The sequence below is a fragment of the Mycobacterium sp. E2327 genome, assembly GCF_001672675.1.
Lineage (GTDB): Bacteria > Actinomycetota > Actinomycetes > Mycobacteriales > Mycobacteriaceae > Mycobacterium.
On record NZ_LZKE01000209.1, the window covers coordinates 1 to 52,632 of the forward strand.

50 protein-coding genes and 4 pseudogenes are annotated in these 52,632 nt (G+C 65.9%); 25 read left to right on the forward strand and 29 right to left on the reverse strand.

Translation table 11 applies throughout. From position 1 onward, the window contains the following. Positions 1-114 precede the first annotated feature (114 nt). A complete protein-coding gene (locus A5712_RS23670; protein WP_068110659.1) occupies positions 115-702 on the forward strand; it encodes a TetR/AcrR family transcriptional regulator in 588 nt (195 codons plus the stop codon). Here A5712_RS23670 and A5712_RS23675 read toward each other — a convergent pair. Then, a complete protein-coding gene (locus A5712_RS23675) occupies positions 648-1,943 on the reverse strand; it encodes an alpha/beta hydrolase (RefSeq protein ID WP_068110662.1) in 1,296 nt (431 codons plus the stop codon). The two genes, A5712_RS23670 and A5712_RS23675, sit on opposite strands and share 55 nt — an antisense overlap. 34 nt (positions 1,944-1,977) lie before the next feature. On the opposite strand from A5712_RS23675, the gene A5712_RS23680 reads away from it, so the two are divergent. From A5712_RS23680 to A5712_RS23695, 3 genes are all read left to right on the forward strand, one after another. Beyond that, a complete protein-coding gene (locus tag A5712_RS23680) occupies positions 1,978-2,622 on the forward strand; it encodes a TIGR03085 family metal-binding protein (RefSeq protein WP_068110665.1) in 645 nt (214 codons plus the stop codon). 455 nt (positions 2,623-3,077) lie between these two features. Further along, a complete protein-coding gene (locus tag A5712_RS23690) occupies positions 3,078-3,470 on the forward strand; it encodes a type II toxin-antitoxin system VapC family toxin (protein ID WP_068110670.1) in 393 nt (130 codons plus the stop codon). A gap of 39 nt (positions 3,471-3,509) precedes the next feature. Beyond that, a complete protein-coding gene (locus tag A5712_RS23695; RefSeq protein ID WP_068110673.1) occupies positions 3,510-4,964 on the forward strand; it encodes a serine/threonine-protein kinase in 1,455 nt (484 codons plus the stop codon). Here A5712_RS23695 and A5712_RS23700 read toward each other — a convergent pair. The 3 genes from A5712_RS23700 to A5712_RS23710 all read right to left on the reverse strand — a co-directional run bounded on the left by A5712_RS23700 (position 4,961) and on the right by A5712_RS23710 (position 7,712). Further along, entirely contained in the window at positions 4,961-6,340 is a 1,380-nt protein-coding gene (locus tag A5712_RS23700) for an FAD-binding oxidoreductase (protein ID WP_068110829.1), read from the reverse strand. The genes A5712_RS23695 and A5712_RS23700 overlap by 4 nt on opposite strands. A gap of 211 nt (positions 6,341-6,551) precedes the next feature. Further along, a complete protein-coding gene (locus tag A5712_RS23705) occupies positions 6,552-6,794 on the reverse strand; it encodes a DUF6400 family protein (RefSeq protein WP_068110678.1) in 243 nt (80 codons plus the stop codon). A 234-nt stretch (positions 6,795-7,028) separates the two neighbouring features. Continuing rightward, positions 7,029-7,712: a helix-turn-helix domain-containing protein gene (locus A5712_RS23710; RefSeq protein WP_068110688.1), complete on the reverse strand. Its 684-nt coding sequence runs from the start codon at positions 7,710-7,712 to the stop codon at positions 7,029-7,031. Between the two features lie 208 nt (positions 7,713-7,920). On the opposite strand from A5712_RS23710, the gene A5712_RS23715 reads away from it, so the two are divergent. From A5712_RS23715 to A5712_RS23725, 3 genes are read left to right on the forward strand one after another with little or no spacing between them, the layout of a single operon-like run. Beyond that, positions 7,921-8,814: an NAD(P)-dependent oxidoreductase gene (locus tag A5712_RS23715; RefSeq protein ID WP_068110698.1), complete on the forward strand. Its 894-nt coding sequence runs from the start codon at positions 7,921-7,923 to the stop codon at positions 8,812-8,814. Further along, entirely contained in the window at positions 8,798-9,607 is an 810-nt protein-coding gene (locus A5712_RS23720; protein ID WP_231982216.1) for an SDR family oxidoreductase, read from the forward strand. The genes A5712_RS23715 and A5712_RS23720 overlap by 17 nt, the downstream gene beginning before the upstream one ends. Before the next feature lie 24 nt (positions 9,608-9,631). Beyond that, positions 9,632-10,168, forward strand: a complete 537-nt coding sequence (locus A5712_RS23725; protein WP_068110703.1) for a VOC family protein — start codon at positions 9,632-9,634, stop codon at positions 10,166-10,168. Positions 10,169-10,239: 71 nt separating this feature from the next. On the opposite strand, the gene A5712_RS23730 is transcribed toward A5712_RS23725, so the two are convergent. Then, a complete protein-coding gene (locus A5712_RS23730; protein WP_068110706.1) occupies positions 10,240-11,094 on the reverse strand; it encodes a phytanoyl-CoA dioxygenase family protein in 855 nt (284 codons plus the stop codon). A gap of 124 nt (positions 11,095-11,218) precedes the next feature. Here A5712_RS23730 and A5712_RS23735 point away from each other — a divergent pair, with 124 nt between their 5' ends. Then, positions 11,219-12,616, forward strand: coding sequence for a CehA/McbA family metallohydrolase (locus A5712_RS23735; RefSeq protein WP_068110832.1), 1,398 nt, complete (start codon positions 11,219-11,221; stop codon positions 12,614-12,616). A gap of 123 nt (positions 12,617-12,739) precedes the next feature. On the opposite strand, the gene A5712_RS23740 is transcribed toward A5712_RS23735, so the two are convergent. Next, entirely contained in the window at positions 12,740-14,011 is a 1,272-nt protein-coding gene (locus A5712_RS23740) for an McrC family protein (RefSeq protein WP_197519482.1), read from the reverse strand. Positions 14,012-14,055: 44 nt separating this feature from the next. Next, positions 14,056-16,557 carry an AAA family ATPase gene (locus tag A5712_RS31500; protein ID WP_068110714.1) on the reverse strand — a complete coding sequence of 834 codons (2,502 nt, stop codon included), beginning with the start codon at positions 16,555-16,557 and terminating at the stop codon, positions 14,056-14,058. A gap of 138 nt (positions 16,558-16,695) precedes the next feature. Here A5712_RS31500 and A5712_RS23750 point away from each other — a divergent pair, with 138 nt between their 5' ends. Next, the gene (locus tag A5712_RS23750; RefSeq protein ID WP_068110726.1) at positions 16,696-17,211 is read left to right on the forward strand and encodes a hypothetical protein; all 516 of its coding nucleotides are present in this window, start codon (positions 16,696-16,698) and stop codon (positions 17,209-17,211) included. 162 nt (positions 17,212-17,373) lie between these two features. Here the strand turns inward: A5712_RS23750 and A5712_RS23755 are convergent, their stop codons facing one another. Beyond that, entirely contained in the window at positions 17,374-18,642 is a 1,269-nt protein-coding gene (locus A5712_RS23755; protein WP_068110836.1) for a cytochrome P450, read from the reverse strand. An 88-nt stretch (positions 18,643-18,730) separates the two neighbouring features. On the opposite strand from A5712_RS23755, the gene A5712_RS23760 reads away from it, so the two are divergent. Next, positions 18,731-19,183, forward strand: a complete 453-nt coding sequence (locus A5712_RS23760; protein ID WP_068110736.1) for a VOC family protein — start codon at positions 18,731-18,733, stop codon at positions 19,181-19,183. On the opposite strand, the gene A5712_RS23765 is transcribed toward A5712_RS23760, so the two are convergent. Then, positions 19,180-20,253, reverse strand: a complete 1,074-nt coding sequence (locus A5712_RS23765) for a triacylglycerol lipase (RefSeq protein ID WP_231982219.1) — start codon at positions 20,251-20,253, stop codon at positions 19,180-19,182. The two genes, A5712_RS23760 and A5712_RS23765, sit on opposite strands and share 4 nt — an antisense overlap. A 114-nt stretch (positions 20,254-20,367) precedes the next feature. On the opposite strand from A5712_RS23765, the pseudogene A5712_RS23770 reads away from it, so the two are divergent. The 3 genes and pseudogenes from A5712_RS23770 to A5712_RS23780 all read left to right on the forward strand — a co-directional run bounded on the left by A5712_RS23770 (position 20,368) and on the right by A5712_RS23780 (position 22,975). Continuing rightward, a pseudogene (locus tag A5712_RS23770) lies at positions 20,368-20,852 on the forward strand (DUF309 domain-containing protein). Between the two features lie 54 nt (positions 20,853-20,906). Beyond that, positions 20,907-21,337 (forward strand): annotated as a pseudogene (locus A5712_RS23775) (VOC family protein); the annotation flags it as partial. Between the two features lie 405 nt (positions 21,338-21,742). Next, on the forward strand, positions 21,743-22,975 hold the full coding sequence (locus tag A5712_RS23780; protein ID WP_068110744.1) for a hypothetical protein: 1,233 nt from the start codon (positions 21,743-21,745) through the stop codon (positions 22,973-22,975). A gap of 171 nt (positions 22,976-23,146) precedes the next feature. On the opposite strand, the gene A5712_RS30450 is transcribed toward A5712_RS23780, so the two are convergent. The 7 genes and pseudogenes from A5712_RS30450 to A5712_RS32505 form a co-directional block, all read right to left on the reverse strand. Next, positions 23,147-24,427: a hypothetical protein gene (locus A5712_RS30450; RefSeq protein WP_082973627.1), complete on the reverse strand. Its 1,281-nt coding sequence runs from the start codon at positions 24,425-24,427 to the stop codon at positions 23,147-23,149. Next, complete coding sequence (locus tag A5712_RS30455) at positions 24,427-25,539, reverse strand: AAA family ATPase (protein ID WP_082973628.1); 1,113 nt, start codon at positions 25,537-25,539, stop codon at positions 24,427-24,429. Before A5712_RS30455 ends, A5712_RS30450 begins: the two co-directional genes overlap by 1 nt. Beyond that, the gene (locus tag A5712_RS31030; protein WP_156766742.1) at positions 25,529-25,966 is read right to left on the reverse strand and encodes a hypothetical protein; all 438 of its coding nucleotides are present in this window, start codon (positions 25,964-25,966) and stop codon (positions 25,529-25,531) included. The genes A5712_RS30455 and A5712_RS31030 overlap by 11 nt, the downstream gene beginning before the upstream one ends. A 166-nt stretch (positions 25,967-26,132) precedes the next feature. Further along, positions 26,133-27,986 (reverse strand): restriction endonuclease, encoded by a 1,854-nt coding sequence (locus A5712_RS31035; protein WP_156766743.1) that lies wholly within the window; start codon positions 27,984-27,986, stop codon positions 26,133-26,135. 284 nt (positions 27,987-28,270) lie between these two features. Beyond that, positions 28,271-29,341: a DNA adenine methylase gene (locus tag A5712_RS30460; RefSeq protein ID WP_156766744.1), complete on the reverse strand. Its 1,071-nt coding sequence runs from the start codon at positions 29,339-29,341 to the stop codon at positions 28,271-28,273. Positions 29,342-29,804: 463 nt separating this feature from the next. Beyond that, positions 29,805-30,464, reverse strand: a complete 660-nt coding sequence (locus tag A5712_RS23795; protein WP_369830428.1) for an SDR family NAD(P)-dependent oxidoreductase — start codon at positions 30,462-30,464, stop codon at positions 29,805-29,807. Between the two features lie 5 nt (positions 30,465-30,469). Continuing rightward, positions 30,470-31,411: pseudogene (locus A5712_RS32505) on the reverse strand (PE family protein); the annotation flags it as partial. 308 nt (positions 31,412-31,719) lie between these two features. Here A5712_RS32505 and A5712_RS31040 point away from each other — a divergent pair. Then, a pseudogene (locus tag A5712_RS31040) lies at positions 31,720-31,842 on the forward strand (VOC family protein); the annotation flags it as partial. A 27-nt stretch (positions 31,843-31,869) separates the two neighbouring features. Here the strand turns inward: A5712_RS31040 and A5712_RS23805 are convergent. Next, positions 31,870-33,129 carry a hypothetical protein gene (locus A5712_RS23805; protein ID WP_068110839.1) on the reverse strand — a complete coding sequence of 420 codons (1,260 nt, stop codon included), beginning with the start codon at positions 33,127-33,129 and terminating at the stop codon, positions 31,870-31,872. A gap of 237 nt (positions 33,130-33,366) precedes the next feature. On the opposite strand from A5712_RS23805, the gene A5712_RS23810 reads away from it, so the two are divergent. The 4 genes from A5712_RS23810 (at position 33,367) to A5712_RS23825 (ending at position 36,188) form a co-directional block, all read left to right on the forward strand. Then, complete coding sequence (locus tag A5712_RS23810) at positions 33,367-34,194, forward strand: DUF3060 domain-containing protein (RefSeq protein WP_068110762.1); 828 nt, start codon at positions 33,367-33,369, stop codon at positions 34,192-34,194. A 225-nt stretch (positions 34,195-34,419) separates the two neighbouring features. After that, on the forward strand, positions 34,420-34,869 hold the full coding sequence (locus A5712_RS23815) for a DUF5994 family protein (RefSeq protein ID WP_068110765.1): 450 nt from the start codon (positions 34,420-34,422) through the stop codon (positions 34,867-34,869). 33 nt (positions 34,870-34,902) lie between these two features. Then, the gene (locus A5712_RS23820; protein WP_068110777.1) at positions 34,903-35,535 is read left to right on the forward strand and encodes a TetR/AcrR family transcriptional regulator; all 633 of its coding nucleotides are present in this window, start codon (positions 34,903-34,905) and stop codon (positions 35,533-35,535) included. Next, positions 35,532-36,188, forward strand: a complete 657-nt coding sequence (locus A5712_RS23825) for an enoyl-CoA hydratase-related protein (RefSeq protein ID WP_068110779.1) — start codon at positions 35,532-35,534, stop codon at positions 36,186-36,188. The genes A5712_RS23820 and A5712_RS23825 overlap by 4 nt, the downstream gene beginning before the upstream one ends. A 3-nt stretch (positions 36,189-36,191) precedes the next feature. On the opposite strand, the gene A5712_RS32510 is transcribed toward A5712_RS23825, so the two are convergent. Both A5712_RS32510 and A5712_RS23835 read right to left on the reverse strand, forming a co-directional pair. Beyond that, positions 36,192-36,557 (reverse strand): ClpX C4-type zinc finger protein, encoded by a 366-nt coding sequence (locus tag A5712_RS32510; RefSeq protein ID WP_068110783.1) that lies wholly within the window; start codon positions 36,555-36,557, stop codon positions 36,192-36,194. A 97-nt stretch (positions 36,558-36,654) separates the two neighbouring features. Beyond that, on the reverse strand, positions 36,655-37,518 hold the full coding sequence (locus A5712_RS23835) for an alpha/beta fold hydrolase (protein WP_068110788.1): 864 nt from the start codon (positions 37,516-37,518) through the stop codon (positions 36,655-36,657). Positions 37,519-37,734: 216 nt separating this feature from the next. Here A5712_RS23835 and A5712_RS23840 point away from each other — a divergent pair, with 216 nt between their 5' ends. Next, the gene (locus A5712_RS23840) at positions 37,735-38,496 is read left to right on the forward strand and encodes an Rv3717 family N-acetylmuramoyl-L-alanine amidase (RefSeq protein WP_068110791.1); all 762 of its coding nucleotides are present in this window, start codon (positions 37,735-37,737) and stop codon (positions 38,494-38,496) included. A gap of 4 nt (positions 38,497-38,500) precedes the next feature. On the opposite strand, the gene A5712_RS23845 is transcribed toward A5712_RS23840, so the two are convergent. From A5712_RS23845 to A5712_RS23860, 4 genes are all read right to left on the reverse strand, one after another. Continuing rightward, a complete protein-coding gene (locus A5712_RS23845) occupies positions 38,501-39,220 on the reverse strand; it encodes a cutinase family protein (RefSeq protein WP_068110794.1) in 720 nt (239 codons plus the stop codon). An 84-nt stretch (positions 39,221-39,304) separates the two neighbouring features. Then, positions 39,305-40,189, reverse strand: a complete 885-nt coding sequence (locus A5712_RS23850; RefSeq protein WP_068110798.1) for an alpha/beta fold hydrolase — start codon at positions 40,187-40,189, stop codon at positions 39,305-39,307. Continuing rightward, entirely contained in the window at positions 40,186-40,524 is a 339-nt protein-coding gene (locus tag A5712_RS23855; RefSeq protein WP_068110801.1) for a DUF202 domain-containing protein, read from the reverse strand. Before A5712_RS23855 ends, A5712_RS23850 begins: the two co-directional genes overlap by 4 nt. Further along, entirely contained in the window at positions 40,521-40,874 is a 354-nt protein-coding gene (locus tag A5712_RS23860) for a YidH family protein (RefSeq protein WP_068110802.1), read from the reverse strand. The genes A5712_RS23855 and A5712_RS23860 overlap by 4 nt, the downstream gene beginning before the upstream one ends. 58 nt (positions 40,875-40,932) lie before the next feature. Between A5712_RS23860 and A5712_RS23865 the strand changes: the two genes are divergently transcribed. After that, a complete protein-coding gene (locus A5712_RS23865) occupies positions 40,933-41,640 on the forward strand; it encodes a haloacid dehalogenase type II (RefSeq protein ID WP_082973632.1) in 708 nt (235 codons plus the stop codon). A 4-nt stretch (positions 41,641-41,644) separates the two neighbouring features. On the opposite strand, the gene A5712_RS23870 is transcribed toward A5712_RS23865, so the two are convergent. The 3 genes from A5712_RS23870 to A5712_RS23880 form a co-directional block, all read right to left on the reverse strand. Beyond that, positions 41,645-42,184 (reverse strand): ester cyclase, encoded by a 540-nt coding sequence (locus tag A5712_RS23870; RefSeq protein WP_068110842.1) that lies wholly within the window; start codon positions 42,182-42,184, stop codon positions 41,645-41,647. 169 nt (positions 42,185-42,353) lie between these two features. Further along, complete coding sequence (locus A5712_RS23875) at positions 42,354-43,649, reverse strand: cytochrome P450 (protein WP_068110805.1); 1,296 nt, start codon at positions 43,647-43,649, stop codon at positions 42,354-42,356. A 10-nt stretch (positions 43,650-43,659) separates the two neighbouring features. After that, positions 43,660-44,007, reverse strand: a complete 348-nt coding sequence (locus tag A5712_RS23880) for an MmpS family transport accessory protein (RefSeq protein ID WP_068110808.1) — start codon at positions 44,005-44,007, stop codon at positions 43,660-43,662. A 95-nt stretch (positions 44,008-44,102) separates the two neighbouring features. Between A5712_RS23880 and A5712_RS23885 the strand changes: the two genes are divergently transcribed. Together A5712_RS23885 and A5712_RS23890 are read left to right on the forward strand one after the other, a co-directional pair. Beyond that, entirely contained in the window at positions 44,103-45,188 is a 1,086-nt protein-coding gene (locus tag A5712_RS23885) for a dihydrodipicolinate reductase (RefSeq protein ID WP_068110844.1), read from the forward strand. A gap of 92 nt (positions 45,189-45,280) precedes the next feature. Beyond that, positions 45,281-46,966, forward strand: a complete 1,686-nt coding sequence (locus A5712_RS23890) for an Hsp70 family protein (RefSeq protein ID WP_068110810.1) — start codon at positions 45,281-45,283, stop codon at positions 46,964-46,966. Position 46,967: 1 nt separating this feature from the next. On the opposite strand, the gene A5712_RS23895 is transcribed toward A5712_RS23890, so the two are convergent. The 3 genes from A5712_RS23895 to A5712_RS23905 form a co-directional block, all read right to left on the reverse strand. Beyond that, positions 46,968-47,387: a hypothetical protein gene (locus A5712_RS23895; protein WP_068110812.1), complete on the reverse strand. Its 420-nt coding sequence runs from the start codon at positions 47,385-47,387 to the stop codon at positions 46,968-46,970. Between the two features lie 73 nt (positions 47,388-47,460). After that, the gene (locus A5712_RS23900; protein WP_068110814.1) at positions 47,461-48,567 is read right to left on the reverse strand and encodes an SAM-dependent methyltransferase; all 1,107 of its coding nucleotides are present in this window, start codon (positions 48,565-48,567) and stop codon (positions 47,461-47,463) included. A gap of 13 nt (positions 48,568-48,580) precedes the next feature. Then, complete coding sequence (locus A5712_RS23905) at positions 48,581-49,537, reverse strand: SDR family oxidoreductase (RefSeq protein WP_068110817.1); 957 nt, start codon at positions 49,535-49,537, stop codon at positions 48,581-48,583. Positions 49,538-49,581: 44 nt separating this feature from the next. Here A5712_RS23905 and lnt point away from each other — a divergent pair, with 44 nt between their 5' ends. The 3 genes from lnt to A5712_RS32515 form a co-directional block, all read left to right on the forward strand. Then, positions 49,582-51,072, forward strand: a complete 1,491-nt coding sequence (lnt, locus tag A5712_RS23910) for an apolipoprotein N-acyltransferase (RefSeq protein ID WP_369830427.1) — start codon at positions 49,582-49,584, stop codon at positions 51,070-51,072. Beyond that, positions 51,069-51,794 carry an SHOCT domain-containing protein gene (locus tag A5712_RS23915; protein ID WP_068110823.1) on the forward strand — a complete coding sequence of 242 codons (726 nt, stop codon included), beginning with the start codon at positions 51,069-51,071 and terminating at the stop codon, positions 51,792-51,794. Before lnt ends, A5712_RS23915 begins: the two co-directional genes overlap by 4 nt. An 81-nt stretch (positions 51,795-51,875) precedes the next feature. Further along, positions 51,876-52,632, forward strand: a 757-nt coding sequence (locus A5712_RS32515; protein ID WP_068110826.1) for a PE family protein, incomplete at its 3' end; no start/stop codon positions are given.

Below are 52,632 nucleotides of genomic sequence, written 5' to 3' on the forward strand. Positions count from 1 at the left end.
GTAACCATGCCAAGAAGATCATCGGTAAGCCGTGTGCGGGAAAACCGCACGCACGGATTGAAAGGGGGATGGGGAAATGGGTCTGCACTGCAGACACCGCGCCCCTGACTACCAATGGCACGTTCGGTTGCGCCTGCACGGCGCGATAGCTACCACCACGGCGACCTCAAAAGGGCGCTGACCAGCGCCGCGCTGTCGCTAGTGGCCGAGAAGGGCCCGAAGGGCTTCACGCTGACCGAGGCGGCGCGGCGCGCGGGCGTCAGCGCCGCGGCCCCATACCGGCACTTCGCCGACAAGGCCGCGCTGCTGGCCACCGTCGCCGAGCAGGGCTTCCGCGAGTTGCACGCCGCACTGGTCGCGGTGCCCGACATGGAGCCGAAGGCCCGGGTGGTCGAGCTCGGCCGGACGTATGTGCGCTGGGCCGTCGCCCATCCGGACCACTACCGGGTGATGTTCGGCGCCGACATCGGCAAGGCGGACCACCCCGGATTAGCGCTCGCCGGCGAGCAGGCGTTCGGCGACCTGGTGGATGCGCTCACGGGGGTCGTCGACGGTGCCGATCCGCGTGCGGTTGCCGCGCCGCTGTGGTCACTGGTGCACGGCGTCGCGTCGCTCGCCATCGGCGGCGAGCTGAGCGCGGTGGGGATTCAGGAAGATCCGGCGGCGATGGTGGCGGGAGTGGTGGCCCGGGTCCTCGCGTAGACCTCGGCCAGGAACTGCTCGACGGCGACGGCGGCGTGCACCGCGCGGGCCGAGCCGAAGATGTCGAAAGCGTGCTGGGTGTAAGGCAATTCGGCGTACACGACGGGCTGGTTGCTGACTTCGCGCAGCTTGCTGGTGAAGTCGCGGGCCTGCTCGACGAGGGCCAGCGAGTCGTTCGTGCCGTGCAGCACGAAAAACGGTGGAGCGTCGGGGTTTACGTGGTGGATCGGCGATGCGGCCTTGTATGTCTCGAGGTGCGTCGAGGGCTTTTGCTTGATGATCGATTTGATGAGCAGCCCGGGCATCATCGCGTGCAGCGAGTCGTCGAGGCGGGTGAAGTCGTAGATCCCGTAGAAGGGCACAGCCGCCTGCACTCGGGTGTCGGCGTCCTCGAATCCGGGTTGGAACTCGGGGTAGTTGGGTGTCAGCGCCGCCAGCGACGAGAGGTGGCCGCCGGCCGAACCGCCCGTGATGGCGATGAAATCGGGGTCGCCGCCGTATTCGGCGATGTGCTGCCTGACCCACGCGAGGGCGCGCTTGACGTCGACGATGTGGGCGGGCCAGGTGTTGCGCGGGCTGTGGCGGTAGTTGATCGCCACGCAGATCCAGCCGAGCTCGGCGAGGTGGCTCATCAGCGGATGTGCTTGGCCGCGTTTGTTTCCCGTCGTCCAGGCGCCGCCGGGGATCTGGAATAGCACCGGCGCCTTGCCATTCGGGTCGAGGTCGGGACGGCGCCAGATGTCCAAGTGGTTGGCGCTGCCGAATTCGCCGTAGCTGATGTTGGAGTCGTGGGCGTAGTCGCGGTAGATCCGCATCATCCGCAGCAGACCGGGCGCCTTCGCGATGCCGGGGCCCTTGGGGCGGCGCCACAGGTCGGCCGAGTCGGTGCGCCTTTCGGGGCCCAGACCGTCGTCGAGCGCCTTGGACAGCGGCACGTTGGCCTGATGGCCGGCGCGACTGAAGTTCAGCAGGCCCGCGGCCGAGACGGCCGCCGTCAGCCAGGCGAGGATCCGCACTGGTCGGTTGAGCCGGCGCGCCGTCAACGCCAGGCCGCCGAGCTGGGTGGCCATCGTCTGCAGCGGCAGCTCGGTGACGATCATGCCGAACAACCACGAGTACAGCGACAGGAAACCCTTGCGGGCCAGCGGCCGGTAGGCGTTGAGGGTGGAGGTGGCCGTTATCGCGGTGACCACGAGGGACGCTGCTTGCCGGAGGTTGTCGGCGAGTCGAGCCTTCTGCATTTCGTCACCATAACCGCTCGTAAACTTTGGCTTCGTGGGTGACGTCCCGCTGGATGCGCAAGAGCGCCGTGAGCTGTGCGATCTTTTCGACGAGCTCGGCCCGTCGGTCCCCACCCTGCTCGACGGGTGGACTTCTCACGATTTGGCCGCTCACCTGGTGTTGCGGGAGCACGATGTCGTGGCCGGCCCGTGCATGGTGCTGCCGGGTCCGTTCGAGCGGTTCGCGGAGCGGCGTCGCGCCGCGTTGGCGGCGCGCTCGGACTTTGCGGGGCTGGTCGCGCGGATTCGGTCCGGGCCGCCGATTGGGTTCTTCCGGATTCCGTGGGTGCGCGAGATGGCGAACCTCAACGAATGCTTTGTGCACCAGGAGGACGTGCGGCGGGCCAATGGTCTGGGGGTTCGTGCGTTGGCGCCCGCCCTGGATGCCGGGCTGTGGCGAAACGTGCGCCGCGGGGGGCGCTTTTTGAGCCGGCGGCTGCGGGGGTGCGGGCTCGAGGTGGAGTGGGCGGGTGGCGGTGAGCGGGTGACGGTTCGGCCCGGCTCGCCGTCGGCTTTGCTCAGTGGGGCGCCGGGGGAATTGCTGTTGTATCTCTTTGGGCGGCAGGGCGCGGCGCAGGTCGAGGTGAGCGGGCCTTCGGAAGCCGTTGCGGCGGTGCGTGGCACGCACTTTGGCATGTGAGTGGCGCGCTGAGTCACATCAGCCACATGCGTCTCTGGAAAGGGACGGCACCCTTTCTGTCCACCTCATAGCGACAAATTCCGGCGGTGCCGACATTTGTCGCTGAGAGGCGGGCAGGTCGGCATATCCCTGACTTCTTGTGACGCATAGGATTTGGAGTCAGATAGGGACGGCTATTCGCGGCAGGCTCGGCCGGGCGGCGATTGCGATTTGGCGCCGTTGGCGCCATAATGGCGCCATGCCTAGCGTGCAGATTAAAGACGTTCCGGAGGACACTCACCGAGTTCTGCGTGAGCGTGCCGCCCGCGCCCATCAGTCCCTGCAGGAATACCTTCGGAGCCGTCTGATCGCAGAGGCGGACCAGCCCACTCTGGACGAGGTTTTGGACCGCGTCGCCGGTCACCGTGGGGGCGCCGTTTCCTTTAAGGGCGCCGTTGAGCACATTCGGGCGGAACGTGATCGTCGTTGATGCCGGCGTATTGGCCGTAGCGCTCGGCGGTGACGGCGCAGATGGCCAGCACGCGAGGGCGCGGTTGGCGGGCGAGACGCTGGTCGCTCCGGAGCTCGTGGACCTCGAGGTGGTCTCGGTGTGGCGTCGGCATGTCGCCGCAAAACTGATGCCTGCTCGAAGAGCTGCAAGTGCGCTGGCGGACTTGGCGGATCTTCCGCTACGTCGGTCGTCGCACCAGCCGTTGCTCGACCGCATCTGGGAACTGCGCCATGTCGTTACGCCTTATGACGCCGCATATATTGCGCTCGCCGAGGTCCTGGGGGTCGTAGTCCTCACCGCCGATACGCGCCTTTCACGTGCCTCGGGCCTGCATTGTGGGATCGAGATCGTCCGCTGACGGGGTTATCTGCGCCCTCGATTCGGGAATCCTGCTCCAATGTTTACGCCGTATCGTCGCTCGCGCGTCGGCACCCGGTTCGGGCCCTACGAGCTGCGATCACTGGTCGGCGCGGGCGGAATGGGCGAGGTGTATCGGGCCTACGACACGACGAAGGGTCGGATGGTCGCGCTGAAGCTCTTGCGCCCCGAGGTGGCGGCCGACCCGGGTTTCCAGCAGCGCTTTCGGCGAGAGACCCAGCTGGCGGCGCGCTTGCAGGAGCCGCACGTCATCCCGGTGCACGACTTCGGCGAGATCGACGGCGTGCTGTTCATCGACATGCGCCTGCTCGACGGGGGCAGCCTGAAGGATCTGCTTCGCGAGCGGGGTCCGCTCGATCCCGGGCAGGCTGCGGCGATCACGGCGCAGGTGGCGGCCGCGCTGGACGCCGCCCATGCCGAGGGCCTGGTGCACCGCGACGTCAAGCGCGAGAACGTGCTGCTCACCCACGACAACTTCGCGTACCTGGTCGACTTCGGCCTCGCGCAGGCGCACGGCGATCCCAGCCTGACGGCGGGCGGACCGTTGATCGGGTCGTGTGCCTACATGGCGCCCGAACGATTCGACGGCGGCCCGGTGGGACCGCAGACCGACGTCTATTCGCTGGCATGTGTGCTCTACGAGTGCCTCACCGGTCAAGCGCCGTTCGAGGGCGCGGAGATCCCGGCGCTGATCACCGCGCACCTGCAGATGCCGCCGCCCCGGCCGAGCATCATGCGCCGGGGCATCGACAAGGCGCTCGACGGCGTCATCGCCCGCGGGATGGCCAAGGACCCGGCCGCGCGGTTCTCCTCCGCGGGTGAACTGGCCAGGGCCGCGTTCGGGCTCACGCCGTCGACGCCGGAGCCGTCGCCGTCACGCACCCGGCCGTTCTCGACCGTCTACCCCAACCCGGACGACACCGGGTACAGCCCATATCCGTCGCCCGCGCCGGTGCCCCCGCGGCCGGCCAATCCGCTTCTCGGGCGGGCGCCCGTGCTGATTGGCAGTGCGGCGGCCGTCCTGCTGGTTGTCGCGGCGGTCATCGCGGTGACGCTCGTTCTCTTCGGCGGCACGCACAACAGTGCTTCCCCTCAAACGACGGCGCCCCCGACCCCGTCGACGACGAAAACGCCGTCGCTGTCGCAGCCCGTCCAGGGCGCCGACGGCCTGGGCTTCGTCGGTGAGACGGCGCGGTGCGACCCGGGCAGTCCGCCGGCCCTGGTGGTGCGGACCGCCCAGTCGCTCGCGGTGGTGTGCCAAACCGCGTCCGGCAATTTCTACTACCGGGGCGAGCGCATCCGCGACGGCGCCCACATCGAGCTGACCGACGCGGTGCGGTCATCCGACGGGTTCGACGTCACCAATCCGGAAAACGGGGTTCGCTACGAGGTGCGCCCGGAGCGGCTTCGGATCATCAGCAACGGCCATGTCGACTCGTCGGAGCCGGTGCTGCAATACGCAAGCGCCACTTAGGCTTCGCCGAACAAAACGTCGGGGTTGAGGATGCCCGCCGGGTCGAAGCTGTGCTTGATGCGACGCATCAGGTCGACCTTGACCGGATCTTCGAGCTGCAGGAAGTACGGGGTCTTGGCCCGGCCGAGGCCGTGTTCGCCGGAGATCGCGCCGCCCAATTCCATTGCCAGCGCTAGGATGTCGGTCATCAGCTGCTTCTTTTTCGCCGGGTCCTTGCAGACGATGGCCAGGTGCACGTTGCCGTCGCCGGCGTGCCCGCAGCCGGCCGCCGCGCCGCCGGCCGACGCCGCCAGCTCGCGCGCGGCGGCGAGGAACTTCGGCATCGCCGAGCGCGGCACGACGGTGTCGATGATGTCGTCGGCGCCGATCGCCTTGGCGGTCCAGAACGCTTTTTCGCGCGCCTCGATCAGCTTGCGCGCCGAAACCCCTTCGAGGACATAGGCGTCGACGGCGCCCAGCTCGACCACCAGCTCGCCGGCTCGCTCGACGTCCTCGTCGAGCCTTTCTGCGGTGCGGTTCTCAAGCGCCACAACGAGATACGCCTGGCAACTGTCGCGGACGTTATCCGGGACGCCGAGCTCCAGGTTCTGGGTGTGGACGAGCGCGGCCATCGTCATGTTGTCGATGTATTCGAGGATGTAGGGCGCCAGGCCGCTGGCGAGGACCTGGGGCACCGCCTCCATGACCTGGTCGAAGTCGGCGAACGGGGCGAGCACGGTGGCGGCGTGGTCGAGGCGCGGGTGCAGCTTGACGATCACCTCGGTGGCCAGGGCCAGGGTGCCCTCCGAGCCGACGATGAGCTGGGTCAGGTCGTAGCCGGTGGAGACCTTGGCGATCTTGCCGCCGGTGCGGATGATCTCGCCGGTCGGCAGCACCGCCTGCAGCCCGAGCACGTTGTGGCGGGCGATCCCGTACTTGACCGCGCGCATCCCGCCGGCGTTGGTGCCGACGTTGCCGCCGACGCTGGAGGACAGCTCGCCCGGGTGCACCATGTAGCTCAGCCCGGAGTCGACGGTCGCGGCGTCCAGTTCGGTCAGCGTGACGCCGGGTTGGACGACGGCGACCTGGTTGGTGGTGTCGACCTCGAGGATCGCGTTCATCCGCTCGAAGGAGATCAGCAGCCCGTCCTCGCGCGGGATCGCCGCGCCGGAAAGGCCGCTGCCGGAGCCGCGGGCCGTCACCGGGATCTTTTTCTCGCCGGCGGCCTTGAGTAGCCGCGAAACCTCTTCGGCGGTGGCCGGTTTGGCGACATATGCCGGCTTCTGCGGCGCCGAGGTCAACACCTCGTCGTGCCAGTAGTCCTCGGGGATCGCGTCGCCGGTTAGCAGGTTGTGCTCGCCGACGATTTCGGCGAACCGCGCCGTGATATCGCTCATCGCGATCACTCTAATAGGCAGTTACCGGGTATCGGCGGACCAGAGGTGACCGCAGGTGGGGCACTGCAGATGGACCACCCAGGCGCGGTTGCTCAGCAGATACTGCCAGTGGTTCGTGCAGTTGCGGGGGCCTCGGCAGTCGTCGCAGTGCCTGGCGTGATCGCACTGCGGGCAGGGCAGCCAGGCGCGTCGGCCGCGGTCGGCGTGGGGATCAATCGGTAACACGGTTCGCCGCCCGATCCGGGAGAACTCCCGCGTCGACAAGCTCGTCGTAGATCCGCTGCTGGTCGTCGTCCAGCCCGCTGTACAGCAGGTCCCAGGCGCGCTCTTCCTCCGCGAGCACCTGAACGGGATCCCAGTCGCCATCGATCGCCTCGAGAACCGCCGCGCGCCGACGCGCTTCGTCGAGCGTCAGGTCATATTGGTAGGCGAAATCGCCTCGTCTTTCGGACATGGGTCTCCCACAAATTGGAATTATGATTCCGGCGCTGGCGCCGGTGCACTGGCCGATCGGGCCGAGAGGTTTCGCAGAGACTAACCGGACGCGACGGGTCCGGAAACGTGAACGCGGGCCAGATCACACCCGTCCGCGTCGCCTGTGGGGTCGCAGCTGGGCGTTTCCGGTGTCACTGTGCAGAACATCACACTCGCGCGGGCGGCGGGTAGTACCCGCGCAGACGCGGACGCCTCACCTCGTGGGAGTGTGCACGACGACGGATAAAACGCGGGCGATTTCGGTTGTGCGATTGCGGTATTGGTGTGGCGTCGCGGGGTCGAAGGCCAGCGAGTCGCCCTCATGCAGTTGCACGGTGTCGAAGCCGATGACGGCTTCCAGCTCTCCCTGCAGAACATAAAGATATTCGCGGCCGTCGTGACGTACGGCCTGACCACCGTCGCTGGATTGGCCACCGGGGGCGTAGATCACCTCGAGAAAGTCGACCCGGTCGTCGTGCGTCGGTGTGAGTCGCTCCCAGCGAACCCCCGTCGAGAGTTCGATGACGCTGCGATCGCCGGCACGTTGCACGATCCCCGCTCCGTTGGCGCCGCTGGCGCGACCCCATTGGTGGAACGCAGAGGGTGGGGCCGCGAGTGCATCGCCTGCCGCCGACGATGCGTGCGGGGAATTCAGTGGGTCGCCGGCGCCGAACAGGAAGTCCAGCGAGATGCCAAGCTCATTTGCCAGTGCGTAGACGACGCTGGCGGACGGTGTTGTCACTCCGCGTTCCACCTGCGAGATCAGGCTCGCTGAGCAGCCGGCCCGGCGCGCCAGTTCCCGCACTGAGATGCCCCGCGCATTGCGGAGCTGTCGAAGCCGCGGGCCGAGGCCTGTTGCGCCCTCGGCTACGTGAGGCGTTGATCCGTCTTCTTTCACCGTTGCTCCGACCGTCCGCTATATTGTACAGCTGTCTTTGGGTCAGGGTACACAAAAGCGGCCATAGTCCGCGCGAGATGTGCCGTCACGCACCAGAAAGTCGCGTTTGGCGCCGCGTCACCTACCGACCGGGTGTGCATTATTCTGCACACAAGCGTACTGTAAAACAGACAAGCGCGATCGCACCTGACGAGGAGTTGAGGCAAGCATGGATCCTGACATTCGGATCGGTTGGCTGGGCACCGGCCGATTGGGGAGTGCTCTGGCGGCCCGCCTGATCTCGAGTGGCGCCGCGGTGACCGTCTGGAATCGGACGGCATCGAAAACCGCGCCGCTGGTGAACTTGGGCGCCTTCCACGCGGACACGCTGGGCGCGTTGGGCCGCTGCGACCTGGTGTTCGTCACCGTGATGTCTTCACCAGATCTTCTGGCCGTCGCACTCGGCCCCGATGGGTTGTTGAGCAGCCAGCCCGCGCCGCGCATCATCGTGAATTGTTCAACGGTGTCCGCCAAGGCCGCCGCCGAGGTTAGAACCGAGGCCGCACGCCACAACGTCGGGTTTTTGTCTGCACCCGTCAGCGGCAACCCGGAAGCGATTGCCGGTGGATCCGGATCCATTGTCGCTTCGGGCCCAGCGGAGGTCTTCGATGCCGCGCTGCCATATCTGGAGGCGATCGCATCCGCGGTGACCTACGCCGGTACGGGCGAGGAGGCGCTACTGGTCAAGCTGGCCCATAACTTGTTGGTGGGCATCATTACCGAAGCGTTGGCCGAGGCGACGACTCTGACGGAGAAGGGGGGCGTGGCACCCTCGGTGTTTCTCGATTTCATCGACGGCTCGGTGCTGGGCTCGAAGTTGATTTCGGCCAAGGGCAAAGCCATTCGAGCCCGCGACTACGAACCCACCTTCACCACCGCGGGCATGCGCAAAGACTTCGATCTTGGGCTGGCAGCGGCACGGGCGCTGGAGGTTCCGATGCCGATTGCCGCGAGCACCCACCAACTGCTCCAGACCGCAATCGGCCACGGATACGGCGAGTCTGACTATGTCGCGCTGTACGCGATGGCGGCCCACGGCGCCGGGCTTGCCACCGGCTCGTAACCCGAAGGGAGAACTGGTCATGAACGTGGAAGCAGTCAATTCGCCTGGTGGCGTTGCAATTGCGGGGGCGCGCGCATTGGTGACCGGGGCTAACCGGGGTCTCGGGAAGGCGTTCGTGCAAGAGCTGCTCGACCGGGGCGCGGCCCGCGTTTACGCGGCGGCACGAAATCCTGACGCGGTCGACTTCGACGATGCCCGGGTCATTCCGATCAGCCTGGACATCACTAACTCGGATGACATCCGACGCGCGGCATCCGGGTGCCCAGACGTCACAGTGCTGATCAATAACGCCGGGGCGATGCTGCGAAGTCCCCTGCTGGCCTCGCCGGACCTGAGCGCGGCGCGCAGCGAGATGGAAACCAATTACTTTGGCACACTGGCGATGTGCCGCGCATTCGCACCCGTGCTTGCCCGTCAAGGCGGCGGCGCGCTGGTCAACATGCTGTCGATCGCCAGTTGGTTCGCCAATCCGTTCAACGGTTCTTACGGGGCGTCGAAATCTGCCGAGTGGGCCCTGACCAACGCGATTCGCGTCGAGCTGCGCGCGCAGGGAACCCTCGTCGTCGGCGTGCACGCGGGGTGGATCGACACCGACATGGCGGACGCCGTGGCGGAAGCGAAGCTTTCACCCGGCGACGTCGCTTGCCAGACGCTGGCTGCGATTCAGCACGGTGACGAGGAGGTGCTGACCGACGACAGGACCCGGCACGTCAAGGCGTCGCTGCCCCACGACCTCGCTTCGCTGTACCCCGACGTTCAAAAACGCTGGGACGCCGGCGATGTGCCCTGGTGACTGCTGACGCGAAAGGAATCACTGATGTCGCTCGAACCAATGGCCGGCCTTGCCGTCAATCACGTCGGGGTGACCGTCCCTGATATCAACGCGGCGATTGACTGGTACGGGGCGGTCTTCGGCTTCCGCTGCATCATGGGCCCGCGGGAGCTTGACTCCGGCGGACACCCCGAGGCCGCCGGCGTGTTCGGCAGTCGGTTTCGCCGAGCCTGGCAGGCGCATCTGCTCAGCGCGAATTCGGTTGGTATCGAGCTCTTCCAGTTCGTTGACCCGCCCACGCGCGGACCGCGGTCGCCGGAGGAGGTGATGCCCTGGCTCGATCGCGGCCTGTGGCACTTATGCATCACTCACCCGGACGTCGCGGGCCTGGTCGACCGCATCGTCGATCTGGGCGGCACGTTGCTGGCGGCGCCGTACCATTTCGTGCCCGGCCGGCCCTGGATGCTGGCGTACACCACCGATCCGTGGGGCACCGTGCTCGAGGTGATGAGCCACAGCTACGCCGAGGCGTTCAGCAATTGGCCTCAGCCGGGGCAGTTGTCGCCACCCACGCTCATGTGACCGCCGTGCCTAGCGCTGTTCGACGTGCCGGCTCAGGGTGGCGGTCGTGCGGCCGCTCTGTCCCGCGCGTCTCACGGCTCGTCTAGCAACCGGATGGGGTGCAGGCCGTCGACCGCGCCGACGAACGGCGGGTGGATGCTGTAGCCGATCATGCGTTGCAGGTCGGGCGAGAGCGTTCGCGCCATGTCGCGCGGGATCGACAGAGTGAAGGCCTCCATCGGCCGCAGCCACGGTTGGCAGTATTGGGCGGTGACGGCGAGCCGCGCGCGGTCGGTCGTGTTGGCGCCGCCGCCGTGCCACAGGGTTCCCACGAAAAAGACGCAGGAGCCCGCGGGCATGACGACGGGTACCGCGGGATCATCCGGCCCGGGCGGGCGCCTGCCCCAGCGATGGCTGCCGGGCAGCAGCACCGTGGCGCCGTTGTCGGCGGTGAAGTCGTCGATCGCCCAGATCGTCGCGGCGGCCAACGGATCCCGCGGACGTGGGATCGGGTAGAACCCGTCGTCGTGATGAGGCAGCTGGGGCGACTCGCCCGGCTGAATGTTGATGGCCTGCAACGCCGAAAGGAGGTAGTTGGGCATCAGCAGTCGATCGAGGACCGCCAGCACGCGCGGATGGTCGACGAGCCCGTCGCATACGCGGGTCCTGCTCAGCACGCTGTAGATGCGTTGGGTGCGCCGTCCTTCGAAGGAGTTGCGTCCGGTGTGGCCGAGCCAGGGCGTGACGGTGTCGCGGATCTGCTGGCACTCGTCGGCGCCGAGCAGGTTTTCCCAGATGACGTAGCCGTCGCGGTCAAGGGCAGCCATGTCGGCGTCAACGAGCGCGGGGTCGACGGACGCGCCGCCGCTCGGTGTCCACTTGTGCCGGCCCGCGAGATCGCTTTTGAGGTCGTCCAGCGTCGTGACCGGGTCGTCGTCGATGCTCATACCCCGACCATGAACCCAACTCGACCACTGGTCAAGTAATCGACGGCGGGCGTTCGCGTCGAAGTAACGGGTGGTTACTCATCGGTGCGGGATGCTGGGCGGGTACCGAAAGGGGAGGACGGCCGTGAGCATCGCGACCGGGCGGCGCGAGGGCCAGGCGATCCAGCTGTCGTTTTCGGGCCGGTTCGGGTTCGGGATCGACCAGTGGGCCTACCTGCCGTTCGAAGTGCCGTTGGGGGTCCAGCGGATTCGGGTGAGCACGCCGCACGACCGCTTCGCGGTGGGCGGACCGATCCGAAACGTGTTGGATCTGGGCATGTTTGGGCCGGCGGGCCACGACCTGGGCAATGCGGCCGGCTTCCGGGGATGGTCCGGAGGGGCCCGCGACGGCTTCGTGATCTCCGCCAGCCACGCCACGCCGGGTTACCTGGCGGGCCGTATCGAGCCGGGCCTGTGGGCGGTCGCCCTCGGTCCGGTGGTCCTGAGCCCGTGGGGGATGGCGTGGGAGGCGCGCGTCACGCTGGAACGCGGGCAGTCCGGCCCGGAAAGCGGCCCGATGGTCGCGTATCCGGCCCCTGCCGTCGGCCGGGCGGGCTGGTACCGCGGGGACCTGCACCTGCACACCGTGCACTCCGACGGCCAGCGCCATCCGGGGGAGCTGGTGGCGGCCGCGCGCGACAGCGGGCTGGATTTCATCGTCTCCACCGACCACAACACCAACTCCGCCAATCGGGTGTGGCCGGCGTGCCGCACGGGCGGGTTGTTGGTGATTCCGGGCGAGGAGGTCACCACCCGGCACGGGCACTGGCTGGCGGTTGGCCTGCCGGCGGGTGGCTGGGTTGATTGGCGATACGCGCCGCGCGACGGGGTGTTCCCGCGGTTCGCCTCTGAAGTGCGGGAGTCCGGTGGCTTGGTTATCGCCGCGCATCCCGCCGCGCCGGTGCCGGGGTCGTTGTGGGAGTTCGGCTTTGACCACGTCGACGGGCTCGAGGTGTGGAACGGCCGGTGGAACCTCGATGACGAAGTGTCGCTGCGCATTTGGCAGCGGCTGCTGTGCGAGGGCCGGCGCGTGGTGGCGGTCGGTGGCAGTGACTCTCATGCGCACCAGCAGGCGGTCGGTTCGCCGCAGACCGTAGTACACGCGCGGGAGCTGTCGACGCCGGCGCTTTTGGATGGGTTGCGCCGCGGCCGTTCCTACATCGCCCGATCACGCTCTGTCACAGTGGAACTCACCGCGTCGTGCCGCGGCCGGGGCGCGGGTATTGGCGAGACGCTGCCGGTGCCGCCTGGCGCGCCGGTTATAGTCACCGCCATGGTCACCGGCGCCGCCGGGACGACCGCCGCGTTGATCACGGCGGAGGGTTGCGTCGGCCGAGCCGCGGTGCCCGGGCCGGCGCGGACCATGCTGCGGTGGGAAATCGACGCCGCGTCGGCGCGCTTCGCGCGGTTGGAGATTCGCGAGGCGCAGCGGCGCCCGCTCGGCACGATGGTCGCGCTGACGAATCCGGTGTGGCTGGCCTGAGCAGGTTTTATCGGACCACGATGATGGTCATGGCTCCGTGAATACCCACGAAGTCCGGTATGACCCGATCGAATCGTGGCGGCTTCTGGTCTCGGCCAACGGCTCAAACCGTGGTGCTCTTCCTTAACCTCGTGGGGCCACCGTGAAGCCACTCAGCGCAGCCGCTACCGCGCGAACTGCATTGTGTAGCGCGACCTCATCGCCAGCGGCGATCAGGTCGAGGGCGCGCTGTACGTCGAGGCCAGCAGCGGTTATGCGTGCGGCGGTTTCGCCGTCGATGGTCCGGATCGATAGCACCGGTCCCCTAGCGTCCGCGGTGGCTGGGTAGATCAGTCCCGCGCGCCGCGACGCTACGTCGGTGCCGTGCACGTAGGCGTACAGGAAGAGCTGGTATACGTCGCCGGACGCGAGTTTCCTGTCGGCATAGAGCTTGTATTTGACGTCCACCGGGACGCGTTGGTTCGCATTCGGATCTTCGATCAGCAGGTCCGGCCGGATCTCGTTGTAGGTGCGGCCGCTCTCGTCGTCACGGATGACTGCGCGGACCCGCCGCTGCGCGGAGACTGCCAACCCGGTGCAACGCAGGGCATCCCGCACAAGGCGGGTGACAAACCGCTCGAAGAGCACGTTCATGTCAAGCATAAAAGCGGCGACAGCGGCACCTGAGGTGTCGTACAGGTCCTCGAAAGCCAGGCCGCTCAAAATGAGTTTCGACAGTTCGTGCGCGCCGCGGTAGCGGTCGTTACGTCTGCCATAAGAGAGGTTGCGCTCGTACCAGGTCGCGTCTGTGGTTGGCGGATCGCAGATTTCACCGATGGTCCCCGCCTGCCGCAGCGCGGCGGCGCGCACCTCCACATCACGCACACGCCGACAGGCGACACGCAGCGCCGCCGCGATCAGTTGGTTTTCGGGGATATCGGCGTCGTACTCGTCGAACGAGCACTCCAGCGGCTGCAGCTGCCCGAACCGGCGTAGATATTGATCTCGCAGGCGCACCCGCCCGCGCAGCACGCCAAGGTTGTCGTCAACGGGGCGGTAGTCGCGCAGCAGGCCATCGCGGATCAGCCACTTAGATTCCTCGGCCAGAAATAGGGTGATGATATCGAGGAGATCGGTGCTGTGAGAGGCAAGCGTCCGAGCGGTGGGTAGGCGGGCGATCAACTCCACTCCTGCGGAGTGCTGAAGCATTCGCAGGACTCCCAGGGATCCGCCGACCAGCTTGGGCACCACGTGGATCTCCACGTTGGATAGGCGGATGACACCAACCCACGACGAGGCGCTCACCTCGATTTCGCCTGTGCGGAGCCAGCGAATCGCAATCTTCGGGGCGAGCTTGTTGCTGGCCAGCTGCTCGGCTAGCCGCAGGTCGGCTGGGGCGGGCGCCGCGACTGGCACGCGCCGAGACTGGTATTCGTTAACTAGGATCCGCGTAGTCACTTCTAACCTGCGGCGTGCGCGTTGAACTGGTTGGCCAGTTCTGCGCACAGTGCCTCGGGGTCATCCACAATCGAGGACGGCCGCTCGGCACCGGTGTCGATCACCCCGCCGAGCAGACCGTTGAGCTCCTTGTAGTCCTCGTAGAGGTACTCCTGTAACAGCGGCAGCAGCTCGTAGCGGAACACGGCAGCGAAAGCCTCGGCGCTGTCAATGGGCTGGTTGTCACTGGTCAAAAACATGGCGTGACCGACTTGTTTTTCCCTGCCGACGCGTTCGCGCACACACTCATTTAGGTTGATGAGGAACAGGTCGAGCGCCAATGCGCCCACGGTTGCGCCGGTAAGCACTCCGGCGTCGGGGAGCAGCTCGACGAATGAAAACCGGCGCCGCAGCGCGGTGTCGAGCAGGTGAATGCTGCGATCAGCGGTGTTCATCGTTGCGACGATGAGAACGTTTGGTGGCACGGCAAATTCGTCGCCGCTTTGCGGAAGCCGCACAGACAGGCCGCGCTTGTCACGTTCGATCAGCGTGATTAACTCGCCGAATATTTTCGGGATGTTGCCGCGATTGATCTCATCGATCAGCACAATGTAGTACTGGTCTCGGTCAGCACCCGCCGCCGTACAGACCTGCTTGAAAACTCCATCGCTAAGAGACAATTCGAGCGTGCCAGCAGCCGACTGCACCGGGCGGTAGCCCTCAATGAAGTCCTCGTAGGTATATGACGGATGAAAAGTGATTCGGGTCAAGAGCTGGATGCTGGGTTCGACAACCGACGCCACGTTGGGGTCTCGCGCGGCCAGCAGTTTGACAATCCGGTCCGCTTCGACTGGCGTCAGCTTGAACAGCGTGCCACGGCAACGGATCCGGGCTGGCTCGCTGCCCGCCAGCACCGGGTCGCCGCGCAGCTCGTCGTAGGTTAGTCCATCGCGCACAGGTGTGACCGGCTCGAGGGTGAACGCGGCCTCCGGCCGCTTCTCATCGTACTCGGAAGCCATTCGCGCCAGGGCAGCAATGCGTTTGGTGGGAGCCGATTCATAGCCGATGACAAGATCGCCAGCGCGAATCTGGGGGTAGTTTCGCTGCACGTTGCCAAACTCGAACTCAACCGAGCCATCCTGGAACAGGCGGTTCCATTGCCAGTGAGCCGGATTAGCGACCACGAACCAGACCTGACGCGACGCTGAACGAGCCGAACTGACCTGTGCTTCGCGTTTGAGGAAGCGGGCGTGGTCAGAGAGCAGGTCAGCGGCGCCCATGCTGACGCTGCCACCGTCGAGCAACCACACTGCGAGTCGCCGAGCGGTATGGGTCTTGCCGGTTCCTGGCGGGCCATAGAGGATGACCTGTCCGCGCCGCGTCAGCGCCTCTTCGATTCTTCGGTAGAGCGGATCGACATCGACCGGCTGTGAAGGTGTTGCGCCACCTAGGATCCGGCGATAGAGAGAGGCTGACACGTCCGACACCGTGGTGGTTCGCCAAGCTCGCACCGGCTCGATCATTCTGGCGAGCGACGTGTCCCAGTCCACGCCGACAGTGTGCTTATCGTGCCCTCGTTCGGGGCGCCAAACATAGCCGGTATCGGTGACAGTGCCGACCGCCAGTACCTCGTCCACACCGCGGTTGGCGATCACTTTGTCGCCGGTCTGCAACTCGGTGAGCTTCCACAGCTGCTCTGACTGCTGCATCACCTTCGCCTCGCCAGCGGGGTAGTGTTCGCGAAACGCAGCGCGAAATGCCTGGTTGTTTTCGAAGCGGCTCAGGTCCCCGACCTGGTCCCAGCCCACGGCGACGTAGCCCTCGGAAAGGCAATCGGCCCAGGCGCTTTCGGCGGGAGCTACCTGGACCACTCCGACCAGCGGGTCGGACCAGTGATAAAGGAAACTCATCAACTCGTGCGTGTCGATTTGGGCCAGTTCTGGAACTTGGCGCAGGGCGGCCAGTAGCTGCCGGTTCGCACGTATTGCCGACAAGCCAGCGGTGGCCTGGCCCACCGAGCGCAAGAAGTGGTCCAGGTGGGCCTTCGAAAGCACCGGCAGAAGGTCACGCGGAAAGTAAAGATAGAGCAATTTGCCGCGGAGCATGGCGGCACTTGTCAGGGCTTGTACTTGATCCGTTTCATCAAACAGCCCACGGTCGGCCAGCGCCAACATCTCAACACACCCGGATCGGATCGCCTCCCATGCCTGCTCGACCGACCCATACTGACGCGGGTAGTACCAACTGCCGTCGGGTCTGCGGTAAATCAAGTGTTTCTTGGCGGTACCGCCGCCCATGCTGGCCACCGGCCGGGTTTTGTATTCCAGCCACCAACTAACCGTGCCCTCGACGCCCTGGCCGAGCGCGTACTGCTCGAGCGGTAGCTCGCCCCAGCCGTCCAGGGGAAATTGGGCCACGAACTGATTTCGCAATTCGCCGGCCTCGGCGGCAGCTCTGCTGGCGTGGGCCTGGTCCCAGCTCGCCAGCGCTGATTGGATGGTTTCGCGCAACGATTCGTCGGTCATAGGCGGGACGTCCTCCTGTGATCTCGTTGGGCAGCTTCGCACGTATGCGCGTCCGGAGTCGAGTACCTCCTGTATATGCAAAGTGCGGTTTTCAGTATCGAGAGGCGACCCGCGCGTTGACGGCCGTATCTTTTCCGCATGGCCGCCACTGACACTGTCAGCCCCCGCTCTTATGCATTGTTGACCCACACGCATCTCCGGCGACTGCTCGAAATCGCTAATCGGGACCTAGAGAAGTTTTTCGACCGCAACCCGCACCTCCATATCTACCGCACCCGCGTGCTACTCACCGGCCTATGTCAGGGGGCGGCTCTCCACTACCTGGACCAGAACAACGGTGTCAAAGACCTCGATATCTACACCTTCTTCGCGGCGCACCCGGACGTACGCCTCCAGCGGCGCCGCGGCACGCAGGCCGACTTCGGTCACTCGGAACTGGGTCGACATCCTGCGGACGTCGGGTACGTCGGCCGTCGAGTCGACATGTTCGTCAAGACAATTGAGTGTGGGAGTGCGCAGCGGCCCGAGGAAGCTGTCCGGGAGTACCTGCGCTCATCTCGCACGGCCACTGCTCGGTATCTGACCGCCAAAGCCGTGATTGGCCTGTCCCCGCCGGATTTATTCGGGGCGACGATCTGGCCGGTCGCGGAATGACTCAACCTAGGCGGACGGAGTCGACTGTCATCGTCTGATCGCCGCTCGCGTCAGCGAGCCAGCGGCCCAGCCCGCGCATCTGGCGATGTCTGCCAACGTTAAGGCTGCGCTTTTGTGCAACTTGCGCGGACGTCGGCCCTAGTGAGCAGCGCGAAATGGCGGTCACCGCGAACGGGACGTGCTCGTGCTTTCTCCCGGGTTGAAGGTGACCGGCAGCTTGCCCAGCCCGGTCATGCTCGGGTTGCCGAGGTATTGGTGGACGTTTTCGACGTCGACCTGGTAGTCGGGGATGCGGTCGAGCACCGCCTTGACCATCACCTCGGACATCAGGCGCGCCAGGTGCGAGCCGATGCAGCGATGCGGTCCGAGCCCAAAGGCGAGGTGGCGGTTGGGCGTTCGGGCGAGGATGATTTCGTCGGGTCGGTCGAATTCCTGCTCGTCGTGGTTGGCGGAGAGCCAGCTGATGATGACTTTGTCGTTCTTGCGAAGGTGTTGGCCGTTGAGCTCGACGTCTTTCGTGACGGTGCGGCTCAGGGTTTGGTTGACCGAGAAGTAGCGCAGGAATTCGTCGGTGGCGGTGCGGTAGAGCTCGGGGTGGTCGATGAGTTGTTGGCGCAGCTGCGGGTGGGTGCCGAGGTGCAGCAGGGTCAGCGCGGTCTGTGAGGTGGTGGTGTCGACGCCGCCGCCGATGAGGTTCCAGAGGATATTGAGCAGCTCTTCGTCGGTGAGGCGCTGGCCGTCGAATTCGAACTGGATGAGGAAGCTCGTGAGGTCGTCCTCCGGTTTGGCCCGTCTGGCGGCTGCGTACTCGAGGACGCTTTGCATCATTTCTGGGACTTTGGCGATGGCTTCGAGGTACTCGGGGCTGTCCTGCGGGACGGCCATGACGGAGTGGAAGAGGTTGGCGTAGAGGTGCCAGTTGTCGAGGGGAAGGCCCATCAGCTTCATAGTGAGGATCGCGGGGACGGGGCTGGCGTAGTCGAGCACGAGATCCATGTGTCCGTCGGTGATTTTCCGGTCGAGTAACTCGTGGGCTTTCTGTTCCATGAACGGCTTGAGTTTTTTGACGGCGCCCGGCGACAAGAACGGGGCCAGCGCGTGCCGTAGGGCCAGGTGGTATTCGCCGTCGACCTCGCCGATGCCCAGGGCCGGTTGGCCGTCCGGCCGCGGGACGCCCATCTCGCCCTGGTAGTCGACGCCGTCTTCGGCGTTGGGCTCGTATTTGTGGGCGAAGGTGTCGCCGTCTCTTGCCGCTCGGCTTACCGCGTCGTAGCTGCTGAGGAACCAGAACCCGCCGTAGTTCTCGTTCCAGGCGATGGGGCATTTCTGTCTCAGGTCGGTGTTGATGGCCAGCTCGTTGAGGTTGAATTCGTCGGAGTGGTGGTCGAAGTCGACGATGGCGTCGTCGGTGACGTCGGGACGGGTTGTCATCTGGAAGTCCTCCACCGGGACGCGAGTTTCGGCTATCTACACTATCTTTGCATTATTACGCTCACGGGTTCCGTCGAGAAAGGCCGCGATGAGTAGTCACCAGACGACCTTCAACCACGTCGGATTGTGTGTCTCCGATCGCGAGCGGTCGCGGCGGTTCTACGAGTACGTGCTCGGGTTTCAGTTCTGGTGGGAGCTTGATCCGCCCGACGGCCCCACCGCCCAGCTAGTGCAGCTTCCCGAGCCGCTCGGGGTACACGCGACCTACTTGGTGCGCGACGGGTTTGTGCTCGAACTCATGGACTACTCGAAGCGTCAGGTTCACGCCGGGTCGGAACGCGTCATGGATCAGATTGGGCTGACACACATCTCATTCTCGGTGTCCGATCTTGAGTGTGCGTTGGAGAAGGTCGAGGAGTTCGGGGGAGCGGTCGTCAAGGAGACGGTGACGGAGGCGATGGCGATGATCCGCGATCCGGATGGGCAACTGCTGGAGCTGCTTTCGGACGGGTGGCTGACGGCGCTGCCGCCTCGGCCTTAGGGCCGGTCAGCTTGGTGACCCAGCGACGAGGTCGACGCCGCTGGCTGTTCAGCGGATGGTCGCATCGGCTGCCAGTGGCCCTCAGGTTGCGCGAGGCGGTCGGCGATCACGTAAAGGGTTTCGAGGTTGTGTCCGTATCCGCAGTGACTGCTATGGACTTCAATGTTTTCGGTGCGCGCCGCGGGCAAACTGGTGCAGCACTGCCAGGCCACGATCCCGTCGGACTTGCTGTAGATGCAGGTGGTCGGCACCGTCAACGGCTGCTCGCGCCTGATGCGGGCGGCCTCCTGTAACACCGCGGTGGCGTTCGGGCCCCGGTTGAGCAGCCGCCATAGGCCCGAGGCGTGGGTGGCCTGGTGGTCGCCGCGGAACGGGGAGCCCAAAGTGATCACCGACCGCACATCATCGGGGAATGCGCGCGCCAACTCGCGGGCATAGATGCCGCCGGCGCTCCAGCCGATGACGCTGACCCGCCGTCCGTGGCGCGATCGGAGTTGGCGAAGACGCGCCGGCAGCTGCTCGTTCATGCTGGGCCGGTACCCGAGGTTGACGCCGAGGCGCCAGTCGTGGGCGTGATATCCGAGCTGGCGCAGCACGCTGCGCAGGAACTGCGTTGATCGAGCACCGGCCAGAAACCCGGGAATCACCAGCACAGGGTGCCCGTCGCCGTGCGGCCAACGGGCAATCACGTCACGGGAAAGCTGCGCCGCCAGGTATTCGGGAATGGCCCGCAGTTCTCCCGCGCGCAGCCAGTTGCCTGGCGCGGTCGCGCCAATGGCATCGGGCACGCCATCGGCTTCGGCGCTGGCCACTCGATCAGACACAGAGGGCATGGGTGTCTCCTTACTGCATGCGCTTGCTGGCGCGTCACGACCAGCATCCCACTGACAATCTGGATCGTCATCAAACTCGATGACGTCACCTCCCCGGTGCAGCCCAACACCAACATGATTCTCAGCTGAGACAGACCAGCGCTCGCGCACCGGGTTGAGTGCCGGTACGCACCAGCCGAGCTCTCCGGTGCTTGGCGTCGTGGTCGCCGCAGCGCGACCAATCAGTTTGAGCGGCACATTCAACCCGAGCTCCTAATCCGCGTGGCCCGGCGACCGGGCCTGAGCCGCTTCAGCGGCGCGGGGTTGCGACCTTTACGACGTGACACGGCGCGGCTTGCCATCATGGGCGGCATGGCCGAGCTTGATCGCGACGAATCGGGTCGACCCCGAAGTGCCCGCCCACGTGATGCTTTGTGCCGGCCGCTGCCCTACGGCAGTGCGGGCGTTGCCCGGATCCCCTCGAGCTGGCACCGGCCGAGATCCTTGCCTATGCCCAGGATCTGCTGGACCAGGGCCTGGCATTCGGGGCGCACGAGGTGCTCGAGGCGGCCTGGAAGAACGGTCCCGACGACGAACGGATGCTGTGGCAGGGACTAGCGCAGCTCGGGGTTGGCATCACTCACGTCCAGCGCGACAACGTCCAGGGGGCGACGAGCCTGTTGCGCAGCGCATCAGCCCGCCTTTCCTCCGCCGAGCGCCCGGGACGCCACGGGATCGACGTCGCCGTTTTGGTGCACTTTTCCGATGCGCTGATCGACGACGTCGCGGCGGGTGTCGCGATCACACCGCAGCGGCTGCGACCACGGTCGGTGCTCGTCGAATCTGGTGGCGGGTAGCGGGTGATGGAGCCTGGACAGCGCCGAAGGATGCGGAATGACGCCGGTCCCGTCATGCTCAACCATGTCGGATTGTGTGCCTCCGATCGCGAGCGGTCGCGGCGGTTCTACGAGAGAATGCTTGGTTTCAGGTCTGGTGGGAGCTTGATCCGCCCGACGGCGCCACCGCACAGTTCGTGCAGCTTCCCGAGCCACTCGGGGTGCACGCGATGTACTTCGCGCGCGACGGGGTTGTGCACGAGCTCGTGGAATACTCGAAGCGTCAAGTCCGCACGGGGTCGGAACGCGTCATGGATCAGACTGAGCTGACGCACATTTGGTTCTCGGTGTCCGATCTCGACTGCGCGTTGGAGAAGGTCGAGGAATTCGGGGGAGCGGCGGTCGACGGGACGGTGACCCAGGCGATGGCGATCATCCGCGATCCGGACAGGCAGCCGCTAGAGCTGCTGTCGGACAGCTGGCTTTCGGCGGTGCCGGCGCCGCCCTCGGGGTCTGCGCCGGAGGCATCTTTGCTGCCTCCACGCCATAAGGGCGCGCGTCCGGTCCGCTCGCCGGCTGGTTGATAGTGAACCGCGTGCTCGATGCTGTACTGCAGATAAACGACAAAGACGCCGAGCCGGCGCGCGGGGAGGATTTCCACGAGGGATCGACGAGCAAGTCCACGGCGGTCGGATGCGACTCCCGTTGCTCGCCACGACGGGAAGACAATCTAACCTGACGCCGGGATGCACCGACGGCCCGGATGCTGTCACATACCCGTATTGACAGGGTCTCCAACGACCTTCGTGCGCTGGAGAAATCGTGGTTGTGCCCAACATCTGTCGGCTGGTTGGGCTATCTTCGCCCCCGTGGGGAAACGAAACAGGCCCAGGAAGGGCCAAGATGCTGGAATGAATTCGGATCTCAAGCGCTGCAGACGGGCGCTTAGATTCCTGAACTTGGTCGACTCGAGGCTCGACGAGGCGGACTGGGGCCAGCAGGTCAGCAGATATGTCGGCGAAGACGACGTAGATGAGTGGTTCGGTGGCATGTCCAGCTTCGATGAGGCCTACGATTTCAGCTACAGCTCATTTGAGCGAGCGCTGCACTTCTCGGTTGGGTGGAGGTCGTGGCCGTTCGCTACTGAATGTGAGTGGATGCTGCCGCGGCTACGCGATGCGATCACACGCTCCCGCCATGAGGAGCCGTTCTTAGTTGAGATAGGGGCAGGAGCCGGTGCCGCGGCCGCCGTCATCTCGGCGGCTCTCAAAGTTCCGGTGATCGCCGTCGATTCTCACCCGAAGACGCTTGGGCTTGCCGAACAGTTCGCCGGTCGCACCGGGGGAGCCGTCGATTCCCGTGTGGCCGATATTGGCGATCTCGCAGACGTGTTAGACGGTGCGGTACCGGCAGCGGTGTTTGGGATGACTATCTACAAACATATGCAGCCACCCAGACACAGCGAGGACTCCTTCAGCGACTGGGCGAAGATGCAAAAAGTCCTTGCGACCCATCGTGTTGACCCCGAACTCCAACGCTTCATCGCGGCGCTTGAAGGTGCTGACCTCGTACTCTCCGAGATGACTCCTCCCGAATACCTGGCGGAGGTCGCCGCCGGGCTGTTCTCCTTCGGCTACGACATCCCCCGGGGCGGGATCAAACGCATTGATGGAGAGACTCCTGCAGAAACTACTACTTCCTTCGGAATACATTTCAGCACTGCCGATCTGCCCAAACGTAACCCGAATCTCTTGATCGAAATGTTCAGTCCGTTGCCACAAGCGTGCGCCTACTTTGAGAGCGACCCTGACAATGATTCTGCTGCTGAGGCGCTCCGGCTCAGCCTCGAGCCCACTGAACTGCTGGATGCGGTAGAAATCGATTACACAGATGGCTCGGGACGTATGCGTCGTGAGGTATTTGGGTTCGGAGATCGCTTGATTGGCCAATACTTTTCTACGACAAAGGGTTACCGCAAACTGCGCATCTTCGAGAGGAAGGATTTGGAGGCTGGGCTCGAGAAGCTGCACGCCGACGAAGCCGAACTCGTGGAGCTCGGCAAGGCCAGCGTCTACCCGTGCAGTCTCCCTGCGCCCCTTTGGGGTAGCCCGATCGACACCTACGGCGGTGTCGGCTCTCTCTGATGAAATCGGGCACATCGGTTCCTGGCCCGGACCTTGTCCTTCCGCGATTGACCCACAACTGCGCGCCAACTTGGTCATGAAGCTCAACTCGACAGTAGCCGGCCACATTTCAGTTTCGTGGGAGTTGACTCTTAAGGTGACCCCGCCTCGTCCCTAGGCGAGTTGCCACTCTTACCCATGAGCCAGGATTGAGATGAGCGACTCACGTACGCCAGCAATGAGGCGTTCAAAACCGCCGCGGGCCGATAAACCTCCGACATGCATCTCGACACCTTTTACGGTCATATCGCCGACTCGGATCCGGTCAAACGCCCGCAACGTTCCTATGGGTACATCGTCGGATTTCTGCTCTGCCGGATAGAGCAAAATCATGTCATGGGTTCCAGCTGCGCGGAGGAAAGCGAGAGACTCGTATAGGTCGGCATTTCCTACCATCGGTTTTCGCTCGAATCGTATTCTATATTTGGCGTCCATGAGGAAGTCAGCCTCTTCGCCCCGCAGCACTGAAATGTCTGGGTGGGTGACTACATCGGTTGTCTCTCGTTGGCCGAGTACAAACGGGTGTTGAGTGAGCACGCGTCGCCCGGGTAAGGCCCTTCGGACGACCTCTTCGCATAAGTACTGCCAGGCTTCCCAGGTCGATAAGACAAACCCGGGTCCGGTAAACTCCCCAGCGCGCAAGTCGAGTCCCATACCTTCTAGCACAAGTTGTGACAATGCATACGTCTGCCGCCAAGCCTGGTGCCTTTGTGGCAATGGCGAGTAGTAGCGAGGTGGCCGAGCCTGATTGCCCAGCTGCCGAGAAAGTCGACGGAGCTGTGCCTGCACGTCCCCTTCGCCCACTTCTGGGATCAGCGCGTTTGCCGCTCCCCGTAAGACAGCGTTGTAAGCGTTCCGAGAAGTGAGTTCGAGACGCTCGAGCCGGAACCCGCCTGGCTCGGGAAGTATGACGGTCTCCCAGTCGACATCGCCATCAACCGCGAACTCGGCATGAGTCATTCGACGGTAGCCGCGAATCGGACGACGTTCGTTCTGCCGGTGCATCCGCAGGAGTGCTTGCGCGACGAGCGTTGCGAGGTCGCCGCGATCTTGAAGTCCGGCCGAGATCGCGTCAGCTACTAGGAGGTGCCCGGTCGTGACTAAAATTGCGAGGAGAAAAAAGTCGGCACGCCAGTCGTCGGTGCGTGGGTCGAGGAACTTCGGAACGACTTCCAATTCGACCCGGTTGTTCAGCCGTAGTAGCCCTGCGATTCGATCTACACGCACAGTACCTGTGCCGATTACCGTGATCGGATCGGTTCGGTAGCCAAGCGTTGCTCTTAGCCGTGCGTTAAGGACTGCGATTTGGGCATAGATCTCTTCGGTGCGAACGCCGCTGCTTTCCGCGAGTTGCCGTAGTGTGTTCGGTGCGTCATGGGCCTCGTGTAGCACCACCCGCGAATTGCTGGCCATTAGCTATCGACAATGAGAAATAGTAATCGATACAGCTGCTCCCCATCGAGTCGATTCGGGCCAACGATCCGACTTACAGACTGCCCCGCAAATACCGACTCTTCCACGCTATAAGGGCTTGCCACGTCTTCGGCGCGCAAAATATCAATCATGGCGCGGGTATCGCCAAAAAAGACCTCATCCAGGTGTCCCCGGATCGTCGCCCATGCCTCCAGGGCGTACTCCTTCGCTGCGGCCATACTGCTCTGGGATGCAGCGCGGTGCATGAGTGCGCCATGTCCAAGTTGGTAGGCTCCTCCACGAGCAAGCAATATCGCTTTGTTGAGGACTTCCCAGCCTTGAACCAATGCCTCGTATACGTCGAGGCTATTTTCTGGTTTATCCTTGAGCGCGGCCTGGCTGCCCGGCAACCCTAGGTGGGCCCGCAGCACAGTTGGTTGTGGTTCGAGACGATAAGGTGCGAACCTGCGAAGAAATGCCACGTCAAGAGGCTCAACACTGGTGTCTGCCTCATTCATGGCCGCCAGAACATACACGTCGGCTGGCAAGGCAAACAGTTCTGAAGTGCCCTCGTCTCCCAAGAGCTCGAACTGCTGGGTGGTCGGCACCGGTTCCCCTTCGAGCCCGAGTCGCTTGTCGGCGTCGAGGCCAACAAGTGCGCTACCGAACGCCGCCACTGCGGGCCCACGGTTTATCTCGTCAACAATTACGAGGGCAGCGTTTCCGTCCTCTATTGCATGTAAGGAAGCCCGATACAACGTTCCTTTCGTGACTTGGAATACTCCAGGGGCATCCACTTTGGGAACGAGGCCGCGCATGAAGTCCCGATACTTTGTGTTCTGATCGAATACGGTCGGGAAAGACTTCCGATCTTCAGTGCGATGAGGACTCGGGAACCAATCAGGGACTGGTCCAGCTTCCGCCGGGATGGGTATAGCACCGTGAGGGTCGGCTCCCGTCTTCCCGGACTGCCACTCGAACAAATCGCGCACCTGATTGATAAGGCGCGATTTTCCCGTTCCCGGTGGCCCAGAAACTATCACGTTCTTTCGTGTCGCGAGCAATTTGAGCACAGCACGCGCGTCAACGTCAATTTCGAAGTCATCCGCCATAGCAGTACTGATTACCGTCGACAAAATCTATGTAACCCTGAATCGGCACTTTATTTCGCACACGATTCGCGTTTGTTTCATCGGTACCGGCGATACACCTGAGCATCGCATCTCGGACGCCTGGCGCCCAAAGGCGTGGATGCCGCAATTGATCCTCGTACGCGTAGGCGCAGGTTATATCGCCGTCGCTCCACTTGATGAACAGCACAAAGACGCGACCTTTGTCTTCGTCTGGTAGTCGGCCACCCAGAGCCGGACTGGCGTGTATGCGGGCAACACGATCTTCGTTTGGACGGGCATTAGTGGGTGGCCAGTACTCCAGCCTCGCTTCGCCGAGCGTTCCCTGCTCCGTCTTGTACGTAATTGTTGCAACCCGAATCTCTTTGCCCCCCTTGCCGATGGCTGGCTCGGTGAAGATCCGGTTCATGACCTGACGAAAGTCTCGCCACGGCAAGCGTAGGTCCCGCGCACCGCCACCCGTAGCTGAATCGTTTGCCTCCGCCAACAGTTTCCGCATGTCACCTGGCAGGATCTGTTTGTACACGAGAAGAACTGGTTGCGACTTCGGCCGGCTATTCATGTTGCCCGTCCTTCTAGACGAATTCGGCGGGGATGTACGGAATCGCACCTTCCCGCATAGCCTTTTCTACACGACAGCGTGCCGCACGCGCCTCTTCTGAACCATCCTGCGACATCGCAAGCAGCACGGAGTCCCGTGTAATGGTCGACTGCGCCTCCCCGGGCAGCGCTGGCTGTCCACGGTCCAGGAGAGGAAAATCGTCCAACATCAGCCGCATCTGCTCGGGCCCGATTCCCCATGCGACGGCCACACAGGCGTCGATTCGAGCACGCCATTCGCCGATCTGCCTCAAGTCTGCGCTCAGAGACCCTTCCGACGCGGTAAGAAGTCTTGCAAGCTTGACAAGTTCTCTCCCAATGCTCGAATGGACGTCGATTGGCGGAAGCGGCAAGCTCGAGAGTACGAAGAAGTTGACACTTGTCGTGATTAGTCGTCGTAGCATCCAGTCCGCGGCGAACGAATTTGCCACGGCTAAGAATAGATCCTCCACCTCGGGCCCGCGAGACCCGAATGCTAGTGTGGGAACTTTATTGCCACACACAACACCGGCCGGAATGCGCGCAGCCAGCAAACTGCGTTCATTCGTCTGTCCGGTAATATCACAGAATCCGATGCGGGACTTTTCAATCCGATTCAAGATGTTACCGCGAACATCGCTCAATTTGATGAACCACTGGGGAACCAATTCGGCATTTTCGAGAGCTTGAGGCTGCCATATGGCGGCACGGCCTTCTCCACGCTGATAGCTTTTGGCACGACTTCGAAACTGAGCGATGTGCCGACCCTCGATAACGGCCACGGAACCCTCGACGCGCTGACGATGAAAGCGATTCCGATCGTTGGTCATGTCGACTTCCCGGCTGTACGTCGGATTCCATGGCCCATTGGGGTCACCGATCCGGAGACCAATGCGTGAGAGGTGCGCAAACAAACGCCATTCCTCTGCCGTCCGTACCTCAGGCACGGTGAGGTCGGTACGAATCTCGCAGAGTTCTTTTCGATCTATACGGACCGGTATTTTCGGTAGGACGCCGGCACGGTCCGCAACTTTTAGGCTGATTGGCTGCTTAGTTCCTTGCCCGACGCGGCTTATCGCTGCCAGGAACTTAAAACGGGTGTCGATCGCGAAGTGCCTGCGGCGGTTCTCGATGACTGAAATGTGAAGATCGCGTGACAGTGAATCCAGCTCTTTGCGGAGCGTGTTTGTGCCTTGTGCCCGGATTAGGCCGGCCGGCACGAGCATAGCTAGTATCCCGTTGTCGGCGGCTAGGCCCAGTCCCAACTCGAGGAACAGCTTGTATAAGTCATGTTCACCGGATCCTTGGAGGCGGGTCCCGGCGACAATTTGCTCAAGGTACTTCAGCAATTCGGCTCTCGGCGCAGTGACATCCACGTTCGTCTGGTGACTTTGGCCATAATGCCGGACTACGCCAGAACTCGCTGCGACCTCATGCCGTGAAGTCTTCAGACGTTCCCACGGCGGGTTCCCGATGACCAGCGCGAAGCCATGAGGCGCAATCTCTTGCCATACCTCGCGGCTGCGTAGGCTGTCCAGGCAGAAGAGCCTATCTCGAAATCCTGACGCGACGGCAAGATCCGAACTGAGGCTCGCGACGCTCAGTAACGCTCCCCTCAACGCTTGCTTAGACAGGTCCATTCCACAGAGCCGTTCGCGGATCACTTGGTCACGTTCTGCTCCTTCTGGCACAACCAGGGCAGCAGCCGCTAATAACATCCCTGCCCCACAAGCCGGGTCCACCCACAATCCGTCGACAGCCACCCGGCGTACGCTTTCGCCTGCGAGGTATTCAGCTAACCGCCAGTCGGTGTGATACGCACCAGTCGTGCGCTTTTTGGCTGCGGTCATTTCTTCTCTGCTCAGGGCGGCCAACGCAAGCGAGACCGGGATTTCGGTCTCTGCAATACTTGCCAAGATTTTGTCTGCCCATGGCATCGGGTCGGACTTGAGGGGGGACGGGAGGGCCCCAGTCAGATCCCAATACGATCCTAAGTGCCAGCCAGCATGAACTGATGCCACGGCTTCGAGGACAGCTAGTCTCGCGGCTGCTCTGTCTCCAGCACTCGCAAGTTCCGCAATTGCGCCCTTTAGCAAACGCTGAGCGGCCTGCAAGAGGTTCTCTTCAACGCTCCTCATGCGACCGCAGTCCCAACTTGGTCTAGTAGTCGGTTCCGGTTCCGCGCTGTCGCCGGTCGCACTTCGATCACGTACTCATCAACGGCGGCACGTGCCGAGGCTGCAACGGCGTTGGGTCGGTAGCGGCCGATCGTTCGAATCTCGTGCACAAATACCTCCCCAGCCTCGGTCAGTGCAGCCACGAGTTCATCGCGTTCGACGTGACCTTCGTTGCTGTAGCTGAGCAGGATCTTCCGTGCTTGTGTGCCTAGAATGAGGCTCCTTAGGGCATTCAAAGCTCTTGCCTTGTAACAAAAATCACTCGCACGGTCTCGCCAAGGGCGAAGGCCGGTCACTCCTTCGACCTTCGGTCTGTCTCCAACAGTCAGCGTCTCGAGAACGTGATAATAAGCTGCGTACTGTCGCTTGGTGTATGGTGGATCGTAGTAGACAACGTCTTCTTCCTTCGTCGACACATCAAACACATCACCCGTTTTCGCAGCGAATATAGTTCGACGCCTTGGTAACCGCCGCGGATGTACGGCGATGGATCGCAAGGCGCCGTCCGTCCAGCTAGAAAGAAAGCACCCGTAGGTACCCGAAATATTTGCAACCCGATTTGCCGCTCGGATGAGATCCGCCAGCAAAAGCTGTTCTTCCGTCTCGGTGACCAGTTGGCGTCGGGACCAGAGGGCAACCCGTTTACGCATCGCGTCTAGGCGCATTGCATTCGCTTCGGTGAAATAGCGTCGCTCGATTCCCGCTCGGCGAGCAGACGCGGGGCTGTACTCCTCATAAATGAAACCAGCTTCGCCGGCAACTTCGTTGAGCAAATGGCATGCGCGCTCGTAACCCCCCAGTTTCGTGAACGGGGCGTTGTACGTTCCAGCTATCGCCCCCGTCGCCATCGCGATGGCCGATGGCATGAAATCGTTCAATGTGACTGCCCAGCCCTGGTCGGCGGCAGCCGCGGCGACGGAGCCGGTGCCACAGAATGCATCTATGAAGCGACCGCCCGCCGGTTCTCCCGCCAATTCGACTATGGCTTGTGCAACTCGTGCCTTACTACCGATGTAGCGAACACTCACCCGACTCCTCCTTCGTCGCAAGCACAATGCCGCCCGCGAGGGGTCCTCGCAGATTACCGACAAGGGTCGGCAGTGCACCGCAACCTCGCCGGCGGGTCCTATCGTTGTAGACGCCACTGACAGTTTTTGAAACGGGCCCAAGCGCGCGCAGAGCGCACGCTCGGGTGCGCGTGGGCAATACGCAAATGAGCGGTCCCGCAGCTCTGGGCTCAGCGGCCATCGTGATCGCTAGTGAGTCGTTGCTTGCATCGTTGCGGCGGACCGCGGTGGGTTGCGCCGTAGGCCGGGCGACCGAGTCATTCGCGAGCCGGCCGCGGGAATCGACAAGCGGCGGAACTGTGCTCGGGCTACTGTCGGCTGCCTCGAGTGGTGCTGACAGGCTGCATGGGTTAGACGCGAGCCTTCCCATGCTCCTCCATGCATGGCTTCGTCGTCATGCAGTTGCTAATACACGGTCTCCAAATCATCGCCTCGGGCAGGCCCATAGCTGTCGAATGGTGGCACCGCCGTCGACGACAAGTGTCTGACCGGTGATCCGGGCGGCCAGCTCGGAGGACAGGAACAACGCGGCGTTGGCGATGTCATGCGCGCGGGGCGCCGCCAGCGGGTTAATTCCATTGACGGCGTACTCGTTTGGCGGCTGGTCCTCGTTGCCGGTGCCCACATTGCCCGGCGCGACCGCGTTGGCGCGAATGCCGTAGCGCCCTAGTTCGTCGGCGAAGGTTTTGACGAGCGAGATGACGCCGGCCTTGGCGGCGCCGTAGGCGGCATGGTAGGTCGCCGCCGCAATGCCGTCGACCGAGGCGATAGCGACCAACGATCCTCCGGTGCGCTGGCCGATCATGTGCCTAGAGACGGCTTGAAAAAGGTAGTAGACCTGGGTCAGGTTGTAACGAATTGTCGCGTCCCACATTTGGGTAGTGAAGTCCTCGACCTTCGACCAGGTCGCGCCACCGATGATGTCGACGCAGACATCAACACCGCCAAGCGCCGCGACGACGTCATCGATCGCCCGACCGACCTGCACGGGGTCGGTCATATCGGCGACGATCGGGACGGCAGTGCCTCCCCGGCCGACGATCTCGCCGGCAATCGCTCGCGCACGCTGTTCGTCGATGTCGATGCCGGGCCGGCGGCCCCGCCGTTGCCGCCGTGACCGCCGTTGCCGCCGGTGCCGGTGGCGTTAGCGCCCTGGCCGCCCTGGCCACCGTGGCCGCCGTCGCCACCGGTGCCGCTGAGGCCGTTGCCGCCGGCATGGCCACCGAACAATCCCGCCAATCCCTCGGCCTGGCCGCCGGCCCCACCGATGCCGCCGGTGCCGCCGGTGCCGCCGTCGGTTCCGTTTCCGCCGTTGATCGAGCCGACGGTCCCCGGGGTTCCAAGGCCGCCCGTCCCGCCGACCCCGCCAATACCGCCCGCGGCGCCGGCGCCGCCGTTGCCGAAAAATATCCCGCCGTTACCGCCGGCCCCGCCGATGCCGCCGTTGCCGCCGGTCCCGCCCTTGGCGCTGGAGGTCCCCGTGGTGCCGGTGATGCCCGCCCCGCCGGCCCCGCCCTGGCCGCCGTTGCCGAAGAGCCAGGCGTTACCGCCTCGACCGCCCGGCTGCCCCGGCGCGCCGGACCCGCCGTTACCGCCGTTGCCCCACAAGATCCCGCCCGGCCCGCCGGCCTGGCCGGTTCCCGGCGCGCCATTGGTGCCGTCGCCGATCAACGGGGTCCCCAACAACAAATTGGTGGGCGCGTTGATCACCGCCAGGATGTCGTCTCCCAACGTCTGCAACGGCGAGGCGTTGGCCGCCTCGGTGGCCGCATACATGCCCGCACCCGCGGTCAAGGTCCGCACGAACTGGTCATGAAACGCCGCCGCCTGAGCACTCAGGGCCTGAAAGGCCTCTCCGTGGCTGGAAAACAGCGACGCCACCGCCGTCGAAACTTCGTCGGCGCCGGCGGCGAACATGCCGGTCGTCGGGCCCGTCGCCGCCGCATTCGCGGCGCCGATCGCGCCGCCGATATTCGCCAAATCCGAAGCCGCAGCCGTCACAAACTCCGGCGCCGCGATCACATACGACATCCCGACCTCCAACCAAGACGGCGACCGCCCGATCGCCACCGAATCAGTAAGTGGCACCGTATCGCTGCCCGGCCCAGAGAGTTCACGTTTCCGCAAACGTCGCAATGAGCGGCCCGCTGATCAGGTAGGCACATCGCATAGTGCTTCGGCGTGACCAACGCCGGCCGGATGCGGCCACCACGGCAGTCACGCCGACGTCCACCTCCTCGAATTACCGTTCGTTACTTAGGATTTCGCTCGCTCCGGCTACCGGTTTCGGCGGGTGGTAGCTTGAAAACCGGTGTCCGGGAATTGGCCGCGAGCTCGTCGCGCCGAGTGGCGGGCAGGTCATCGCCGAGCCATTCGACATACCGTCCGTGGGACGGTCGGCCGTCTTGATGGACCCCCAGGGCGCAGTGTTCAGCGTGCTGAAGCCGGCGCAGCAGATGTAGCCGGCTTTCGCCAGCGCGACCGTTTGCTCAGTACGACTGATCGGCTTCCTCGAGTCCGGAACTGCCGGACTGGCCTTCAGAGTTCTTGCCGTGGCTTGTGTTTCGTTGTTCTTCGGGATGTTTGCCCCGTAACGGCCCTGCCAGCTGACCCCCTACCCAAACGAGCCCGCGGCCCACTGCCACCAACGCGTGGCCCGTGGTCGTTCCAACCGCCCCGATGGTGGCGAAGGCGGCATCGAACACGCTCGGAATGTGGAAGTCCTCCCAGGTTTCGACCTGGTGGTGGCGCGCCTGCGCGAAGCGGTCGAGCTCGTCGCGAACCGCGCGACGCTGTCGGGCCAGCTCCCGCACCGCCCAAAATCGGAAGCCGTCGAGCACCGCCGGCCTCGCGAACCGGTCGAGGACCTCCGTCGCACGGCCGTAGATGTCGACGTCTTCGCGGAGATGATGGTCGACGAGCTCGCGGGCTTCGTCGATCGCGCGCAGCAGCTGCTCGGGTTGTGTCGCCTCGATGCGCGCGAGGTTCAGCCGCTGCCACTTGTGCAGCGCCCCTTCCGCGATCACCAACAGGCTCAGGGTTTCGCCAAGCCGGTTGTCGCTGACCGCGTTTCGCAGCTTCTCGGCGCGGTGCTGCACGCCGAGGGTGTGATCGAACGACGCCACGACGCGCCGGACATGGTTGCGCAGCTGCTCGACGGTGACATTCAGCGCCGGCCCCAGGGCGGCCACCGACTCCCAGTACGCATCGGGCAGCGACCCATATTTCTCCAGCGAGTCGACCATCCGCGAAATCGTCAGGCTATTGCCCAGCACGTCGCCGGCACGCTGGGCCCGGGCCACCTCGAGCACCGAGTCGACCTTGTCCTCCACGCGCCGGACGGCGTCTTCCACCTGGGCAACCGCGGACGTCAACGCCATCTGCACCGCGATCAGCTGCGCCGACGCGATCGCTTCCGATCCGAGCAGCGCCGGTCGCCACTGCAGGGGCGCGAAGAACTCAGCGTTCGTCACAACCCGAAAGACGCCGTCGCTCAAGGGAACGAGGTTGCCGTCCTGCAACGCGTCGAGACTCTCGCGGTGCAGCTGGACGTACTTGCCGGAGTCGGCCAGCAGCGAGGCCAGCCCGGCCAGCGAGCCACCGTCGATCCCGGCGACTTGCATCGCCTGCCCGGCGGCCGCCCGCAGCCGCGCCAGATAGGACTCGACGGCGGCCGGGTCACCGCCGACCAGCAGGGCCTCGTCATGCAACGACACCACGACCTCGTCGGCGTCGGTCGTCGCCGACACGTCGGCCGTCTCGGATGTGCTCACGAGGCACCCCCAAAGATCCGTCGGCGTGCGAGCGAGCAGGCCGAGATGGGCGGCTGGCGAGTGCGGACGTTACACCGAGGTGTCCGCTCGAACCCTCGCTTCGGCGCCTATTCAGGAGGAATTCACCAGGGACGCGGAGCGGCCCCAGGAACCGCCAGACCCCGGCAAATTGAGGGCTGTCCGCCCAGCTGCGGATGTGGAACCATTTGGCAAATGAAGGACGACGATCCCGAAAAGCGGATCCGCGAGTTGGAACGCGAGCTTGCCGACGTCACGCGGCCGCCGCAAAGCCCGCCCCCGTACACGGGGGGCGAGACGTACACGGAAAACCCGCCGCCGTACACGGGCGGCGCGACCTACAGCGCCCCGACCTACAGCAGCGGCCCGACCTACAGCAGCGGCCCGACCTATTCAAGTGGCGGGCCATTCCCCTGGGGCGCCCCGCAGCCGCGGCGTAGGTCCTACCCCTGGTACCTCGTCCTCGTGCTGCTGGCGGTCGTGGTGCCGATCATCATCAGCCTGGTGATGATGTTCACCAGGTCGTCCATAAGTAGTTCGATCTCGAGAGGCGGCGCCGGCAGGACGACGTCCAGCGGTCCCACCGCGGTGCCGTGGGGCGGCGAGCTGCGCGTCAGCGACAACTCGCAGGCCAGGACGATCTCCTGCAACAACGGCAAGCTCACGCTTGCCGCATACGACAGCAAGTACGTGATCACCGGCCACTGCGCCAGCCTCACGGTGGGCGGCTACGACAACAACGTTACGGTCGACAACTCCGACGCCATCGAGTCGACCGGATACAGCAACGTGGTCCGCGTCGACACCTGTAACGACGGCAACGTGAAGATCTCAAGCTACGGCAACGAATTCAACGTCACCGGCCACTGCGCCGGCCTCGCGATCTCCAGCTACAACAACAAGGTCAACCTCGACAGCGTCGACGCCATCACCGTCTCCGGATACAGCAACAACGTCACCTATCACACGGGCACGCCGAAGATCACAAATTCGGGCTACGACAACAACATTCAGCAGGGCTGAATTGGCTTACGACGCCGTCGGCTCCTCGAAGCAGACCCACGCGACGCGGCGGCGAGGCACTGGCGTAGCGTTTGAAAACGAGCCGTTTCGTTGTCAGCGGTGCTCTCCGCGGCATCCACAGGCAATGCGATTCCTCCGTCGCCCCAGCGCCAGGGGCGGTCGACGCCGACCGTGAAGGAACTGCCCGTGGAAACAGCAACCGATCGCGCGGTGCAACATGCACCGATGCAGCACCTCCGGGGCCGGCACGGAACCAACCCGATACGGGTGTGCGTGGCGCGCGAATTGGGCCACGACATCGACGGCGCGTGGTGGCCGCGCGTGGACCGCATCGCGAACGAGCTGCCCTCCCTGGTCGCGGTGCTGACCCCGCTGCTCGGCGACATCAAATCCATCAACGTCAACTGGTCACCGCTGCAACGACCACCCGACCTGAACTGGCCGGGATGGGAGCACAAGCGCCAGCACGTGATGACGATCAACGGCTGGGACGCGTGCGCGAACCTCCTGGTCGTCCCGTACGCGACCAACTCCGCGCTCGCCCAGATGGTGCTGCGCCTGGCCGCCGACCTGCCCATCGACTGCGCCGACCGCAACAAGCGCGCGTACGTGACCGCCGGCTGCGTCCTCTCTGCTGCGCAACGGCAATGTGACCAGGCAGCGCCAACCGCGTAGATAACAGAGCAACCGCTCTGTTATGCTGCCGGGGTGCCCCGTCCACGCGTCCACGACCAGGACCGGATCCTCGATGCCGCGGAATTGCTGGCGGCCCAGTCCGGACCGGCCGCCGTCACGATCCGCGCGATCAGCAACGCGACGGGCGTCTCCAATGGCGCGCTCTACCACACGTTCGGCTCGCGCGCGGGCTTGGTGGGCCGCGCCTGGCTGCGGGCCGGGTACCGATTCCTCAGCGCGCAAGGCGAATTGATCGACGCCGCGCTCGACGGCGACCCCGCCGAAGCGGTGGTGGCGGCGGCCGAGGCGCCGGCGGTGTTCGCCGAGCAGTATCCGCACTCCTCGCAGCTGATCCTGACGGTGCGCCGCGACGAGCTGCTGGGGCCCGAAACACCGGCCGACATCGCCGCCCAGCTAAGGGATCTGGACCGGCTGCTGGTCGAGGCGATGATCCGGCTGGCCCGCGCCGTGTGGGACCGCAAGGACGGCGCGGCCGTCGACGTCATCACCATGTGCATCGTCGACCTGCCGACCGCAATCCTGTTGGAACGCAAGCGAATCCACGATCCAGACGCGCGGGAACGACTGCGCGCCGCGGTCCGCGCCGTGCTGGCCGTCGGCCCACCGCCGTTGCGACGCAGAAGCACAGAAAGGAACAAGAAATGACACCAACACTGGCCTGGGACGACAAGATCGCCGTCGTCGACCTCGGCGAGGACGAAAACCGGTTCTCACCCGAGTTTCTCGACGCCATCAACGCCCACCTAGACGAGATCGAGGCCGCCGGGGCGCAGGGCCTCGTCACCACCGGGCGCGGCAAGTTCTACACCAACGGGCTGGACCTGGACTGGCTTTCCGCCCACGCCGAGCAGACCCAGTCCTACGTCGGACGGGTGCAAGCCTTGCTGGCCCGCGTCCTGACCTTCCCGACGCCGACCGCCGCCGCGGTCACCGGGCACGCCTTCGGCGCCGGCGCCATGCTCGCGATGGCCCACGACGTGCGGGTGATGCGCGCCGACCGGGGCTACTTCTGCTTTCCCGAGGTCGACATCCGTATCCCGTTCACCGACGGCATGGCCGCGCTGATCCAGGCCAAGCTCACCCCGCGGGCCGCGATCGCGTCGATGACCACCGGGCGACGCTTCGGCGGGACCGAGGCCGTCGAGTTCGGCATCGTCGACGCCACCGCCAGCGAAGGCGAGGTGACCGCCGCGGCCACCGACCTGCTGCGCCCGTTGTCCGGCAAGGACCCAGGCACACTCGGCGCGATCAAGCAGACCATGTTCCGCGGCGCGGCGCAGGCGCTGACCGACGCCTGATACCTACTCGCCGGAGAACCGCTCCCACGCCGACTGGCGCGTGATGCCCAGCGTCTGACCGATTTTCGCCCAGGTGACCCCGCGCCGGCGCAGCTCGCTCACCCACGAGCGCAGGTCGGCCTCGACCCGCTGGGCCACTACCGCCATGCGGGGGATGTGGTCGAGCATCTGCTGATCGCTCCACGACTCCCAGATCGGCATCCGAAGCTCGTTCGGCTTGCCGCGGTACTCGTCGATGATGGCCTGCGACAGCTCGATGCATTCGTTGCAGATCTGCACGCCCGGTCCGGCCACCAGCTTGTCGACCTCGGTGTTGGACTTGCCGCAGAACGAACACCAGATCTGGGCGGTCTGCTTGGTGGGGCTCATCGGGACTCCCTGGTTGTCAGGCTATGCCTGACACACTACGGCGTCAGGGCCGCCCTGACAAGGGCGTGGGCTGGTGTTCAGGTGTCGTGGCCGGCGGTCAGCGACTGATGTGCTCCAGCAGGTGCCTGGACCAGGTGTCGGGCGACTCCAGTGGGCTGAAATGGCCGCAGTTGTCGAGGAATTCGAGGGTGAAGTCCGCGTAGAAGTCATCGAGGGTGTCGCTCCATGTCTGCGGGAACAACGGATCCTGGTCGGGCCACAAGATGGTCACGGGCTTGGCGAACCTGTCTTCGCGGGCCGGTGTTGTCTCGTTGGCGTAGTAGGTGATGGGGTTTCCCTCAGCGTTGCGGAACCACAGAACGCCGGCCAGGAAGGCCCCGGGTGCGGAGTGGTTCTCGGTTAAGTGGTCCAGGAGATCGTCGACGATTGTCGATCCGGGCGCCGACCAGTTCACCAGGTTTTCCTTGAGTGCCGCGCGGACGGCGTCGGGCTTCCCGTCGATGATTTCCTCGACCAGTTCGGATTTGTAGAAGATGGCGTGCACGAACGCGTTCACCGCGTCCTCTTCGAGAATCCGTCGCCCAACGCCCATGGTGGGCGGTGCGATTACCAGCGATCGCACCAGATCGGGCCGGGTGGCCGCGATCGTCTGGGCGGTGAAGCTGCCGATGTCGTACCCGCCCAGCACGGCGTTGCTGATACCTAGTTCTTCGAGCAGTGCGATGACGCTGCCGACCTGGCGATTGAGTGCGTAGGCGGTCGGGTCCTCCAGGTGCTTGTCCGACTTGCCGTAACCGCGCAAGTCGACCACGGTGACGTCCGCCCGTGCCTTGAGCTGGGGGACGACTCTGGAGTACTCCGTGTGGTCGCCGGGATTGCCGTGGATCAGGACGACCGGGACACCCTGCCCGCAGCGCTCGTAGTAGAGCTTGAACCCGTCGTGTTCGGTTGAGTAGGGCACGGGACTTCTCCTTCCTGAAACTCACACCAGCGCTTTTCGATCGCCTGCATGACGGCGTCGCCGCGAAAAGGGTTTACCCGGAAACTGTTTCGACTCGCTTCGGTGATGCTAATAGCCCAGTTTGTCAGGCGGAGTTGCCGGCCGATCGGGGCGGTTGTCAATCTTTGCTGCATCGAGACAGGGGTGCGGCCGAGACAGGTTGTTACTATCGCGCGGGTGGGTGCCCCGGGGTCCGTTTCACGGCGCGACGTGTTGAGATACGCCGCGGTCGCACCGGCGCTCGTCGGGGTCGCCTTGGCGGACGCGCCACACGCACGCGCCGGCATCGCAGGGATGGGCGTCTTCCTCGACCCTGGCCACAACGCCGTGAACGACGCCTCGATCAGCCAACAGGTGCCGAACGGCCGCGGGGGCACCAAGGAGTGCCAGACGTCGGGCGCCGCCACCGCCGACGGCTACCCCGAGCACGCATTCACCTGGGCCGTCGTGGGACTGATCAGTGCTCAACTCAACTCGATGGGGGTCCACACGCAGCTGTCGCGCGCCGACGACAACTCCGTCGGGCCGTGCGTCGATGCACGCGCGGCGGCCGCCAACGCGATGCACCCCGACGCGATCGTGAGCATCCACGCCGACGGCGGCCCCGCCTCCGGCTCGGGATTCCACGTGAACTACTCCAGCCCGCCCCTGAACGACGTCCAGGCCGGCCCGGCCGTCCAGCTCGCGCGCACCATGCGGGATGCCCTGGTGCAGGCGGGCTTTCACCCGTCGACTTATGCCGGCTCGGACGGCCTGTACGGCCGCGCCGACCTCGCCGGGCTCAACCTGGCCCACTACCCGGCCGTCCTGATCGAGCTGGGCAACATGAAGAACCCGGACGAGGCCGCGCGGATGCAGAGCCCCGACGGCCAGGCGAAGTATGCCGCCGCCGTCACGGCGGGGATCGTCGCGTTCCTGAACGCCAAAGGCCCCGCCTAGCGGCTCAGGTCCCGAAGCCTCCGCTGGGCGTCGCCGCGTTGCCGCCGAGATGGCTGGCCGCGAACGCCGCGCCCTTGTCGATCATCTCCCCGTCGGAGGCGTAGGTGTTATGCGCGGCGAAGTTCATCCCGTCCGAGCAGACCGGGTCCTCCGGCGCGCACACCTTGATGGTCTTCGTCTGATACAGCGGGCCGATGGCGACCGGGGGCTGGTTGAGGAAGTTCATCGCGCGGACGTTGGGCATGCCGAAGAGCACGACCGACGAGACGTGATCGGCCACGGAGGGGTCCATCGGTTTCGGCACGGTCGCGGGGTCGACCCCGTCCGGTACCGCGGCCGAGGTGACGAAGCCCATGACGGCCGCGCCCTGCGAGTAGCCGCCCAGCACCATCTTGGTGTTCGGGCAGGTCTTCGCCATGTCCTCGACGTGGAAGCCGGCGTCCTTGATGCCGTCGAGGCCGGTGGCCCACTCATTGCTGGCGGGGTAGTTGACGGGATAGACGTCGAGCGACCGTCCGCCGATGCGCGAGCGCAGGTTGTCGACGAACGCCTGGCCGGTCGGCCCGACGCCGGGGTCCTCGCCGGTGCCGCGGGCGAAGACCACCTGGACGTCCGGACATTGGGCCAAGGCAAGGGGGATGGCGGGCGCGACAACGGTGGCGCCAATGCCCGACACCGCCGCTGCCGCAGAAACAGCGAAGCGAGTGAAGTGACGTGCGATCATGCCAAAAACTTGCCCAAATGCGCAGGGCCCCAAACCTGGGAATTTCCTTGAACTTTCATGACATTTCTCTGGTAACACAACCCGTCAGGCGGCGTCGAGGAATTGATTCACCGCCTGGACAAATTCCGTGGGGCGATCGCGCACGAGCCAGTGCCCACAAGGCTCGAGGACCCGCACCTGTCCGTCCTGGACGAGTCGCGAGGCCCGAATCGAATCGGCCACCGGCACGAGCCTGTCGTCGCGCCCGGCCAGAATCAGCGTCCTGGCCGTGATGCGCGGCAGCTTGGACACCAGCGACAGGCCCTCCGGTCCCGCGCCGAATGCCCATCGTTGCGTGGCGGCGAACGCTTCGCCCGCATGCGGGAGCTTGCCGCTGATGATGACCGCGTCGATCAAGTCGTCGGACAGCGCCGAGGCGTTCTTCATGCCGAGGTTGGCGCGCAACTGCGCGCGAACGACCCCGCGACCCAGGCTCACCGCGAGCTTGTTCATTCGCTTTCCCAGCCCTGGATGGTGCGCGACCCAGTCGGCGGTGCGCATGAACTTGAACTTCTCGGTGATGCCGCCCGGATTGATCGCGACGACGCGACGCACCGCATCGGGGCGGGTGATGGCCATCTCGAGCGTGATCCAACCGCCGAGCGAAAGCCCGCCGAGATCGACGCGATCGAAGCCGGAGGCGCGAATCAGGTCGGCGACCCAGTCGCGGTACCACGGGATGGAAAACGACGACTCCGGGAACTCGGTTTCGCCGTATCCCGGGAGGTCGGGAGCGATGACGCGCCGGCGCTCGCCGAGCGCCACCAGCGCCGAACCAAACGACACCAGCGCCGAGTCGAGGCCACCGCCGTGCAGCAGTATCAGCGGGGTGACGCCGTTGTGGGGATCGATCTCGAAGATCCGCGTGCGGATGCCCTGAACAGTGATGTCACGCGCATCGACCCCGGCGGGAACACGCAGCGCCTTCATCGCTCAACCAGCTGGGCGACAGTGGTTACGACGATGAGCACCAGCACGGCGGCCCCGATGCCGTACACCTGCCGACGCGGGGTGATCCGCGCCGGCAGTGGCTGCCGCTGCAGCGTGTGCTGGCGTTGCACCGCGATCAGGTAGGTGCCCAGCGCGACGACGGCGGCGAGAAGGGCGGGGACCAACTGCCACGGCCCGACGGGGCCGTGCAGGTTCCTGATCATCAGCAGCGCGCCGTTGGCCAGGAACGCGAAGGCCGTCCGCGTCCACGCCAGCGTCGTCCGGTCGGCCGGCTCGTTGGCCCGCGGGTGAACTGTTCGCGTCGCGTCGCTCAACCCATGACCGCCTTGGCGATCACCAGCCCGATCGCGACCAGCCCCACCACGCTGAGGCCCACCGCGAGGTAGGCCGGGGTGGGATGGCGGGGCAAGGGATCACCGTGGCGCATGGCGACATCCGCCTGCCGCCAGCGCACCAGACCCATTCCGCTGGTGAGGGTCGCCAGCACGGCGAGCCCGATGCCGAGCGCGCGCCGCGCTCCGGGCACGGTCAGCTCGGGAACCAGCTGCACCAGCGCGACCGCCGCGGCGAGCAGGCCCAGCGCGGTGCGCTGCCAGGCCAGGAAGGTTCGCTCGTTGGCGAAGGTGAAGCGGTAGTCGGGCTCGCGCTCGTCAGGTTCGGCCACGAACTACCCGCCTCGGCATGGATGGTCAAGCGTTTCGACGTGGCAGATTTTAGCCTGCATGATGAGGCTTGTGGTCAAGGCGCTGTTGTTCGACGTGCAGGGCACGGCGACGGATTTCTATTCGACAGTGTGCGAAGAGGCGGCGCGGATCAGCGCGGGCCGGCACCCGCGTGTCGACTGGGGCGACTTTGTGCGGCGTTGGCGCGCAGGCTACTTCGCGGCTTTGGACGGCGCGCAGGGGAGTGGCTGGGTGTCCGTGCACTCGGTGTATCGGCGCGCTTTGGATGGCGTCCTTTCCGACTATGGCATCGCGGGCTTCTCGGACGCCGAGCGCGACGAGCTCACCCTGGCCTGGCAGCGGCTGCGGCCGTGGCCCGACGTGGTGCCCGGGCTGACGCGGTTGAAGCGCTTGTACACGCTGGCCACCCTGTCGAACGCCGACGTGTCAGCGGTGGTCAACCTCTCCAAGCGCGCGGGCCTGCCCTGGGACGCGATCTTCGCCGCCGAAATGGCCGGGGTGTTCAAGCCCGACCCGGCGATCTATCGCATGGCCGCGACCTACCTCGGCCTGCAGCCCGCCGAGATCATGATGGTGGCCAGCCACAAGTACGACATCCGCGCGGCGGGCGGGCTGGGTTTCGCGACGGCCTTCGTCGCGCGCCCGCTGGAGTTCGGGGCCGACGGCGACGCCGACGTGGCCTACTCCGACGAGTTCGACGTCAACGCGTCCGACTTCCTGGACCTGGCAGCACAACTCGGCTGTTAGCGGTCTACTCGGAAGTCAGTGCGGGGTCCGGCTTCTCCGACGACATGGACAGGAAGCCGCGCACGCATCGGGCTGCCAGCAACCAGTTGCCCGGTTTCTTCATGTCGAGCCCGCCCAGCAGCTGCTTGATCATGGTCAGCGTGTCGAAGTAAATGCGTTCGCAGACAAGCGTTTCGGCGTCGTCGAACACGAAGTAGGCGTTCATCCGGACCCGGAACCGGCTGCCGGTGGGCGGGACCTTGCCGAGATATCCGCGGTGGGTGCCCATCAGCCAGAACTCGACGATCACCGCGTCGGCGCTGTGCCGCAGCGCGATGATCTCGTGGTCCTGATCGGGGAACGCGGTCCTCGTGTAGACGTAGTAGCCGCGCACCGCCTCGTCGCCGTCGTGGACGATCATCTGCGGGATCAGCTCGTAGCGCGGGTGCGGGAAGGTCGCCAGCACGTCGTCCCAGGCCTGGCGGACCTCGTCGTGAAAGTGGTCGAGCACCAGCTTCTCGCGGGCGGCCAGCACGTCGGGGGAGGGAAACGCGGGAACGGTCACGTCGGTCACGCTGGTCAGCGTAAACCCGGGTTGGGTGCTTCTGGCATGCCCGGCTCAGCGAAGGGGTGTGGCTGTCTCAAAACTTGATAGCGCATGCGCTATCAAGTTTTGAAGGGTGATACCCCTTCTCAGAGAGATCCGACGCGGCGGACCGCCCACAACCAGATGCTCAGCTCCTCGGCGTCCAGGCGACCGGCAGCCTCTTGATGCCATGGATGAATTGCGACAGCAGCCTGGCGGGTTCATCGACCGCGACGATGTCGGGGATCTCGCGGCGCAATTCGTCGAAGACGACCCTGATCTCGCGGCGGGCGAGGTTGGCGCCCAGGCAGAAATGGGCGCCGCCGCCGCCGAAGCCGAGATGCGGGTTGGGATCGCGGGCCACGTCGAACATCCACGGGTTGGCGAACTTTGACTCGTCGCGGTTCGCTGAGTTGTACCACAGCGCGGCCTTGTCGCCGGCCGCCAGCTTGACTCCGCTCAGCTCGGTGTCGCGGGTCACGGTGCGCCGCATGTAGACCACCGGGGAGGCCCACCGCACGATCTCCTCGACGGCGGTGGGGGCCAGGGCGTCATAGTTGGCCCACCACTTATCCCGCTCGTCGGGGTAGCGGGACAGCGCGAGCACGCCGTGGCTGATCGCGTTGCGTGTGGTCTCGTTGCCCGCGACGACAAGCAGGATGAAGAACGACGCGATCTCTTGGGACGTCAGGCGCTCGCCGTCGACCTCGGCCTCCACCAGGCTCGTCGTGAGGTCGTCGTGGTGGTTGACGCGGCGGTCCTCGGCCAGCGCGGCGGCATAGGCGCCGATGTCCATCGAAACCTGCGTGAACTCACCGAAATCGGTCGACAGGTCGGGGTCACCGAACCCGAGAATGACGTTGGTCCAATGAAATACGCGCTGATGGTCCTCCTCGGGGATGCCCATCATGTCGCAGATGATCTGCAGTGGCAGCGGCCCGGCCAGCTCGCTGACCAGATCGGCCTCGCCGTCGGGATGATTGGCGATCAGCGACGACACCAGCCGGTGTGCCCGCTCGCGCACCGACGCCTCGATGCGCGCCACCACCTTCGGGGTGAACGCCCGGCTGACGATCGAGCGCAGCCGCTGATGCCGGGGATCGTCGGTCACGATCATCGAGCCGAAATACTCGGCCAACTCCGGCATCTGGTCACCGATCGTGATGCCGCCGGCGGAGCTGAAGATGTCCGGATGGCGGCTGGCGTAGTGCACGTCGTCGAGCTTGGTCAGCGCCCAATACCCGTTGCCGGCCTCGAACCCCTCGTACTCGACCGCCGGCCAGAACGACAGCGGCGCCTCGCGGCGCAGGGTGGCGAAGGCACCGTCGCGGTAGTCGTCGTCGTACCCCCAGAACTCGAGCGACTCGAGATGGATGTCGGCCAGCGGGATCTCGGGCGGTGGCGCCCCGTTCGCGCGAGTCGCGATACCTGTCTTAAGTGACACGGCCGGCCACTCAGTGCGTGCACACGGTTCTGGCCGGCGTCCCCGTCGTCGCCGTCGCGTCGCTGACCACATTGCCGTCGAGCTTGATCTTGCACGAGATGGGACCCGGCCCCTGGGCGCTGATCACGAACACCTCGCCGCCGTAACCGGTGAACTGCGTCGACCAGGGCAGCTTGGCGTTCACGGCGTGCAGCTGACCGTTGTCGGTTTGATACGAGATGTATTCGGCGACGGCGGGGCCGCTCACCTCGTAGGTGACCCTGGGGTTTTCGGGCCCGGCGTTCGCGACGCCGCACCCGGTTGCGAGCCCGACGCCGATCGCCAACAGGATCGACGGCCCGCGCAGATGACTGGTCATGGTTTCACATCGTGTACCACAAACATCGCCTGGTCTAGATGCCGATCGCGGCCATGCTTAGGGTGAACCGGGGGCTGATGGTCAGGAAGGTGTGTATGTCGGGACACGACCCAAAGCGCGTGGTGGTCTGGGGCACCGGATTCGTCGGCAGCATGGTGATCGCCGAGATCGTCAAGCATCCACTGTTCGAGTTGGTGGGCGTCGGCGTCAGCAACCCCAACAAGATCGGCCGCGACGTCGGCGACATCTGCGGGCTGCCGGAGCCGATCGGCATCGTCGCGACCGACGACGTCGACGCGCTGATCGCGTTGCGCCCCGACGCGCTGGTGCACTACGGCCCGACCGCCATGCACGCCGACGCCAACATCGCGCTGATCACGCGGTTCCTGCGGGCCGGCATCGACGTCTGCTCGACCGCGATGACGCCGTGGGTCTGGCCGACCATGCACCTCAACCCGCCCAACTGGATCGAGCCCATCACCGAGGCCTGTGAGCTGGGCGGATCGTCGTGCTTCACCACCGGCATCGACCCGGGGTTCGCTAACGACCTGTTTCCCATGACCCTGATGGGCGTCTGCTCGGAGGTGCGCCGCGTGCGGGCCTCCGAGCTGCTGGACTACACCAACTACGAGGGCGACTACGAGGTCGAGATGGGCATCGGCCGCGAGCCCGAATTCAGCCCGATGCTGGAGAACCCCAGCGTGCTCATCTTCGCGTGGGGCGCGACCGTGCCGATGATCGCGCACGCGGCGGGCATCATGCTCGACGAGATCACCACCACCTGGGACAAGTGGGTGACGCCCACCGAGCGCACGACGGCCAAGGGCGTGATCAAGCCCGGGCACGTCGCCGCCGTCCGGTTCACCATCAACGGCATCTACAAGGGCGAGACGCGCATCCAGCTCGAACACGTCAACCGGATCGGGAACGACGCCGCCCCCGACTGGCCGTCGGGCCACGACAACGACGTCTACCGGGTGGACATCGAGGGCACCCCGAGCATCTTCCAGGAGACCGCGTTCCGGTTCACCGACGGCTCGGGCCGGGACCCGGCCACCGCCGGCTGCCTGGCCACCGGAATGCGGGCGCTCAACGCCGTGCCGGCGGTCAACGACTTGCGGCCGGGCTGGGTCACCCCGCTCGACCTTCCGCTGATCGCCGGGGCGGGCTCCATTCGCTGACGCGCTTATACAGCTGACGCATAGCAGGCGCAGAGACTGGCTATAGGTTCCCCCGGCACGATTAGCCGTGCTGCTGAAGTGGGGATTGATACATGGTCGATAGGGTGAGGCCCGCACTGGGCCTGTCAATTGGTTCCACCAACCTCGCGGCCGCGACCGCCAATCTCGTAATCACGCGCAAGCCGGTCCTCACGCTCTACCGCGAACGCCCACCCGAGGTGGGCGTCCCCTCGGAAAACCCTCGACTCGACGAGCCGGGCGTGGTCATCACCGGTTTCGTGAACCGGGTCGCGGATCCGGATGGAATCCGGGCCGCCGACGGCTCGGTGCACCGCGGCGGCGCGTTGATCGCCGACGCGATGCGCGCGCTGGCGTACGCGGTGACCGGTGGGCGCCCGCTGCCCGAAAACATCGCGGTGACCTATCCCGCCCATTGGTCCGACAACTCCGTGCACGCCCTGGGCGCCGCGCTGGGCGGCGTGTCCGAATGGAAGGATCCCGCGCGGCCGCTGGTGCTGATCCCCGATGCCGCCGCGACCTTGTTCGCGGTGCGGGCCAACCCGGGCATCCCCGCGCGCGGCACCGTGGCCGTGTGCGATTTCGGCGGCAGCGGCACCAGCATCACGCTGATGGACGCCGCCGGCAACTACCAGGCCCTCGCCCCGACCGTGCGCTATCCCGACTTCTCCGGCGACATGATCGACCAGGCGCTGCTCACCGCCGTCATGGCCGACGCGCCAGGCATCGGCTCGCTGAGCCCGCTGCGCAGCGGGTGCCGCGGCGCCAAGGAGCAGCTCTCGTCGACCACGGTGACTTCCCTGGCCGTCAGCGACATCCGGCTTACCAGAAACGAACTCGAGGACGCCATTCGCCAGCCGCTGACCAACTTCGTGGCGGTGCTCGACGAGGCATTGCGGCGCAACGGGATTCGCGATCTGGCCGCGGTGGTTTCGGTGGGCGGCGGGGCGAACATCCCGGCCGTCACCACGACCCTGTCGGGACATTTCCGCGTGCCGGTCATCACGACGCCGCAGCCCCAACTGACCGCGGCAATCGGGGCCGCGCTGCGCGTCGCGCCGGGACCGGTAGATGACACTGCGACCGCGCTGATTCCGGCCGCGCCGGCGACGGCACCGGCTCCCGCGATGGCGACGGCAACCGCGCGCGCCTGGCCGGGTCGTCGTGGCGCTGGGACCGCGACGGCCGAGGCGCCGTCACCCGGGACGGCGCCCGCGATGGCCTGGTCGGAGGCCACCGGCGCCGGCCCCACGTCCGCGAGCCCGGCACCGGTTCCCGAGCCCGCCGTGGTCGCGCCCCCGGAATTCAACAAGTCCATCTGGCGGCGGTTGGCCCCGCTGATTGTCATCGGCGCCCTGCTGGCGCTCCTGCTTGTGGGCGCCGCGCTGGCGATCGGCCTGGGGTCCAGCAGCAAGCCCGCGCCGGCGCCGGCCGGCAACACCACTCCGGCATCCCCGGCGCCCTCGTCGGCGCCGCCCGCCCCGGTGACACAGCCGCCGCCCCCGCCGCCGAGCGCCGAGCCGAGCCCGCCGCCCCCGAGCGATGCGCCGAGCCCCGAGCCGCCGCCGGCGGCCCAAGAGCCCGTCGCACCGGCCGAGTCGCCCGCGCCGCCGCCGGCAGTCGCCGAGCCGCCCCTGCCACGGATGCCGCGGATCCCCGCGATCCCGGCCCTGCCGCCAATCCCGGGGATCAACGAACCGATCCCGGGCTTCCCGGAAATCCCGACCCTACTGAGCCAGCTCGCTCCGCGCGCCCGCTGAATCAGCTTCCGCTGGGGCGCTTTTCGCCCTTGTTCTCCTCGGCCGAGGCCTTCTTCAGCTCTTCGTTCAGGGCCTTATCCTTCTCGATTTGCTCTTTGTAGGCTTCGGGGTCTCTGCCTTCGTCGTCCTGCTGGTCCGAGCCGGCGTTCGAGTCGGCACCCTCGGGCGTCTCGGATTTCGGGTTGCCCTCGTCGTCCAGCCAATCGTTGACCGCCGTGCCCGACACCATCGCACCGGAACCCGGCAGCACCAGAGTGGGGCGCTCTTCGTAGGCCGTCATCATCTCGGCGGCCTTTTCCTTGTGCTCCTCGTTCGGCTCCGGCTTTTCGGTTTGCTGCCGATCGTCTTGTTCGCCCGACTCCTGGTCGGTCGCCCGCTGGTCCTCTTCCTGGCCAGCCACTTTGTCGTCCTGCACGCTCATGACGTACCCCCTTTGGAGTCGTGGCGACTATCTGAGGGGGGTTACCCGCTGTGGCGGCGCGCCGAAACTCTCGTCACTGCGATCGGCCGCGCTTGACCAGAACCACCGTGGCGATCGGAATCCGCATGGGCTCGGGCGCGGTTGCCAGGCGTTCAGCAACGGCGGTCTCCAGGTGGTCGACGAACGCGGTCGCCCGCGGGTCGCCGGCGCCGCCGTTCAGCCCGCCCACCAGGGCCGGAAAGAGCGCGGCCCGCGCGAACCCCGCCCATTGCGCCCCGAAAGCGTTTGCGTCGTCGTCAATTTGGAGCCGGGCCCAGAACCGGTCCTCGGCGTTGAATGTCTCGAGATGCTCGATCCTCAGGCCCTCGAACCGCCCGCTCGGCGCGAACGGCGCGTGAAAGTCCTTCTCGCTGCGGGCGAATGTGGGGATGGCCATGCGGCGCAGCTCGTCCTCGCCGAGCGAGCCGTCGCGCGCCTGGTCGGCCAGCGCCGCGACGATCGCGTCGAGCAGCGGCCGGAAGCCCGACGTGCCGTCCTCGTCGACCGCCGATGTCATCACCACCAGCCGCCCGTCGGGAGCCAACTCGCGCCCGCGGAACGCCACGAAGTCGTTCCAGTCGACGGCGGCCTGGTGCGCGTAGGCCGCGCGGGCCGCGTCGTCGCTGCTGTAGCCGACGTGCACGTGATCTTCTAGCTCGCAGGGGATCCGGCTCACCCACTGCGTCGCCCACGACGTCCAGCCGAGGTTGACCGTGTTCGACGGCAGGATCTGACCGTAAAACGACCGCCCGATCGCCGAGGCGAAACTCGCTGTGTCCGTGTGTAAATAGCTGTCCGGGTCGTCGGACAGGGTGCGAAACAGCGCGGTGAAGTCGTTGTCCGGGACGTCGGTGTGCGCGACCAGGATCGCGTGGTCGTGGCGGGTGCGACGGCGCAGCACCGCGATGCCGGCCGACATCGGCTTCAGCGAGTTGTGCCCGTTGGCGGCGCCGTAGTCGGCGATGACGATCGGCTGCGGCGCCGCGGGGATCGGCACCTGCTCGGCGGCGCGCTCGAACAAGGCGATGCCCTGGGCCAGGCCGGCGGCCTGCAGCCGGGACGACTGGGTATAGGTCGCGCTGTGTGTCGGCTCTGGCCGGACCACGATGCTCGACTCGGGCAGTCGACGTTCCGGCCGCATGCACCAACGATAGTCAGTTCGGCCCCGGATAGCTGACTCCGGTGAGCTGCTCGGAAAGCTCCCAGAGGCGCCGGCAGTCGTCCTCGTTCTGGGCGAGCTTGGGCACCCGGGCGAGGGCGACCCCGCCGCCGGCCAGCTCCTGGAACCCGCGTGGCCCGTAGAAGGCGCCGCCCTCGGCGTGCGGCGCGGCGGCCGCATACAGCGCCGGCAGGATCCCCTCGTCGATCTCCTGCCACAAGAACGGCGTGAACCGCCAGGACGCCTTGTACAGCCGCTCCATCAGGGCGGGCCGTTCGCGGCCGTGCGAGGGCCCGGCGATCTGCAGGTTGGTCTTTGTCAGGCCGGGGTGCGCGGCGTTGGACACGATGCCCCAGCCGCCCGCGCGGCTGCGCCGGTCGAGCTCGAGGGCGAACATCAACACCGCGAGCTTCGACTGGCCGTACGCCGACATGGCGGCGTAGGACTTCTCGAACTGCGGGTCGTCGAAGTGGATCTTGCCGCTCTGGCGGGCGGCGAGGCTGCTCAGCGAGACGACGCGGGCGACCTTGGCGGCGCGCAGCAGCGGCAGCACGTGTCCGGTCAGCGCGAAATGCCCGAGATGGTTGCTGCCGAACTGCAATTCGAAGCCGTCGGCGGTGGTGTCGCGTTCCGGTGGCGTCATGACGCCGGCGTTGTTGATCAGGATGTCGATCGGGCGGCCCTCGGCGTTGAGCTGTTCGCCCAGCGCGGCGACCGAGGTCAGCGAGGACAGGTCGAGGGCCTTGATGGTCAGCTTGGCGTCGGGAACCGTGGCGCGGATTTCCTCGATCGCCTTTTCCCCCTTGGCCCGGTTGCGGATCGCCATCACGACGTCGGCGCCGGCGGCCGACAGGCGCCGGGCCAGCCCGAACCCCAGACCGCTGTTGGCCCCGGTGACGATTGCCAGCTTGCCCGACAGGTCGGGAACCGTGGCGACGAGATCGTTGGCCATGCGTTTCACTCCTCTCGTATGAGCCCGGTTCTAGTCTGCTCTTTGTGTCGCGGTCAGCGAACCCCTGCGGAAATCTGATCGCCGCGTTGGTGCTCGGTGCGCTGCCCGCGCTCGCCTTCCCCGCGCTCGCGTGGTGGTGGCTGGCCTGGTTCGGCCTGGTTCCGCTGCTGTTGCTGGTGCGGGCGGCGCCGTCCGCCTGGGCGGGGGCAGCGCGGGCCTGGTGCGGTGTGGCCGGGTTCGTGCTGGTCACCCAGTACTGGCTGGTGACCAGCGCCGGCCCGCTGCTGCTGTTGTTGGCCGCCGGGCTGGGTGCGCTGTGGCTGCCGTGGGGGTGGCTGGCGCATCGGTTGTTGTCGGCGCCCGTCGGCTTTCGGCGCACCGTCGCGGCCGTGGTGGTGCTGCCCAGCGCGTGGGTGGTGGCCGAGATGGTGCGGTCCTGGCCGCCGCTGGGCGGTTCGTGGGCGTCGCTGGGCGCGTCGCAGGCCGCCCAGCCGGTGACGCTGGCGTCGGCGTCGCTGGGCGGGGTGTGGTTGACGAGTTTCCTTGTGGCCGCGTGCAATACGGCCCTGGTCGGTGTGCTGCTGCACCGCGACACTCTGGGCCGTGCGGTGGCGCTGGGGTGCGCGGTGGTGTGCGTCGCCGTGGGCCCGTTGTGGTACGGGCTGGGCCCGTCGCCGTCCGGCGGCGCGACGGTGCGCGTGGCGCTCGTGCAGCCCGGGCAGATCGCCGACGCCGGCTCTCGTCTAGCGGCCGGCGAGGCGCTGACGGCGGGGCTCGCCGGGCAGCGGCTCGATCTGGTGGTGTGGGGTGAAAGCAGCGTGGGATCGGACCTCGCGGGCCACCCGGAGGTGTTGGCCCGGCTCGCCGACCTGTCCCGGCGGGTGGGCGCGGACCTGCTGGTCAACGTCGACGCGCCCGCGCCGGGCGGCGGCATCTACAAGTCGGCGGTGCTCGTCGGGGAGCGCGGGGCGTTGGGTAGTTACCGCAAGACCCGGCTGGTGCCGTTCGGCGAATACGTCCCGCTGCGAACGCTTTTCGGCTGGATCACCCGGCACAGCCGGGCCGCCGCGCAGGACCGTCAGCGCGGGACCGGCCCGGTGCTGCTGCACGCCGGCGACCTGCCCATCGGGCCGCTGGTCAGCTACGAGACCCTGTTCTCCGACCTGGCCCGCCGGGAGGCACGGCTCGGCGCCGGGTTGCTGGTCTACCAGAGCTCCACGTCCTCGTTCCAGGGCAGTTGGGCGCAGCCGCAGCTGGCCACCCAGCCCGCGGTCCGCGCGGTCGAGGCGGGCCGCCCGGCGGTACACGTCGGGTTGTCCGGCGACAGCTCGGCCTTCGACGCCCGAGGCCACCGCCTGGCCTGGTGCCCGTCCGGATTCCGGGGCGTCACCGTGGTCGACGTCCCGCTGGGAGCGACCGCCACGCCGTACGTACGGCTGGGGGACTGGGTGCCGGTGCTGGCGGTGGTGATCCTCGTCGGCTTCGCGCTGCTTACCTGGCGTCGCCTGGGCCGCGGTGCCACACTGCGTGCATGACCAGCCGTCGGCTCGCGAAGATTTCGCTGTCCACCGCCGTCGTGCTGATGGTCGTGTCGGTGGCCGGGTTCATCGTCGCGCTGGTGCTCAACGCGTTCTTTTTGGACAAGTACAACGCCTACGGTGAAGTGCCGATCCCGGGGTCGAACAGCCTGAACCTGCCTGCCGGCGAGGTCACCATCAGCCTGCACACCGTCGTCGTCGGCAGTCCCAACGGCGGCCTGCCGGTGCCGCCGCTCGGGGTGACGATCGCGCCGCCCGACGGGGTCGCGCAACCCGCGCTCAGCGAAAGCATCGGCAGCACAACGACGGTCAACAACGACGCGCACGTGCGCGTGTGGGTGGCCAAGATTCCCGTCGCCGGCACCTACAACATCACCACCGACGGCCAGGTCAACGGATACATCAACCCGCGACTGGCCTTCGGCCACCAGAGTTCGTACGGCTATCTGGTGTGGTTGTTCGTCGGGCTGTTCGTGGCGGGACTGGTCGGCTCGATCCTGTCGGGCCTGTGGCTGTCGCGCACCCGGCGCAAGGCGGTGGTGGCGGCCAACCCCTACTACCCACCGCCGGTGCCGGTGTCCCCGACCACCCCGGTGGAACCCAGCGACGAGGGGGTCCGCCTCGAGCGGCTCAAAACGCTGGCGGCGCTGCGGGATTCCGGGGCGTTGACCGGGGAGGAGTTCGAGGCCGAAAAGCGCCGGATCCTCGAGGGGCATTGATTCGGCCCGAACCCTAGGATGTCCGTTCCGACCGCGCTACGATCCGCCGTACAAGGTCGACCTGGGGCTGGGAGGTAGCTCATGTCGCATGTGACCGCCACGCCGCATCTGTTGGCGGCGGCGGCCGGGGATCTGGCCTCGGTCGGGTCGACGATCAACGCGGCCAACTCGACCGCCGCGGCAGGGACCGCGGGAGTCGAAGCTCCGGGCGGCGACGCGGTGTCGGCGTTCGTATCGGCGCTGTTTTCCGCGCACTCGAAGGCCTACCAGGCCGCCGGCGCCCAAGCCGCTTATTACCACGACCAGTTTGTCCAGGCGCTGCGCGCGAGCGCGGGAACGTACGCCAGCACCGAGGCCGTCAACGCGTCGCCGCTGCAGAAGGTGCAGGAATTCGTCGGCGCGGCCAGCCAGTCTCCCGCCGGGCACCTGATCGGCAACGCCGCCCACGGGGCGATGGATGCCGCGCAACATGCCGGCAGCGGCGGGCCCGTGCCCGGCAGCGTCGGCACCGCGCCGGTCAGCGCCAACCACGTGGGCGCCGGCGCCGGCGCATCCACCGGGGACGGCCGGGTGGCCGCGGCCGGTGGCCCGCCAGGCGGCAATGCCGGCGGCGGCGGCGCGGTCGCCGGTGACGGCGGCGGAATGGCCGCTGACGCCGTCCAACCCCGGCAGCACCGCCGCGGCCGGGTAGGCAGTCGCCATGACGTGGGGCGCTGGCGGCGGCGTCGCGATGCCCGGCACCAGCGGCGCGGCGGGCGCAGCCGGGCGATGGCGCGCAGCCGGATCACTCCGACCGCGACAAAGCTGCAGTGCCCCTGCCCATCCCGCCGCTACGTCA

What these genes read in the sequence shown, in the direction of transcription:
- A5712_RS23780 (WP_068110744.1), top strand. Translation starts at nt 21,743, where the DNA reads ATGAATTCGGATCTCAAGCGCTGCAGACGGGCGCTTAGATTCCTGAAC.
- A5712_RS23760 (WP_068110736.1), top strand. Translation starts at nt 18,731, where the DNA reads ATGAGTAGTCACCAGACGACCTTCAACCACGTCGGATTGTGTGTCTCC.
- A5712_RS30450 (WP_082973627.1), bottom strand. Translation starts at nt 24,427, where the DNA reads ATGGCCAGCAATTCGCGGGTGGTGCTACACGAGGCCCATGACGCACCG.
- A5712_RS23885 (WP_068110844.1), top strand. Translation starts at nt 44,103, where the DNA reads ATGTCGGGACACGACCCAAAGCGCGTGGTGGTCTGGGGCACCGGATTC.
- A5712_RS31030 (WP_156766742.1), bottom strand. Translation starts at nt 25,966, where the DNA reads ATGAACCGGATCTTCACCGAGCCAGCCATCGGCAAGGGGGGCAAAGAG.
- A5712_RS23755 (WP_068110836.1), bottom strand. Translation starts at nt 18,642, where the DNA reads ATGACAACCCGTCCCGACGTCACCGACGACGCCATCGTCGACTTCGAC.
- A5712_RS23700 (WP_068110829.1), bottom strand. Translation starts at nt 6,340, where the DNA reads ATGAGCGATATCACGGCGCGGTTCGCCGAAATCGTCGGCGAGCACAAC.
- A5712_RS23825 (WP_068110779.1), top strand. Translation starts at nt 35,532, where the DNA reads ATGACACCAACACTGGCCTGGGACGACAAGATCGCCGTCGTCGACCTC.
- A5712_RS23810 (WP_068110762.1), top strand. Translation starts at nt 33,367, where the DNA reads ATGAAGGACGACGATCCCGAAAAGCGGATCCGCGAGTTGGAACGCGAG.
- A5712_RS23905 (WP_068110817.1), bottom strand. Translation starts at nt 49,537, where the DNA reads ATGGCCAACGATCTCGTCGCCACGGTTCCCGACCTGTCGGGCAAGCTG.
- A5712_RS23730 (WP_068110706.1), bottom strand. Translation starts at nt 11,094, where the DNA reads ATGAGCATCGACGACGACCCGGTCACGACGCTGGACGACCTCAAAAGC.
- A5712_RS31035 (WP_156766743.1), bottom strand. Translation starts at nt 27,986, where the DNA reads ATGACCGCAGCCAAAAAGCGCACGACTGGTGCGTATCACACCGACTGG.
- A5712_RS23845 (WP_068110794.1), bottom strand. Translation starts at nt 39,220, where the DNA reads ATGATCGCACGTCACTTCACTCGCTTCGCTGTTTCTGCGGCAGCGGCG.
- A5712_RS23725 (WP_068110703.1), top strand. Translation starts at nt 9,632, where the DNA reads ATGTCGCTCGAACCAATGGCCGGCCTTGCCGTCAATCACGTCGGGGTG.
- A5712_RS23695 (WP_068110673.1), top strand. Translation starts at nt 3,510, where the DNA reads ATGTTTACGCCGTATCGTCGCTCGCGCGTCGGCACCCGGTTCGGGCCC.
- A5712_RS31500 (WP_068110714.1), bottom strand. Translation starts at nt 16,557, where the DNA reads ATGACCGACGAATCGTTGCGCGAAACCATCCAATCAGCGCTGGCGAGC.
- A5712_RS23880 (WP_068110808.1), bottom strand. Translation starts at nt 44,007, where the DNA reads ATGACCAGTCATCTGCGCGGGCCGTCGATCCTGTTGGCGATCGGCGTC.
- A5712_RS23675 (WP_068110662.1), bottom strand. Translation starts at nt 1,943, where the DNA reads ATGCAGAAGGCTCGACTCGCCGACAACCTCCGGCAAGCAGCGTCCCTC.
- A5712_RS23895 (WP_068110812.1), bottom strand. Translation starts at nt 47,387, where the DNA reads ATGAGCGTGCAGGACGACAAAGTGGCTGGCCAGGAAGAGGACCAGCGG.
- A5712_RS23900 (WP_068110814.1), bottom strand. Translation starts at nt 48,567, where the DNA reads ATGCGGCCGGAACGTCGACTGCCCGAGTCGAGCATCGTGGTCCGGCCA.
- A5712_RS23715 (WP_068110698.1), top strand. Translation starts at nt 7,921, where the DNA reads ATGGATCCTGACATTCGGATCGGTTGGCTGGGCACCGGCCGATTGGGG.
- A5712_RS30455 (WP_082973628.1), bottom strand. Translation starts at nt 25,539, where the DNA reads ATGGCGGATGACTTCGAAATTGACGTTGACGCGCGTGCTGTGCTCAAA.
- A5712_RS23915 (WP_068110823.1), top strand. Translation starts at nt 51,069, where the DNA reads ATGACCAGCCGTCGGCTCGCGAAGATTTCGCTGTCCACCGCCGTCGTG.
- A5712_RS23850 (WP_068110798.1), bottom strand. Translation starts at nt 40,189, where the DNA reads ATGAAGGCGCTGCGTGTTCCCGCCGGGGTCGATGCGCGTGACATCACT.
- A5712_RS23815 (WP_068110765.1), top strand. Translation starts at nt 34,420, where the DNA reads ATGCAGCACCTCCGGGGCCGGCACGGAACCAACCCGATACGGGTGTGC.
- A5712_RS32510 (WP_068110783.1), bottom strand. Translation starts at nt 36,557, where the DNA reads ATGAGCCCCACCAAGCAGACCGCCCAGATCTGGTGTTCGTTCTGCGGC.
- A5712_RS23865 (WP_082973632.1), top strand. Translation starts at nt 40,933, where the DNA reads ATGATGAGGCTTGTGGTCAAGGCGCTGTTGTTCGACGTGCAGGGCACG.
- A5712_RS23670 (WP_068110659.1), top strand. Translation starts at nt 115, where the DNA reads ATGGCACGTTCGGTTGCGCCTGCACGGCGCGATAGCTACCACCACGGC.
- A5712_RS23890 (WP_068110810.1), top strand. Translation starts at nt 45,281, where the DNA reads ATGGTCGATAGGGTGAGGCCCGCACTGGGCCTGTCAATTGGTTCCACC.
- A5712_RS23750 (WP_068110726.1), top strand. Translation starts at nt 16,696, where the DNA reads ATGGCCGCCACTGACACTGTCAGCCCCCGCTCTTATGCATTGTTGACC.
- A5712_RS23705 (WP_068110678.1), bottom strand. Translation starts at nt 6,794, where the DNA reads ATGTCCGAAAGACGAGGCGATTTCGCCTACCAATATGACCTGACGCTC.